2 protein-coding genes and 2 pseudogenes (1 of these 4 running past the window's edge) are annotated in these 57,671 nt (G+C 76.8%); all 4 read left to right on the forward strand.

The window, feature by feature from the left end; translation table 11 throughout:
* Positions 1-136 precede the first annotated feature (136 nt).
* Positions 137-21,691 (forward strand): annotated as a pseudogene (locus ABTZ03_RS16145) (type I polyketide synthase); the annotation flags it as partial.
* 10 nt (positions 21,692-21,701) lie between these two features.
* Positions 21,702-31,892, forward strand: a complete 10,191-nt coding sequence (locus tag ABTZ03_RS16150) for an SDR family NAD(P)-dependent oxidoreductase (protein WP_350513589.1) — start codon at positions 21,702-21,704, stop codon at positions 31,890-31,892.
* A gap of 39 nt (positions 31,893-31,931) precedes the next feature.
* Positions 31,932-47,606 (forward strand): annotated as a pseudogene (locus ABTZ03_RS16155) (type I polyketide synthase); the annotation flags it as partial.
* 230 nt (positions 47,607-47,836) lie between these two features.
* On the forward strand, positions 47,837-57,671 hold the 5' portion of the coding sequence (locus tag ABTZ03_RS16160; RefSeq protein WP_350513591.1) for a type I polyketide synthase. 6,491 nt of this gene lie beyond the right edge of the window; the window shows 9,835 of its 16,326 coding nt (coding positions 1-9,835); its start codon is at positions 47,837-47,839; its stop codon lies beyond the right edge, outside the window.

Consider the following 57,671-nt stretch of genomic DNA (forward strand, 5'->3'; position numbering starts at 1 on the left):
CCCACCCAGCCCACCGCGTTGTGACCCGGTGTGTTGGTTTTTGTGTTTTGTTATCTGCCGCTCGGCGCCCCCCCCCCGCCGGGCCCCCCTCGGCGCCGACCGGGACGAACTGCTGGCCGCGCTGGCCGCGTCGGCCGTAGGGGAACCGGCCGCCGGCCTGGCCGAGGGCGAGAGCGGCGGCGGCCGGCTCGCCCTGCTGTTCGCCGGCCAGGGCGCCCAGCGCCTCGGTGCCGGACGTGAACTGGCCGCCCGCTTCCCGGTGTTCGCCCGGGCGCTGGAGGAGGTGCTGGCCGAGTTCGGCCCCCGGCTGGAGCGCCCGCTGCGCGAGGTCCTGTACGGCGCGGACGAGCGGCTGCTGAACCGGACCGGCTGGGCCCAGCCCGCCGTCTTCGCGGTCGAGGTCGCGCAGTTCCGGCTGATCGAGTCCCTGGGCGTACGGCCCGACCTGCTGCTCGGCCACTCGATCGGTGCCGTCGCCGCCGCGCACTGCGCCGGGGTGCTCACCCTGGCCGACGCCTGCGCCCTGGTCGCCGCCCGGGCCCGGCTGATGGACGCGCTGCCCGAGGGCGGTGCCATGGTCTCGGTCGAGGCCACCGAGGCGGAGGTGCTGCCCCGGCTGGTGCCCGGCGTCGCCGTCGCGGCCGTCAACGGCCCCCGGGCGGTGGTCCTTTCCGGCCTGGAGGACGAAGTCCTGCGGATCGCCGGGGAGTTCGCCGCCGAGGGCCGCCGGACCAAGCGGCTGAGCGTCTCGCACGCCTTCCACTCGCCGCTGATGGAACCGATGCTGGCGGACTTCCGCCGGGCCGTCGCCGGGCTGGCGTTCCACCCGCCGCGCATCCCGCTGGTCTCCGACTCCACCGGCGAACCCGCCACCGAGGCCGAGCTGTGCTCCCCGGAGTACTGGGTCGAGCACGTGCGGCGCGCCGTCCGCTTCGCCGACGCCGTCCGCACCGCCCGGGCGGCCGGCGCCGCCACCTTCCTGGAGCTCGGCCCGGACGGCGTGCTCTCCGCGCTGACCGAGGAGATCCTCACCGAGGACACCGAGGTCGGCCACACCGCCGTGACGGCCGTCCCGCTGCTGCGGGCCGGCCGCCCCGAGGAGCGCTCCACCGCCCTGGCCCTGGCCGCCCTGCACGTCCGCGGCCACGCCCCGGACTGGGCCGCCCTGTACGCGGGCACCGGCGCCGGGAACACCGAACTGCCCACCTACGCCTTCCAGCACGAGCGCTACTGGCCCGGGGCCGAGCCCGGCGCGACCACCCCGGCCGCCGACCCGGCCGACGCCGCCCTGTGGGGCGCCGTCGAGCGCGGCAGCGCCGCCGAACTCGCCGGGCTGCTCGGCCTGCGCGACGAACAGCACGCCGGCCTGTACGCCCTGCTCCCCGCCCTCGCCGACTGGCGCCGCACCCGGCACGAGAAGTCCCTGCTGGACGCCGCCCGCTACCGGGTGCGCTGGCAGCCCGTCCGGCCGGCCGCCGCGCCCGTGCTGGACGGTACCTGGCTGGTGGTCACCGCCGACGGCGTCGACGACACCGAACTCCTCGCCGCCCTGCGCGGCCACGGCGCCCGGCTGGAACGGCTGGTGCTCGACGGGAGCCGCCTCGACCGCGCCGAACTCGCCGACCGGATCGACGGGTTCGGCTCCCTCGCCGGCATCCTGTCGCTGCTCCCGCTGGCCGACCGGCCCACCCCAGGAGCCGGCCTGCCGACCGGCCTCGCGCTGGGCGCCCTGCTCGCCCAGGCGCTCGGCGACCTGCGCTCGGCCGTCCCGCTGTGGACCGTCACCCGGGGCGCCGTCTCCACCGGACCGGCCGACCCGCTCACCAACCCCGTCCAGGCCGCCGCCTGGGGCCTCGGCCGGGTGGCCGCCCTGGAGCGGCCGCAGGCGCCCGGCGGGCTGGTCGACCTGCCGCCGGTGCTGGACGCGCCGACCGTGCAGGGCCTGGTCGGCGTCCTCGCGGGCGGCGGGCAGCGCACCGGCGAGGACCAGATCGCGCTGCGCGGCACCGCCGCGTACGGCCGCCGCCTGGTCCGCTACGCCGTCGACGAGCTGCCCCGGGCCGAGGAGTTCAGCGCCGACGGCACCGTGCTAGTCACCGGCGGCACCGGCGCGCTCGGCGCCGAGGTCGCCCGCTGGCTGGCCCGGGCCGGCGCCCGGCACCTGCTGCTCACCGGCCGACGCGGCGCGCAGGCGCCCGGCGTCGCCGAACTCGTCGCCGAACTCGCCGAGTCCGGGGCCACCGCCACCGTGCTGGCCTGCGACGCGGCCGACCGGGAGGCGCTCGCCGCCGCCCTCGCCGCCGTCCCGGCCGAGCACCCGCTGACCGGCGTGGTGCACGCCGCCGGGGTCGGCCAGGCCGCCCCGCTGGCCGACACCCCGGTCGAGGAACTGCACCGGCTCACCGCCGCCAAGCTGCACGGCGCCGCCCACCTGGACGCCCTGCTCGCCGACCGGGACCTGGACTTCTTCGTCCTGTTCTCCTCCGTCGCCGGGGTCTGGGGCAGCGCCGGGCAGAGCGGCTACGCCGCCGCCAACGCCTACCTGGACGCGCTCGCCGAGAACCGCCGGGCCCGCGGCCTGACCGCCACCTCGATCGCCTGGGGCCCGTGGGCCGGCGCCGGGATGGCCGCCCACGAGGCGGTCTCCGACGGGCTGCGCCGCCAGGGGCTGCGCTTCCTCGCCGTGGAGACCGCGCTCACCGAGCTGCGCCGGGTGATCGTCCACGAGGACGCCGCGGTGACCGTCGCCGACGTCGACTGGGAGCGTTACGCCCCGGTCTTCACCGCCGCCCGGCCCAGCGCGCTGTTCGACGAACTCCCCGAGGTCCGCGCCCTGGCCCGGACCGCCGCCGCCGACACCGGCGCCGCCACCGACCTGGCCCGCCGGCTGCGCGGGCTGGCCGGGCCCGAGCGGGACCGGCTGCTGGTGGACCTGGTGCGCCGGGAGGCGGCCGTGGTCCTCGGCCACGGTTCCGCCGACGCCGTCCCGGAGAAGCGGGCCTTCCGCGACGCCGGGTTCGACTCGCTGACCGCCGTCGAGCTGCGCAAGCGGCTGGCCGCCCTGACCGGGCTGTCACTGCCCAGCACCCTGGCCTTCGACCACCCCAACCCGCGCGCCCTGGCGGTCTTCCTGCGGGACGAACTGATCGGCACGGACACCGAGCTGACGACTCGTCAGATGAGTGTGATCGATCCCGCCGAACCGATCGCGATCGTCGGCATGGGCTGCCGCCTCCCCGGCGGCGCGGCCGACCCCGAGCAGCTCTGGCGGCTGGTCGCCGAAGGCGCCGACGCCACCTCCGAGTTCCCGGAGAACCGGGGCTGGGACACCGGCCTCTACGACCCCGACCCGGACGCCAACGGCCGCACCTACTCCACCCGGGGCGGCTTCCTCCACCAGGCCGGCGACTTCGACGCCGCCTTCTTCGGCATCTCCCCGCGCGAGGCCCTGGCCATGGACCCCCAGCAGCGGCTGCTGCTGGAGACCACCTGGGAGGCCTTCGAGTCCGCGGGCATCGACCCGTCCTCGGTGCACGGCAGCGCCACCGGCACGTTCATCGGCTCCACGTACCAGGAGTACGGGCTCGGCATGGACGACAGCTCCGCCGGGCACGCCGTCACCGGCACCAGCCCGAGCGTGCTCTCCGGCCGACTCGCCTACCTGCTCGGCCTGGAGGGCCCGGCCGTCACGGTCGACACCGCCTGCTCCTCCTCACTGGTCGCCCTGCACCTGGCCTGCCAGTCGCTGCGCGGCGGCGAGAGCAGCCTCGCACTGGCCGGCGGCGCCACCGTGATGACCAACCCCAACGCCTTCATCGCCTTCAGCCGCCAGCGCGCGCTGGCGGCCGACGGCCGCTGCAAGCCCTTCTCCGAGGCCGCCGACGGCATGACCCTCGCCGAGGGCGTCGGCGTCCTGGTGCTGGAACGGCTCTCCGACGCCGAGCGCAACGGCCACCCGGTGCTCGCGGTGATCCGCGGCTCGGCGATCAACCAGGACGGCGCCTCCAACGGCCTCACCGCCCCCAACGGGCCCGCCCAGCAGCGGGTCATCCGCGCCGCCCTCGGCAACGCCGGCCTCACCGCCGCCGACATCGACGCCGTCGAGGCGCACGGCACCGGCACCGCCCTCGGCGACCCGATCGAGGCCCAGGCGCTCCAGGCCGCCTACGGGCGCGACCGCGACCCGCGGCGCCCGCTGCTGCTCGGCTCGGTGAAGTCCAACCTCGGCCACACCCAGTCGGCGGCCGGCGTCGCCGGGGTGATCAAGATGGTCCAGGCGCTGCGGCACGGACTGCTGCCGCGCACCCTGCACGCCGACCAGCCCTCCTCGCACATCGACTGGACCCCGGGCACCGTCGCCCTGCTCCAGGACCCGGTCGCCTGGCCGGCCGGCGAGCGGACCCGCCGCTGCGCGGTCTCCTCCTTCGGCATCAGCGGCACCAACGCCCACGTCCTGCTGGAGGAGGCGCCGGTCCCGGCGGAGGCGCCGGCCGTGGTCGCCGCCGCCCCGGTCGGCGCGGACACCGCCGACGGGCCCGTCCCGTGGGTGCTCTCCGCCCGCACGCCCGCGGCGCTGCGCGCCCAGGCCGCCCGGCTGGCCGAGCACCTGGACGCCGGGCCGGACCCGCGCCCGCGCGACGTCGCCCACGCCCTGCTGACCACCCGGACGCTGTTCGAGCACCGCGCCGTGGTGCTCGGCACCGACCCGGCGGAACTGCGCGCGGGCCTGACCGCGCTCGCCGCCGGGACCTCCGCGCCCAACACCGTGCACGGCCTCGCCGAGGGCGTCGGCCGGACGGTCTTCGTCTTCCCCGGCCAGGGCTCCCAGTGGGCCGGCATGGCCGCCGAACTCCTCGACGAGTCACCGGTGTTCGCCGAACGGCTGGCCGAGTGCGCGGCCGCGCTGTCGGCGCACGTCGACTGGTCGCTGCTCGACGTGCTGCGACAGGCCGACGGCGCGCCCGCGCTGGACCGGGTGGACGTGGTGCAGCCCGCCACCTTCGCCGTGATGGTGGCGCTGGCCGACCTCTGGCGCGCCCACGGCGTCCACCCGGACGCGGTGGTCGGGCACTCCCAGGGCGAGATCGCCGCCGCCGTGGTGTCCGGGGCGCTGTCCCTGGAGGACGGCGCCCAGGTGGTCGCCCTGCGCAGCCGGCTGATCGGCCGGGTGCTGGCCGGCTCCGGCGGGATGGTCTCGGTGCCGCTGTCGGCCGCCGAGGCCGAGGAGCGGCTGCGCGCCCACGGCGGCACGGTGGGCATCGCCGCCGTGAACGGCCCGAGGACCGTCGTCGTCGCCGGACCTGCCGAGCAACTCGACACCCTGATGGCCGCGTTCGAGGCCGAGGAGGTGCGCGCCCGGCGGATCAGCGTCGACTACGCCTCGCACTCGACCCAGGTCGAGCTGCTCGCCGGGGAACTGGTGGCGGCCCTCGCCCCGATCCGCCCGCGCGCCGCCGAGGTGCCGTTCCACTCCACCGTCACCGGGGAGCGGCTGGACACCACCGCGCTGGACGCCGACTACTGGTACCGCAACCTGCGCCAACCGGTGCGCTTCGACCCGACGATCCGCGAACTGATCGCCCAGGGCCACGAGTTGTTCGTCGAGATCAGCCCGCACACGGTGCTCACCATGGCGATCGAGGCCACCGCCGAGGACTGCGCCGGCCGGGCCGTCGCCGTCGGCACCCTGCGCCGTGACAAGGGCGACCGGGCCCGCTTCCTGGGCTCGCTCGCCGAGGCCTGGGTGCGCGGCGCCCGGGCCGACTGGTCCGGACTGCTGACCGGCGCCCGCACCGTCCCGCTGCCCACCTACGCCTTCCAGCACGAACACCTGTGGGCCGTCACCCCGCGGCCCGGCGGGGAGCCCGAGGACGGCGAGTTCTGGAGCGCCGTCGAGGAGGCCGACGTCGAGACGCTGGCCGCCCGGCTGCGCATCGACAGCGGCGCGCTCGCCCCGGTGCTGCCCGCGCTCACCGACTGGCACCGGCGCCGACGGGACCGCTCCACGGTCGGCTCCTGGCGCTACCGGGCGGTCTGGAAGCCGCTCGGCACTGCCCCCGCCACCGCCGGCTCCGCGGCCCGGCTGGACGGGACCTGGCTGCTCGTCACCACGGACACCGGCGCGGACCAGGACGTCGTCCAGGCGCTGACCGCCCACGGCGCCCGGGTCGAGCACCTCGTCCTGGACGACGACTGCACCGACCGGCAGCACCTCGCCGAGCGGCTCGACCAGTGCCTCGCCGCCCTCGACGCCGCTGGCGCCGCCGGGCCCGCCGGGATCGTCTCCCTGCTCGCCGCCGCCGAAGCGCCCAGCGAACGCCACCCGGCGCTGCCCGAGGGCCTCGCCCTCACCCTCGCGCTGGTCCAGGCCCTCGGCGACACCGGCCGGGACGCACCCCTGTGGTGCCTCACCCGGGACGCCGTGGCCGCCACCCGGGGCGACCGGCTGGCCAACCCGCTGCAGGCGCAGGTCCACGGCCTCGGCTGGACGGCCGCCCTGGAGCACCCGCAGCGCTGGGGCGGGGTGGTCGACCTGCCCGAACGGCTCGACGAGCGCGGCGGCGAACGGCTGGTAGCCGTGCTGGCCGGCGCCCTCGGCGACCGCGGCGAGGACCAGGTGGCGATCCGCCCGTCCGGCGCCTACGTCCGCCGGATCGTCCGCGCCGAGCCGGCCACCGCCCGCCCGGCGGCCCGCCCGGCTACCGGCACCGGCACGTCGGCCCCGCGCGGCACCGTGCTGATCACCGGTGGCACCGGCACCCTGGCCCCGCACCTGGCCCGCCGGCTCGCCGCCGACGGCGCCGAGCGGATCGTGCTCACCAGCCGCCGCGGCCCGGACGCCCCCGGCGCCGCCGACCTGCTCGCCGAACTCACCGCCCTCGGCTGCCAGGCCGTCATGGTCGCCTGCGACCTCACCGACCGCGACGCCGTCGCCCGGATGCTCGACGCCCTGGCCGCCGACGGCCACCCCGTGCGCACCGTGGTGCACACCGCCGCCGTCATCGAACTGCTCTCCATCGAGGAGACCACCCCCGAGGCCTTCGCCAAGGTCCTGCACGCCAAGGCCGCCGGCGCCCGGCACCTCGACGAGCTCCTGCCCGACGACCAGCTCGACGCCTTCGTGCTGTACTCCTCCACCGCCGGTTTGTGGGGCAGCGGCCGGCACGCCGCCTACGTCGCCGGGAACGCCTACCTCAACGCGCTCGCCGAGCACCGCCGCGCCCGCGGCGGCCGGGCCACCGCCGTCTCCTGGGGCATCTGGTCCGACGACCTCAAGCTCGGCCGGGTCGACCCCGGCCAGATCCGCCGCAGCGGCCTGGTCTTCATGGACCCGGCCCTCGCCCTGGACGGGCTGCGCCAGGCCCTGGACGCCGACGAGCGGGTGCTCGCGATCGCCGACGTCGACTGGGAGCGCTACCACCCGGTCTTCACCTCCGGCCGCCCCACCGCGCTGTTCGAGGACGTCCCCGAGGTGCGCCGGCTCGCCGAGGCCACCCAACGCACCGCCGGGGACGGCGAGTTCGCCGCCAGGCTGCGCGCCCTGCCGGCCGCCGAGCAGGAGCGCCGGCTGCTGGACCTGGTCCGCGCCGAGGCGGCCACCACGCTCGGCCACGCCTCGCCCGAGGTGCTCTCCGAGCAGCGGGCCTTCCGCGACGTCGGCTTCGACTCGCTCACCGCCGTCGACCTGCGCAACCGGCTGGCCGCCGCCACCGGACTGACCCTGCCCAGCACGCTGGTCTTCGACCACCCCGACCCGCGCGCCCTGGTCCGCCACCTGCGCGAGCGGATCGCCGGCACCACGGCCGCCGCCGGCCCGGCCGCCACCGGTTCGGACACGCCCGGGAACGCCCCCGCCACCCGGGACGAACCGATCGCGATCATCGGCATGAGCTGCCGCTACCCCGGCGGCGTCGGCTCGCCCGAGGAGCTGTGGCAGCTGGTCGCCGACGGCGGCGACGCCGTCACCGAGTGGCCCGCCGACCGCGGCTGGGACACCGAGGGACTGTACGACCCGGACCCGGACACGCCCGGCCGCACCTACTCGGTGCGCGGCGGCTTCCTGCGCGAGGTCGCCGACTTCGACGCCGCCTTCTTCGGCATCTCCCCGCGCGAGGCCCTGGCCATGGACCCGCAGCAGCGCCTGCTGCTGGAGACCGCCTGGGAGGCGGTCGAGCGGGCCGGCCTCGACCCGGCCGCGCTGCGCGGCAGCCGCACCGGCACCTTCATCGGCGCCAGCTACCAGGACTACAGCCCCGGCGACTCCGTCCAGGACGGCGCCGAGGGCCACCTCGTCACCGGCACCATCCCGAGCGTGCTGTCCGGCCGGATCTCCTACACCTTCGGCTTCGAGGGACCGGCCGTCACCCTCGACACCGCCTGCTCCTCCTCGCTGGTCGCCCTGCACCTGGCCTGCCAGTCGCTGCGCAACGGGGAGAGCACGCTCGCCCTGGCCGGCGGCGTCAGCGTGATGGCCACCCCGAACGCCTTCGTCGGCTTCAGCCGCCAGCGCGCGATGGCCGCCGACGGCCGCTGCAAGGCCTACGCCGAGGCCGCCGACGGGATGAGCCTCGCCGAGGGCGTCGGCCTCGTCCTGGTCGAGCGGCTCTCCGACGCCGAACGCCTCGGCCACCCCGTGCTGGCGGTGGTGCGCGGCTCGGCCGTCAACCAGGACGGCGCCTCCAACGGGCTCACCGCCCCCAACGGGCCGTCCCAGCAGCGGGTCATCCGCGCCGCGCTCGCCGACGCCCGGCTGACCGCCGGCGAGGTCGACGTGGTGGAGGGGCACGGCACCGGCACCGCCCTCGGCGACCCGATCGAGGCCCAGGCGCTGCTGGCCACCTACGGCCAGGACCGTGAACTCCCGCTGCTGCTCGGCTCGGTGAAGTCCAACCTGGGCCACACCCAGATGGCCTCCGGCGTCGCCGGGGTGATCAAGACGGTGCTCGCCCTGCGGCACGGCCGGGTCCCGGCCAGCCTGCACATCGACCGGCCGTCCAGCCACGTCGAGTGGAGCGACGGCGCCGTCGAACTGCTCACCGAGGCCCGGGACTGGCCGGACACCGGCCGCCCCCGCCGGGCCGGCGTCTCCTCCTTCGGCCTCAGCGGCACCAACGCCCACGTGGTCCTCGAACAGGGGCCCGCGTCGACCCCGGCACCCGCCCCCGCGGAGGGCGGGACGCTGCCCGTCGTGCTCTCGGCCCGCACCGAGGAGGCCCTGCGCGGCCAGGCCGACCGACTGCTCACCGCCCTGGACCGGCAGCCCGAACCGCCGCTCGCCGACCTGGCGTTCTCGCTCGCCACCACCCGGGCCGCGCTCGACCGGCGCGCCGCCGTCAGCACCGGCGACCGCGCCGGGCTGCGCCGGGCCCTCACCGCCCTGCGGGACGGGCTGCCCGACGCGGCCCTGGTCACCGGCCGGCCCGTCGGCGGCGGCCTGGCCTTCCTGTTCACCGGGCAGGGCAGCCAGTACGCCGGCATGGGACGCGAGCTGTACCAGCGGTACCCGGTCTACGCCGAGGCGCTGGACGCGGTGCTCGCCCGCTTCGACCTCGCCTCCGAACTCCCGCTCCGGGACATGCTGTTCGCGGCGGAGGGATCGGCGGAGGCGGCCCTGCTGGACGACACGGGCCTCGCCCAGCCGGCGCTGTTCGCGCTGGAGGTGGCGCTGTACCGGCTGGTGGAGTCCTGGGGCATCCGGCCGGACTACCTGGTCGGCCACTCGATCGGGGAGCTGGCGGCCGCGCACGTGGCCGGGGTGTTCTCGCTGGAGGACGCCTGCACCCTGGTCGCCGCCCGGGCCCGGCTGATGTCGGCGCTGCCCGGCGGGGGAGCGATGGTCTCGGTCCAGGCGACGGAGGAGGAGGTGCTGCCGCTGCTGACGGACGGCGTCTCGATCGCCGCCGTCAACGGCCCGCGCGCCGTCGTCCTCGCCGGAGAGGAGGGCGAAGTCCTGCGCATCGCAGCGGAGTTCGCCGACCGGAAGACCAAGCGGCTGCCCGTCTCGCACGCCTTCCACTCGCCGCTGATGGAGCCGATGCTCGACGCCTACGCCCGGGTCGCGGCCACCCTCACCCCGCAGGCCCCGACCGTCCCGCTGATCTCGACCGTGACCGGCGCCCCCGTCGGCGCCGAGGAACTCGGCGCGCCCGACTACTGGACCCGGCAGGTGCGCGGCACCGTCCGCTTCGCCGACGCCGTCCGCGCCCTCGCCGAGCGCGGCGCCGGCCTGCTGCTCGAACTCGGGCCGGACGGCACGCTCACCGCCGCCGCCCGGGACACCCTCGGGGACGACGGCGCGCTGCCCGGCGCCCCCGCACTGCGCCGCGGCCGACCCGAAGTCCCCACCCTCAACGCCGCGTTGGCCACCCTCTTCGTGCACGGCAGCCGGCCGCAGTGGTCCGAGGTGTTCGCCGGTACCGGCGCCCGCCGCACCGACCTTCCCACCTACCCCTTCCAGCGGCAGCGCTACTGGCCGACGGCCGGGCGACCGGTGCCGACCGCGGGAGCCGACCCGGTGGACGCCGCGTTCTGGGCTGCCGTCGACCGGGGCGACCTGAGCGCCCTGGACACCGGACTCGCCCTCGACCCGGACACCGTCGCCGCGCTGGCCGACTGGCGCCGCGGCCGCCGCGAACGGTCGACGGTCGACGCCTGGCGCTACCGCGCCGCCTGGACCCCGCTGGACGGCGCCGCGACCGAACGGCCGTCCGGCCGCTGGCTGGTGCTCACCCAGGACGACGCCGGCTGGGCGGAGGGGCTGGTCGACGGAGTGACCCTGCGGGTCTCCGGCGACCGGGCCGCGCTCGCCGAACAGCTGTGCGCCGAACAGCTGGGCGACGCCGGGCAGTTCACCGGCGTGCTGTCCCTGCTCGCCCTCGGCGACGACCCGCTCGCGGCCACCGTCACCGCCGTCCAGGCCCTCGGCGACGCGGACCTCACCGCCCCGTTCTGGTGCCTCACCCGGGGCGCCGTCGCCACCGGCCGCTCCGACCGGCCCGCCGATCCCCGGCAGGCCGCCGTCTGGGGCCTCGGCCGCTCCGCCGCGCTCGAACTGCCCACCCGCTGGGGCGGGTTGATCGATCTGCCGGAGCAGTTTGACCTTCAGGGTCGGCCCGACGACACCGTGCTGCGCCGACTGGCCGCCGCGCTCGCCCGCATGGACGGCGAGGACCAGCTCGCCGTCCGCGCCTCCGGCACCTTCGCCCGCCGCCTGGTCCGGTACCCGCTCGGCGAGCGCCCGGCCCCGCGGCCGTACACGCCGCGCGGCACCGTGCTGATCACCGGCGGCACCGGCGGGATCGGAAGCCAACTCGCCCGCCGGCTCGCCGAACAGGGCGCCGAGCACCTGCTGCTGCTCGGCCGGCGCGGGGCCGACGCCCCCGGCGCCGAACAGCTGCGTGCCGACCTCACCGCCCTCGGGGCCGAGGTCACCCTGGCCGCCTGCGACGCCGCCGACCGCGAGGCCCTCGCCGCCGTGCTCGCCGCGATACCCGCCGACCGGCCGCTCACCGCGGTGTTCCACGCCGCCGGAGTGGTGGCCGACGGGACCCTGGACACCCTGGACGCCGAGCGCTTCACCGAGGTGTTCCGGCCCAAGGTCGACGCGGCCCGGCACCTCGACGAACTGACCCGCGCGGCCGAGCTCGACGCCTTCGTCCTGTTCACCTCCACCGCCGGCACCCTCGGTGCCGCCGGCCAGGCCAACTACGCCGCCGCCAACGCCCACCTGGACGCCCTCGCCGAACAGCGGCGCGCCGAGGGCCGCCCGGCCACCGCGATCGCCTGGGGCCCGTGGGCCGGCCAGGGCATGGCCGGAGCCGGCAGCGGAGTGGAACAGCGGGTCCGCCGCGGCGGCTACGCGCCGATGGCCGCGCAGCGCGCGCTGGCCGCCCTCGGCCACGCCCTCGACCACGAGGACACCGCGCTCACCGTCGCCGACATCGACTGGCAGCGCTTCGCCGCCGTGTTCACCGCGCAGCGCCCGTTCCCGCTGATCGCCGACCTCGCCGACCACGCCGACCTCGTCGGGTCGGACCGGCGCCGCGGCGGGGCCGCCCCGGAGACCGGACTGCGGCAGCGGCTCGCCGACCTGCCCGAGCAGGCCCGGCAGCGCTTCCTGCTGGACTTCGTGCGCACCCGGGTGGCGGCCGTCCTCGGCCACTCCGGCGGCGAGGGGATCGGCGCCGACCAGGCCTTCACCGACCTCGGCATGGACTCCCTCACCACCGTCGAACTGCGCAACACCCTGACCGCCGCCACCGGGCTCACCCTGCCCGCCACCCTGGTCTACGACCACCCGACCCCGGCCGACCTGGCCGCCCACCTGCTCGCCGAACTCCTCGGCGACCTGCCGGAGACCGGCCCGACCGCCGCCGTGCGCCCGGTCACCGACGACCCGGTCGTGATCACCGGCATGGCCTGCCGCTTCCCCGGCGGCGTCCGGACCCCCGAGGACCTGTGGCGGCTGCTGAGCGACGGCACCGACGCCGTCCGCCCGTTCCCCACCGACCGCGGCTGGGACCTCGACGCCCTCGGCCGGGGCGGCTCGGCCACCCTGAACGGCGGCTTCCTCGACGACGCCAGCCGCTTCGACGCCCGCTTCTTCGGCATCTCGCCGCGCGAGGCCCTCGCCATGGACCCGCAGCAGCGCCTGCTGCTGGAGACCTCCTGGGAGGCGCTGGAGCGCTCCGGCGTCGCCCCCGACCGGCTGCGCGGCAGCGACACCGGCGTGTTCGTCGGCACCAACGGCCAGGACTACCTGACCGTGCTGCGCCGCGGCACCGCCGACGTGCGCGGCCACGCCGCCACCGGCAACACCGCGAGCGTGCTGTCCGGCCGGCTCTCCTACACCCTCGGGCTGGAGGGCCCGGCCGTCACCGTGGACACCGCCTGCTCCTCCGCGCTGGTGGCGCTCCACCTGGCCGCCCGCGCGCTGCGCGCCGGGGAGTGCTCGTTGGCCCTGGCCGGCGGCGCCTCGGTGATGTCCAGCCCGGACGCCTTCGTCGAGTTCACGGCGCAGGGCGGACTGGCCGCCGACGGCCGCTGCAAGGCCTTCGCGGACGCGGCGGACGGCACCGGCTGGGCCGAGGGCGCGGGTGTGATCGTGCTGGAGCGGCTCTCCGACGCCCGCCGCAACGGGCACCCGGTGCTGGCCGTCCTGCGCGGCAGCGCCGTCAACCAGGACGGCGCCTCCAACGGGCTGACCGCGCCGAACGGGCGGGCCCAGCAGCGGGTGATCCGCGCGGCGCTGGCCGACGCGGGCCTGACCGCCGCCGAGGTGGACGCCGTGGAGGCGCACGGCACCGGCACCGCCCTCGGTGACCCGATCGAGGCGCACGCGCTGCAGGCCGCCTACCGGCCCGGGCGTGAACTGCCGCTGCTGGTCGGCTCGGTGAAGTCCAACCTGGGCCACACCCAGGCGGCGGCCGGCGTGGCCGGGGTGATCAAGACGGTCCAGGCGCTGCGGCACGGACGGCTGCCGCGCACCCTGCACGTCGACGCGCCCTCGCGGCACATCGACTGGACCGGTGGCGCCGTCGAGCTGCTGACCGAGGCCCGGGAGTGGCCGGAGACCGGCCGCCCGCGCCGGGCCGGTGTCTCGGCCTTCGGGGTCAGCGGCACCAACGCCCATGTGCTGCTCGAAGCGGCGCCCGCGCCGGAGACGGCTCCGGGAGCGGCGGTGGCGGCCGGTGCCGCGCTGGTGGCCGGTGCCGCGCCGTGGGTGGTCTCGGCCAAGTCCGAGGCGGCGTTGGACGCTTCGCTCACCGGGCTCGGCGCGGTCGAGGGGGCGTCCGCACTGGACGTGGCGCACTCGCTGGCCGCCGGCCGGGCCTCGCTCGCCCACCGGGCGGTACTGCTGGACGGCGTCGAGGTCGCGCGCGGCCGCGCGACGGACCGGCCGGCGGCCTTCCTGTTCTCCGGGCAGGGCTCGCAACGACTCGGCATGGGGCGGGAGTTGTACGTCCGGTTCCCGGTGTTCGCCGAGGCCTTCGACGCGGTCTGCGCCCGGCTGGACCAGCACCTGGACCTGCCGCTGCGGGACGTGGTGTGGGGCGCGGACGCGGACCCGCTGAACGGGACGGCCTACGCCCAGGCGGGGTTGTTCGCGGTGGAGGTGGCGCTGTTCCGGCTGCTCGAATCGCTGGGTGTGCGGCCGGAGTTCGTGGCCGGGCACTCGATCGGCGAGGTCGCGGCGGCGCACGTGGCCGGGGTGTTCTCGCTGGCCGACGCGTGCGCGCTGGTGGCGGCCCGGGGCCGGTTGATGCAGGCCCTGCCGGAGGGTGGGGCGATGCTCGCGGTCGAGGCGACCGAGGAGGAGGTCCGGCCGCTGCTGGGCGAGGTCCTCTCGATCGCCGCCGTCAACGGGCCGAGCTCGGTGGTCGTCTCCGGTGCGGAGCAGGCCGTCGCGGTGGTCGAGGCGCACTTCGCCGAGCGGCGGACCAGCCGGCTGCGGGTCTCGCACGCCTTCCACTCCCCGCTGATGGACCCGATGCTGGACGACTTCCGTACGGTCCTCAACGGCCTGACATATCAGGCGCCTTCGCTCCCGGTCGTCTCCAACCTGACCGGCGGGACCGACGGGGACCTGCAGTCGCCCGAGTACTGGGTGCGGCACGTCCGGGAGACCGTCCGCTTCGCCGACGGCATCCGCGCCCTGGTCGCGGCGGGAGCCGGCGCCCTGCTGGAACTGGGCCCGGACGGCGTGCTCAGCGCGCTCGCCCAGCGGTCCACCGGCGACCACGACTGCGTGGCCGTCCCGCTGCTGCGCCGGGACCGGCCGGAGGAGACCGCGCTGGTCACCAGCCTGGCCCGGGCCCACGTCGCGGGCGTACCGGTCGACTGGACCGCCCTGCTGGCCGGCACCGGCGCCCGCCGGGTCGACCTGCCCACCTACCCGTTCCAGCGCGAGCGGTACTGGCCCGAGCGGGCCCCCGAGCCCGCCGCCGCCGGCGACCCGGCGGACGCCGCCTTCTGGTCCGCCGTCGAGCGCGCCGACACCGCCGCGCTCGGCACCGCCCTCGGCCTGGACGACGACACCACGCTCGCCGCCCTGCTGCCCGCCCTCTCCACCTGGCGCCGCCGGCAGACCGCCCGGACCGACGCCGACCGGCTGCGCCACCGCGTCGTCTGGCGGCCGTACCCGGCCCCCGCCGGACCGGACGCCCTCCCGGGCGGCTGGCTGGCCCTGCTGCCGACCGGCCGGGACGGCGACGACCCGTGGACGGCGGCGGTGCTAGGCGCCCTCGGCGCCGAGGTGCTCCGCCTCGAAGCCGCCCGGGACGGCCGCGCCGCCCTGGCCGAGGCGCTCGTCCCGCTGGCCGGAACGGTCACCGGGGTGGTCTCCCTGCTCGCCGCCGAGGACGCGCTGCCCACCGGGCTCGCCCGCCCCGACGAGCTGCTCGCGGCTCTCGGCGAGGCCGGAGTCGAGGCGCCGCTGTGGTGCCTCACCCGGGGCGCCGTCGCCGTCGGCGACACCGAGGCCCCGGTCGGCGCCGCCCAGGCGGCCGCCTGGGGCATCGGCCGGGTCACCGCGCTCGAACACCCCGGGCGCTGGGGCGGTCTGATCGACCTCCCGGAGGCGCCCGACGCCCGCACCGGCGCCCGGCTGCGCGCCCTGCTGACCGCCGCCGACGGGGAGGACCAGCTCGCCCTGCGCGCCTCGGGGGCCTTCGCCCGCCGCCTGGTCCGGGCCGCCACGGACGCCGACGCGCGCCCCTGGACCCCGCGCGGCACCGTGCTGCTGATCGGCGACCCGACCGGCCACGCGGCGCCCACCGCCCGCTGGCTCGCCGCCACCGGGGCCCGGCAGGTGGCGCTGCTCACCGAGGACCCCGCGACCGACGCCGCCGTCGACCGGCTGAGGGAGGAACTCGCCGAATCCGGAACCGAGTTGAGCGTCATCCCGGGCACCCCCGGTGACCCCGCCGCCCTGGCGTCCGCACTCGGACTGCCCGAACTCACCGCCGTCCTGCACACCGGCCGCGCGGCCGAGGCGGACACCGCCGACGGTCGACTCGCCGGACTGCTCGCCGACCTCGCGGCGCTGGACACCGCCCTCGGCGACCGGCCGCTCGACGCCTACCTGCTGTTCGGGTCCATCGCCGGCACCTGGGGCGTCAAGGGCCGCGCCGAGGAGGCCGCCGCCGGCGCCCTGCTGGACGCCGCCGCCCAGCGCCGCCGAGCCGCCGGACGGGTCGGTCTCGCCGTCTCCTGGGGCGCCTGGGCCGGCCGTACGCCCGACTCCCTCGCCGCGCACCTGCGGGCCAACGGGCTGCCGCCCATGGCCCCCGAGCGCGCGCTGACCGCCCTGGCGGCGGCCGTCGACGGCCCGGCCGCCGTCACCGTCGCCGAGGTGGCCTGGGAGCGCTTCGCCCCCGCCTTCGCCGAGACCCGGCCGACCCGGCTGTTCGCCGACCTGCCCGAGGCCCGGGCGGCCGCGGACACGGTCGCTGTCGCGGACGGGACGGCCACCGACGGGACGGGCCGGGCACCCGGCTCCGCCCGGGCCGAGGCGCTGCGCGCCGAACTGCGCACCCGGTCCGCCGCCGAACGCACCGAGACGCTGCTCGCGCTCGTCCGGGCCGAGGCGGCCGCCGTACTCGGGCACACCGACGCCGACGACGTCCCCGCCGGACACCCGTTCAAGGACCTCGGCTTCGACTCGCTGACCGCCGTCGACCTGCGCAACCGGCTCACCACGGCGACCGGCCTGCGGCTGCCCGCCACCCTGGTGTTCGACTACCCGACCCCGGCCGCCATGGCCGCCCACCTGCGGGCCCGACTCCTCGACGAGGAAGGCGAGACGGAGCGCCCGGTCGCCGCGGTCGACACCGACGACCCGATCGTGATCGTCGGCATCGGCTGCCGCTACCCCGGCGGCGTCCGCTCGCCCGAGGACCTCTGGCAGCTGCTGCTCACCGGGACGGACGCGATCGGCCCGTTCCCGACCGACCGCGGCTGGGACCTCGACCGGCTCGCCCACGGCGACCGGGACGGCCGCGGCCGCAGCGTCACCGGGCACGGCGGATTCCTGTACGACGCCGCCGAGTTCGACGCCGCCTTCTTCGGCGTCTCGCCGCGCGAGGCGCTCGTCGTCGACCCGCAGCAGCGCATCCTGCTGGAGACCGCCTGGGAGGCCCTGGAGCGGGCCGGGATCGACCCGGCCGGCCTGCGCGGCGGCGACACCGGCGTGTTCGTCGGCGGCGGCAGCGGCGACTACCGGCCCTCGATCGGCCAGCTCGGCCACGTCGAGACCGCCCAGTCCGCGAGCCTGCTCTCCGGCCGGCTCTCCTACACCCTGGGCCTGGAGGGGCCCTCCGTGAGCGTGGACACCGCCTGCTCCTCCTCGCTGGTGGCCCTGCACCTGGCCGCCCAGGCGCTGCGCGCCGGGGAGTGCTCGCTCGCCCTGGCCGGCGGCGTGACGGTGATGTCCAGCCCGGTCGGCTTCGTGGAGTTCGGCGAGATGGGCGCGCTGTCCCCGGACGGGCGCTGCAAGGCCTTCGCGGACGCCGCCGACGGCACCGGCTGGTCCGAGGGCGTCGGAGTGCTGGTGGTCGAGCGGCGCTCCGACGCCGAACGCCTCGGCCACCGGGTGCTGGCCGTCCTGCGCGGCTCGGCCGTCAACCAGGACGGCGCCTCCAACGGCATCACCGCGCCCAACGGCCCGTCCCAGCAGCGCGTCATCCGGCGCGCCCTGGCCGGGGCCGGACTGACGCCCAGTGAGGTGGACGCCGTCGAGGCGCACGGCACCGGCACCCGGCTCGGCGACCCGATCGAGGCGCAGGCGCTGCTCGCCACCTACGGGCAGGACCGCGAACGGCCGGTGCTGATCGGCGCGTTGAAGTCCAACCTGGGGCACACCCAGGCCGCCTCCGGGGTGGCCGGGGTGATCAAGATGGTGCTGGCCATGCAGCACGGCCTGCTGCCGCGCACCCTCCACCTCGACACCCCGTCCGCCCATGTGGACTGGACGGCCGGCGCCGCCGAACTGCTCACCGAGGCCCGGGACTGGCCGACGACCGGCCGGGCGCGCCGGGCCGGGGTCTCGGCCTTCGGGGCCAGCGGGACCAACGCCCATGTGATCCTGGAACAGCCGACGGCGGCCGACGCGCCCGCTGCCGAGCCGTCCGTCGCCGAGCCGTCCGTCGCCGAGTCGGCCAACGGCGGGACGCTGCCCGTGCCGCTCTCCGCCGCCACCCCGGCGGCCCTGCGCGACCAGGCCGCCCGCCTGCTCGACCGGCTCACCGGGGACCCCGGCCTGACCGCCCGCGACCTCGGCCACTCGCTGGCCACCACCCGCACCCTGCTCGACCACCGGGCCGTGCTGCTCGCCGCCGACCGCGCGGAGCTCGTCCGGGCCCTGGGCGCCCTCGCCGACGGGCAGGGCGACGGCACCGCCGTCCAGGGCGAGGCCCGCAGCGGCCGGACCGCCTTCCTGTTCCCCGGCCAGGGTGCGCAACGCCCCGGTGCCGGAAAGGAGTTGTACGCCACCTACCCGGTGTTCGCCGAGGCGCTGGACGCCGTCCTGGCCGGCTTCGAGGGCCGGCTCTCCGGTCCGCTGCGCCCGGTGCTGTTCGCGGCGGAGGGGTCGGCGGAGGCCGCCCTGCTGGACGACACGGGCTTCGCCCAGCCGGCGCTGTTCGCCCTGGAGGTGGCGCTGTACCGGCTGGTGGAGTCCTGGGGCCTGCGCCCCGACTTCGTCCTGGGCCACTCGATCGGGGAGCTGGCGGCCGCACACGTGGCCGGGGTGTTCTCGCTGGCGGACGCCTGCACCCTGGTCGCCGCCCGGGCCCGGCTGATGTCGGCACTGCCCGGCGGGGGAGCGATGGTCGCCGTCGAGGCGACCGAGGCGGAGCTGCTGCCCCGGCTGACCGACGGCGTCTCGATCGCCGCCGTCAACGGCCCGCGCGCCGTCGTCCTCTCCGGGGACGCGGACGCCGTCGAGCGGATCGCCGCGGGCTTCGCGGCCGAGCGGCGCAGGACTAGGCGTTTGCGGGTGAGCCATGCGTTTCACTCCGTACACATGGACGCGATGCTCGACGACTTCGAGCGGGCGGCCCGGGGCATCGCCTACTCCGCCCCGCGCATCCCGCTGGTCTCCAACCTGACCGGTGAGCTCGTCACCGGGGCGGCCGGGGCGGACTACTGGGTCCGGCACGTCCGGGAGGCCGTCCGCTTCGCCGACGGCCTGGCCACCCTCGCCGACCGCGGGGTGCGCCGACACCTCGAACTCGGCCCGGACGGCGTGCTCTCCGCACTCGTCCAGGCCGCGTCGGACGGCTCGGCTTCTTCGAACGGCTCGGACGGCTCGGACGGCTCGGACGGCCCGGTCGAGCAGGCCGATCCCGCCCGCCCGGTGGTCACCGCCACCGCGCTGCGGCACGGCCGCGACGAGCGGACCACCCTGCTCACCGCCGTCGCCCGGCTGCACGTCGACGGGCTCGCCCCGCACTGGCCCGCCGTCTTCGAGGGCACCGGCGCCCGCCGGGTCGACCTGCCCACCTACCCGTTCCAGCGGCAGCGCTACTGGGCGGATCCCGCCGCCGCGCCGGCCCCGGCCGCCGCCCCCGACGGGGAGTTCTGGACCGCGCTGCGCACCGAATCCCTGGACGCGCTCGCCGACACCCTCGACGTCGACGGCGACGCGCTCGCCAAGGTCCTCCCGGCGCTGCGCGACTGGCAGGACCGGCGCGAGGAGCGGGCCGCCGTGGACGGGCTGCGCCGACGGATCGTCTGGCAGCCGCTCGACCGGGTCCGCTCCGGCGCCCCGACCGGCAGCTGGCTGGCGGTCCTGCCCGCCGACCGGGGCGACGGGGCCTGGACGGACGCCGTGCTCGGCGCGCTCGGCCCGGACACCGTCCGGCTGACCGTCGCGGCCGACGCCGACCGCGCCCGGCTCGCCGGGCAGCTCGCCGAACTCCCGCTCCCGGCCGGTGGTTTCGCGGGCGTGGTGTCGCTGCTGGCACTCGACGAGACCATGGTGGACGGCGCCCCCGGCGGACCGGCCCGGACCGCCACCCTGCTCCAGGCCCTCGGCGACGCCCGGATCGGCGCCCCGCTGTGGTGCCTCACCCGCGAGGCCGTCGCGGCCGCCCCCGGTGACCTCGTCACCGGCCTGCCGCAGGCCGCCGTCTGGGGCCTCGGCCGGGTCGCCGCGCTCGAACTCCCGCAGCGCTGGGGCGGGTTGATCGACCTGCCCGGAACCGTCGACCGGGACACCGCGGCCCTGCTGGCCGCCGTGCTGGCCGACCCGGCCGGGGAGGACCAACTCGCCGTCCGCCGCACCGGCCTGCTCGCCCGCCGCCTGGCCGCCACCCCCGGTGGATCCGGCGGCGCCCGGGACGACCAGGGCGCCTGGGAGCCCACCGGCACCGTGCTGATCACCGGCGGTACCGGCGCGCTCGGCGCCGAGGTCGCCCGCGGCCTCGCCGCCGCCGGGGCCCGGCACCTCGTCCTGCTCAGCCGCCGGGGCCCCGACGCGCCCGGCGCGGCCGAACTCCGCGCGGACCTCACCGCCGCCGGGGCGGCCGTCACCATCACGGCCTGCGACGCCGCCGACCGGGAGGCGCTCGCCGCCGTCCTGGCCGCCGTGCCCGCCGACCACCCGCTCACCGCCGTCGTCCACGCCGCCGGCGTCCTCGACGACGGGGTGATCGACGGCCTCGACCCGGCGCGCTTCACGGCCGTCCACCGGGCCAAGGCCGCCTCGGCCCTGCTGCTCGACGAACTGACCGCGGACCAGGACCTGGCCGTCTTCGCCCTGTTCTCCTCCGCCTCGGCCGCCGTCGGCAACCCCGGCCAGGGCAGCTACGCGGCCGCCAACGCCGTGCTCGACGCGCTCGCCGAGCGCCGCCGGGCCCACGGCCGCGCGGCCACCTCGATCGCCTGGGGCGCCTGGGGCGGCGCCGGCATGGCCGCCGACGCCCGGGCCGCCGAGGCCGCCCGGCGCACCGGCATCCGGCCGCTCGACCCGGCCGCCGCCGTCACCGCACTGCGCCGGACCGTCCTGGACGACGCCCCGACCACCCTGGTCGCCGACGTCGACCCGGAGCGCTTCGTGCGCGCCTTCACCGCCGTCCGGCCGAGCCGACTGATCGCCCAACTCCCCGGCTACACCGAGCCGCAGGGCCCCGGCACCGACCCCGGGAACGGCCGCGGGCTGTGCGCCGAACTCGCCGGGCTCACCCCGGCCCGTCGGGCCGCCGCCGTGCTCACCCTGGTCCGCACCCGGGCCGCCGAGGTGCTCGGGCTGCCCGGCATCGAGGCGGTCGGCCCGGACAAGGCCTTCCGGGACCTCGGCTTCGACTCGCTCGGCGCCGTCGAACTGCGCAACCGGCTCGGCGCCGCCACCGGCCTCGACCTCTCCCCGACCCTGGTCTTCGACCACCCGAGCCCGAGCGAGCTCGCCGAGCACCTGCTCGGCCTGCTGGTCACCGGGGCCGACCGGTCCGGGGCGGACGCGGAGCCCGAGCGGGACCGCCTGCGGGCCCTCGTCGAGTCCGTCCCGTTGGAGCGGCTGCGGCGCAGCGGCGTGCTGGACGTGCTGCTGAAGCTCGCCGACGGCGGGCCCGCCGACGACGCGGACGGCGGTGCCGACGGTGCCGGCGACGGTGACGAGGCCATCGACGCGATGGACCTGGACGACCTGGTGCAGGCCGCCCTGCGCAACGACCCCGACCACGCCCAGGACTGACGGAGCACCCATGACCACGCCCCACGACAAGGTAGTCGCCGCTCTCCGGTCCTCCCTCAAGGAGTCCGAACGGCTGCGGCAGCAGAACCGCCGGCTGCTGGCCGCCGCCACCGAACCCGTCGCCGTCATCGGCATGGGCTGCCGCTACCCGGGCGGCATCGGCTCGCCCGAGGAGCTCTGGGAGCTGGTGGCGAACGGCCGCGATGCTACCGGGGACTACCCGTCGGACCGCGGCTGGGACCTCGGCGCTCTGCGGGACACCGGCGTCGACGAGCGCGGCACCCGGGTCTCCCGGCGCGGCGGCTTCCTCGACGCGGTGTCCGGCTTCGACGCCGACTTCTTCGGGATCTCGCCCCGCGAGGCCGTCACCACCGACCCCCAGCAGCGGCTGCTGCTGGAGACCTCCTGGGAGGCGTTCGAGCGGGCCGGCCTCGACCCGACCGCCCTGCGCGGCAGCCGCACCGGGGTGTTCCTCGGCACCAACGGCCAGGACTACGCCTACCTGCTGGTGCGCTCCCTGGCCGACGCCACCGGGGACATCGGCACCGGCATCGCCGCCTCCGCCCTCTCCGGCCGGCTCTCCTACACCCTCGGCCTGGAGGGGCCCGCGGTGACGGTGGACACCGCCTGCTCCTCCTCGCTGGTCGCCCTGCACTGGGCGGTCCAGGCGCTGCGGGCGGGCGAGTGCACGCTGGCGGTGGCGGGCGGGGTCAACGTGATGTCGACCCCGGGGGCGCTGCTGGAGTTCAGCCGCCAGGGCGGGCTGGCCCCGGACGGGCGGTGCAAGGCCTTCGCGGACGGGGCGGACGGCACCGGCTGGTCCGAGGGCGTCGGCGTGCTGGTGCTGGAGCGGCTCTCCGACGCCCGCCGCAACGGGCACCGGGTGCTGGCCGTGGTGCGTGGCTCGGCGGTGAACCAGGACGGCGCGTCCAACGGGTTCACCGCGCCCAACGGGCCGTCCCAGCAGCGGGTGATCCGGGCCGCCCTGGCCAACGCGGGACTGTCCGCCGACGAGGTGGACGCGGTCGAGGGCCACGGCACGGGCACCCCGCTCGGGGACCCGATCGAGGCCCAGGCGCTGCTGGCCGCCTACGGGCAGGGGCGGGAGAGCGGCCGACCGCTCTGGCTCGGCTCGGTCAAGTCGAACCTGGGCCACGCCCAGGCGGCGGCCGGGGTCGCGGGCGTGATCAAGACGGTGATGGCGCTGCGGGCCGGGGTGCTGCCGAAGACCCTGCACGCGGAGTCGCCGTCCGCGCGGGTGGACTGGTCGGCGGGGGAGGTGCGGCTGCTGACGGAGGCCCGGGAGTGGCCGGGCGGCGGGCGGACCCGGCGGGCGGGGGTGTCCTCGTTCGGGATCAGTGGGACGAACGCCCATGTGATCGTCGAGGAGGCGCCGCCGATCGAGGACGCCGTCGCACAGCCGTCGGTCGAGCCGGGCGCGGTGCCGTGGGTGGTCTCGGCGAAGTCGGCGGCCGCGCTCGGCGCGCAGCTGGCCCGGCTGGCCACGGCGGGCGGCTCGCCGCTGGACGTCGGGCTGTCGCTGGCCGGGCGGTCGCGGTTCCGGCACCGGGCGGTGCTGGTGGACGGCGCCGAACTGGCCCGTGGGGTGGCGGCGGAGCGGTCGACGGCGTTCCTGTTCTCCGGGCAGGGGTCGCAACGGCTGGGGATGGGGCGGGAGTTGTACGCCCGGTTCCCGGTGTTCGCGGCGGCCTTCGATGAGGTGTGTGCCGCGCTGGACCTGCCGCTGCGGGAGGTGGTGTGGGGTTCGGACCAGGAGTTGCTGAACCGGACCTCGTTCGCGCAGGCGGGGCTGTTCGCGGTCGGGGTGGCGCTGTTCCGGCTGCTCGAATCCTTGGGTGTGGAGCCGGAGTTCGTGGCCGGGCACTCGATCGGTGAGGTCGCGGCCGCGCACGTCGCCGGAGTGTTCTCGCTGGCCGATGCGTGTGCGCTGGTGGCGGCGCGTGGTCGGCTGATGCAGGCGCTGCCGTCGGGTGGCGCGATGCTCGCCGTCCAGGCTTCCGAGGAGGAAGTCCTGCCACTGCTGGGCGACTTGGTGTCGATCGCGGCTGTCAACGGCCCGACCTCGGTGGTCGTCTCCGGTGCGGAGCAGGCCGTCGCGGCGGTCGAGGCGCACTTCGCCGACCGGAAGACCACCCGACTGCGGGTCTCGCACGCCTTCCACTCCCCGCTGATGGACCCGATGCTGGCGGAGTTCCGGGACGTCCTCAACGGCCTTTCGTACCAGGCGCCTTCGATCCCGCTGGTCTCCAACCTGACCGGTGAGTTCGTCACCGGGGCGACCGGAGCCGACTACTGGGTGCGGCACGTCCGCGAGACGGTCCGCTTCGCCGACGGTCTGCGTGCCCTGACCGAGGCCGGGGCCACGGCCTTCGTCGAACTCGGCCCGGACGGCGTCCTGTCGGCCCTGGTCCAGGACACCGACGCCCCGGCGGTCCCGCTGCTGCGCCGCGACCGTCCGGAGGAGAGTGCGCTCGTCACCGCGCTCGCCCGGCTGCACGTCGCCGGTGTACCGGTGGACTGGGCGCGGCTGTTCGACGGCACCGGCGCCAGCCGCGTCGACCTGCCGACGTACCCGTTCCAGCACGAGCGCTACTGGCCCGCCCCCGGCAGCCTGGCCGGGGACATCGCCTCCGCCGGGCTGCTGGCGGCGGACCACCCGCTGCTCGGCGCCGCCGTGCCGCTGGCCGGTACGGACAGCGTGGTCTTCACCGGCCGGCTCTCGCCCGACACGGCGGCCTGGGACGGTGACACGGAGGTCTTCCCGGCGGCCGGGTTCCTGGAGCTGGCGCTCCGGGTCGGCGACCACGTCGGCTGCGACCGGGTCGAGCGGCTCACCGTCACCCGGCCGCTGCCGTTGGGTACCGGCGGCGCCACGACGGTCCAGGTGCGGGCGGGTTCGCCGGACGGGACCGGAGCCCGGGCGGTGACCTTCTTCGCGCGCCCGGACGGCTCCCTCGACGAGCCCTGGACCGAACACGCCACCGGCCGGCTGACCACCGGGGCGCGCACCGCAGACTTCGACGCCTCGGTCTGGCCGCCGGCCGGCGCGGTCGCGCAGGGCGAGGGTGTCTGGCAGCGGGGCGAGGAGACCTACGTCGAGGTGGAGTCGGCGGACGGGGTCGCGGGCTTCGGTCTGCACCCGGCGCTGCTGGCGGCGGTGGTGCGGGCGGACGGGCGCGGGCTGGTGCCGGTGGCGTGGTCCGGGGTGTCGCTGCACGCCTCGGGGGCGACCGTGGTGCGGGCGCGGCTGGTGCGGACCGGCGCGGAGACGCTGGCGCTGGCCCTGGCCGACGCGGCGGGGGATCCGGTGCTCTCGGCGGAGTCGGTGGAGCTGGCCGAGCCGGTCGCCGCCTCGCGTGCGGTCGACGGGTCGCTGCTGAGCCTGGACTGGGTCGCGGCCCCGCTCGGCCGGGTGTCGGAGGTCCGGTCGGTGGCCCTGGACGGGGAGTTGGCTTCCCTGGTGGAGGTGCCGGAGGCCGTGCTCGTACCGGTGCCGGGCGGTGCCGAGGGCCCGGAGGCCGTGCACGAGGTGACGGCGTGGGCGCTGGGCCTGGTGCAGGAGTGGCTGGCCGATCCGCGCTTCGAGGGCTCGCGCCTGGTGTTCGTCACCCGGGGCGCGGTGGGCGAGGTGTCGGACTTGGCCGGGGCCGCCGTATGGGGTCTGGTCCGGGCGGCGGAGACGGAGAACCCGGGTCGGTTCGTCCTGGTGGACACCGACGGCGGGGTGCCGTTGGCCGAGGTGCTGGCCGTCGGCGAGTCGCAGGTGGTGGTCCGCGACGGCGTCGTCCGGGTCGGCCGGCTGACCCGGGCCCCGGGCGGTGGCTCGTCCGACGGCTGGGGCGACGGCACGGTGGTCGTCACGGGCGGCACCGGCGGCCTGGGCCGGCTCGTGGCGCGCCACCTGGTGGCCGAACGCGGCGTCCGGGAGCTGCTGTTGCTGAGCCGCCGGGGCGGACTCGGCGCCTGGGTGGAGGAGTTGCGCGAGCTGGGCGCCGAGGTCGAGGTCGTCGCGTGCGACGTGGCCGACCGGGCGGCGCTCGCCGAGGCGCTCCGGGGCCGGACGGTCACCGGTGTGGTGCACGCGGCCGGTGTGCTGGACGACGGTGTGGTGACGGCGTTGACGCCCGAGCGGCTGTCCGCCGTGCTGCGGCCCAAGGTCGATGCTGCGTGGTACTTGCACGAGTTGACCGCGGGCCAGGACCTGAAGGCGTTCGTCCTCTTCTCGTCGATCTCCGGGGTGCTGGGTAGCGCGGGCCAGGGCAACTACGCGGCGGCGAACGTCTTCCTGGACGCACTCGCTTCCTGGCGCCGTCAACTCGGCCTGCCCGCACAGTCCTTGGGCTGGGGTGCCTGGGTGCCCGCAGCAGGTATGACGGGGACGCTGAGCGAGGCCGACCAGCAGCGGATCCGCTCCGCCGGGGTCCCGCCGCTGACCGAGGACCAGGGCCTGGCCCTGCTGGACGCCGCGATGGCCGTGGACGCGCCCTACCTGGTGGCGACCGGCCGGATGGCCGCCGGGGCCCGCCCGCGCGGCGAGGTGCCGGCCCTGTTCCGCGCCCTGCTGCCGGCCGGTCGCCGCACCGCCTCCGGCGCCACCAGCGGCACGGGCGCCGCGCTCGCCGAGCGGCTGGCCGTCCTGCGTGAGGCCGACCGGCCGCGCCACCTCCTCGACCTGGTCCGTACCGAGGCCGCCACCGTGCTCGGCCACCCCTCCGGCCGGGCCGTCGACCCCGGACGGGAGTTCCGCGAGCTCGGCTTCGACTCCCTCACCGCGATCGAACTGCGCAACCGCCTCACCGCCGCCACCGGGCTGCGGCTCCCGGCGACCATGGTCTTCGACCACCCGACCCCGCAGGCCCTCGCCACCCACCTGCTCGGCGAACTCCTGGACGACACCGGCGAATCGGCCACCCCGGCCGCCGCCGCCACCCCCGCCGCCGGCGAACCGGTCGCGATCGTCGGCATGGCCTGCCGCTTCCCCGGCGGTGTCGCCTCGCCCGAGGACCTGTGGCGGCTGCTGAGCGAGGGCCGCGACGGCATCTCCGGCTTCCCGGCCGACCGCGGCTGGGACCTGGACGCGCTGTTCGGCAGCGGCCACGGCGTCAGCGCCACCCGCCGGGGTGGCTTCCTCACCGGCCTGGGCGAGTTCGACGCGGGCTTCTTCGGCATCTCCCCGCGCGAGGCCCTCGCCATGGACCCGCAGCAGCGGCTGCTGCTGGAGACCTCCTGGGAGGCGGTCGAGCGGGCCGGCATCGACCCGACGGCGCTGCGCGGCAGCCGGACCGGCGTCTTCGTCGGCACCACCGGCCAGGACTACGCCTCGTTGGTGATGAACTCGCGGGAGGAGGTGGAGGGCCACGCGAGCACCGGGCTGGCCAACAGCGTGATCTCCGGCCGGGTGTCGTACTGCCTCGGCCTGGAGGGGCCCGCGCTCACCATCGACACCGCCTGCTCCTCCTCTTTGGTGGCGATGCACCTGGCCGCGCAGTCCCTCGACAGCGGTGAGTGCACCCTCGCCCTGGCCGGTGGCGTCACCGTGCTGTCCACGCCGATGAGCTTCCTCGGCTTCACCCGCCAGGGCGGCCTGGCCCCGGACGGGCACTGCAAGGCCTTCGCGGACGGGGCGGACGGCACCGGCTGGTCGGAGGGGGTCGGCGTGCTGGTGCTGGAGCGGCTCTTCGACGCCCGGCGCAACGGGCACCCGGTGCTGGCGGTGGTGCGCGGCAGTGCCGTCAACCAGGACGGCGCCTCCAACGGGCTGACGGCGCCGAACGGGCCGTCCCAGCAGCGGGTGATCCGCCAGGCCCTCGCCAACGCCGGGCTGTCGCCCGCCGAGGTGGACGTGGTCGAGGCCCACGGGACGGGCACCCCGCTCGGGGACCCGATCGAGGCCCAGGCGCTGCTGGCCACCTACGGCCAGGACCGTGAACTCCCGCTGCTGCTCGGCTCGGTGAAGTCCAACCTGGGCCACACCCAGGCCGCCGCCGGCGTCGCCGGGGTGATCAAGACCGTGCAGGCGATGCACGCCGGGCTGCTGCCGAAGACGCTGCACGTGGACGCGCCCTCCTCGCACGTGGACTGGTCGGCGGGCGCCGTGGAACTGCTGACGGAGGCCCGGGAGTGGCCGAACAGCGAGCGGCCCCGGCGGGCGGGGATCTCCTCGTTCGGGATCAGCGGGACGAACGCGCACGTGATCCTCGAACAGGTGCCACCGGTCGAGTCGGCGGTCGAACCGCCGTCCGTCGTGCCGGGCGTGGTGCCGTGGGTGGTCTCGGGTGCCGCGGAACCGGTTCTGGACGCGCAGTTGGCCGGGCTCGCCGGCGTGGACGGCTCGCCGCTGGACATCGGGCTGTCGCTGACCGGCCGGGCCCGGTTCGGGCACCGGGCGGTGCTGCTGGACGGCACCGAGGTGGCCCGGGGCGCGGCCGGCGAACGGCGGCTCGCGCTGCTGTTCTCCGGGCAGGGCTCGCAACGGCTGGGGATGGGGCGGGAGTTGTACGGCCGGTTCCCGGTGTTCGCGGCGGCCTTCGATGAGGTGTGCGAGCGGTTCGAGTTGCCGCTGCGGGAGGTGGTGTGGGGTGCGGACGAGGAGCTGCTGAACCGGACGGACTACGCCCAGGCCGGGTTGTTCGCGGTGGAGGTGGCGCTGTTCCGGCTGCTCGAATCACTGGGTGTGCGGCCGGAGTTCGTGGCCGGGCACTCGATCGGTGAGGTCGCCGCCGCGCACGTGGCGGGGGTGTTCTCGCTGGCCGACGCCTGCACGCTGGTCTCCGCCCGGGGCCGCCTGATGCAGGCTCTGCCGTCCGGTGGGGCGATGCTCGCGGTCGAGGCGACCGAGGAGGAGGTCCGGCCGCTGCTGGGCGAGTTCCTCTCGATCGCCGCCGTCAACGGGCCGAGCTCGGTGGTCGTCTCCGGTGCGGAGCAGGCCGTCGCGGCGGTCGAGGCGCACTTCGCCGAGCGGCGGACCAGCCGGCTGCGGGTCTCGCACGCCTTCCACTCGCCGCTGATGGACCCGATGCTGGCGGAGTTCCGGGAGGTCCTCAACGGCCTGACGTACCACGCGCCTTCGCTCCCGGTCGTCTCCAACCTGACCGGCGGGATCGCCGAGGATCTGCAGTCGTCCGAGTACTGGGTGCGGCACGTCCGGGAGACGGTCCGCTTCGCCGACGGCATCCGCGCCCTCGCCGAAGCGGGTGCCACCGACCACCTGGAGCTCGGCCCCGGGGGCGTGCTCACCGCCCTCGCCGAACGGAACCTCGCCGAGCCGAGCCTCGCCGAGCCGAACCGCAGCGACACGAATCCCGCCGAGGGCGCCGATCGCGTCACCACCCCGGCGCTGCGCGCGGACCGCCCGGAGGAGCTCGCCCTGCTGACCGCGCTCGCCCGGCTGCACGTCGTCGGCGTGCCCGTCGACTGGGCCCGGGTCTTCGACGGCACCGGCGCCCGGCGCGTCGACCTGCCGACCTACGCCTTCCAGCGCGAGCGCTACTGGCCCGCCCAGGCCGCCCGTACCGGCGACGTGACCGGCGCGGGCCTGCGGCCGGCCGAGCACCCGCTGCTGGGGGCGGTGGTCTCCCCGGCCGACTCGGCGGGCGTCCTGCTGACCGGTCGGTTGTCGCTGACGGCCCAGCCGTGGCTGGGCGACCACCGGGTCGGCGGGGCGGCGGTCCTCCCGGCCGCCGGCCTCCTGGAGCTGGCCCTGCGGGCCGCGGACCAGGTGGGCTGCGACCGGGTCGAGCGGCTGACGCCCGCCGAACCGCTGGTGCTGCCGGAGGACGGTGCCGTCGTGGTCCAGCTGGTGGTGGGCGCCCCCGACGAGGCCGGGACGCGCCGACTGGGCTGCTACGCCCGCCCGGAGGCCGCCGGGGAGGAGGATCCGTGGACCTGCCATGCCGCCGGCACCCTGGCCGTCGGCGGCCGCGAGGGCGGCTTCGACACCTCGGTGTGGCCCCCGGCGGACGCGTCGGCCGTCGAGCCGGAGAGCTGCCACGACCCGCTGGACCACGGTCCGGCGTTCCGCACCCTCCAGGCGGTCTGGCAGCGCGGCGAGGAGGTGTTCGCCGAGGCCGTCCTGCCGGGCCGGGCCGAGGACGCGGCCCCGTACGGTCTGCACCCGGCGCTGCTGGAGGCGGCCGTCCAGGCGGCCGGTCTGCTCGGGCCGGAGGACGGCGAGCGGCTGGTGCCGGTGGACTGGCAGGAGGTGGCGCTGCACGCGACCGGCGCGGCGGTGGTGCGGCTGCGCGTCGCCCGGGCGGGTGCGGGGTCGGTGTCGGTCGAGGCGGTGGACGCGGCGGGCGGGCCCGTGCTGTCGGCGGGGTCGCTGACGCTGGGCGAACCGGCCGCCGTGACCGCGGCCGCCAGGCCCGCCGGGGCGCTGCTGCGGCTGGACTGGGTGGACGCGACGCCGTCGGCGGGCGGGCCCGTGCGCTCGGTGACCCTCGACGGGGAGCCGGCGGCGTTGGTCGAGGTGCCGGAGGTCGTGCTCGTGCCGGTGCCGGGTGGCGCCGAGGGGCCGGTGGCGGTGCACGAGGCGGCGGCGTGGGCGTTGGGTCTGGTGCAGGAGTGGCTGGCCGAGGAGCGCTTCGACGGCTCGCGGCTGGTGTTCGTCACCCGGGGCGCGGCGGGCGAGGCGGGTGAGGTGTCGGACCTGGCCGGTGCCGCCGTGTGGGGTCTGGTGCGGGCGGCCGAGGCGGAGAACCCGGGCCGGTTCGCCCTGCTGGACGTCGGGGCCGACGCGGACACCACGGCCGCGCTCCCCGTCCTCGCCGCCCAACCGGCGGGCGGTGACTTCCAGTTCGTGGCCCGCCGGGGTGCCGTCCGGGTCGGCCGGCTGGCCCGGGTGACCGGCGGCGGGACGTCCGCCGGCTGGGGCGACGGCACGGTGGTGGTCACCGGCGGTACGGGTGGCCTGGGCCGGCTGGTCGCCCGGCACCTGGTCGTGGAGCACGGCGTGCGGGACCTGCTGCTGCTGAGCCGACGCGGTGGAGCGGCCGAGCTGGTGGGCGAGTTGGCGGAGCTGGGCGCCCGGGTCGAGGTGCTGGCCTGTGACGCGGCCGACCGGGCGGCGCTCGCCGAGGCGCTGAAGGATCGGAGGATCACGGGCGTGGTGCACGCGGCCGGTGTGCTGGACGACGGCGTGGTGACGGCGTTGACGCCCGAGCGGCTGTCCTCCGTCCTGCGGCCCAAGGTCGACGCCGCGTGGTACTTGCACGAGTTGACCGCGGGCCAGGACCTGAAGGCGTTCGTCCTCTTCTCCTCGATCTCCGGTGTGCTGGGTAGCGCGGGCCAGGGCAACTACGCGGCGGCGAACGTCTTCCTGGACGCACTCGCCTCCCGGCGCCGTCAACTCGGCCTGCCCGCCCAGTCCTTGGGCTGGGGCGCCTGGGTGCCCACCGCAGGTATGACGGGGGAACTGAGCGAGGCCGACCTGCACCGCATCCGCGCCACCGGGGTCCCGCCGCTCACCGAGGAGCAGGGACTGGCCCTGCTCGACGCCGCGATGGCCGTCGACGCGCCGCACCTGGTCCCGATCGGCCGCGCCACCGGCCCGGCGAGGATGCCCGGCACCGTCCCGGCACTGCTGCGCGGCCTGGTCCGCGGCGCCCGCCGGGCGGCCGCGTCGGGCGGCGGCAGCACCGGGACGGCCACCGCGCTGGCCACCCGGCTGGCCGGACTGCGCGAGGGCGACCGGCTCCGGCATCTCACCGGCCTGGTCCGCACCGAGGCGGCGGCCGTGCTCGGCCACGGCTCGGCGCAAGCCGTCGCGGCCGACCGGGACTTCCACGACCTCGGCGTCGACTCCCTGACGGCACTGGAACTGCGCAACCGCCTCACCGCCGTCACCGGCCTCCGCCTGCCCGCCACCCTGGTCTTCGACCACCCCACCCCGGGCGTGCTGGCCGCCCACCTCCTCGGCGTGCTCCTGGACCAGCGGGACGCCGCCGACGGCGCCGAACTGCTCGGCCGACTCGACCGGCTCGACGAGGCTCTGGCGACCGGCGACACCGACCGGGCGACCCGGGACGCGGTCTCCCTCCGGCTGCGCCGAATGCTGGAGAAATTGCGAATCCTCGACGCGGAGAATGCCGAGGACGGCGTCGCGGAGCGACTCGAAGCGGCGAGCGCGGACGAGGTCCTCGCCTTCATCGACAACGAGCTCGGCCGTCTCAGCGACCGCTGACCGCACCCGCTCCAACACAGGAAGGCACCACCTCCCATGTCGAACGACAGCAAGCTCGTTGACTACCTCAAGTGGGTCACGGCCGACCTGCACCAGACCCGCCAACGGCTGCTGGAAGTCGAGTCCGGCCGGCACGAGCCGATCGCCGTCGTCGGCATGGCGTGCCGCCTGCCGGGCGGGGTGACCACCCCCGAGGAGCTCTGGCGGCTGGTCGCGGACGGGCGGGACGGCGTCACCGCCTTCCCCGCCGACCGGGGTTGGGACATGGCGGCGCTGCTCGGCGAGGGGGCCGGGAGCAGCGCCGCGATCGAGGGCGGCTTCATCGCCGCGGCCGACTTCGACGCCGACTTCTTCGGGATCTCGCCGCGCGAGGCCCTCGCCATGGACCCGCAGCAGCGGCTGCTGCTGGAGACCTCCTGGGAGGCCTTCGAGCGGGCCGGCATCGACCCGGCGGGCCTGCGCGGCAGCCGGACCGGCGTCTTCGTGGGCACGGCGGGCGTCGACTACGTCGGCGTGGTGATGAACGCCGAGGAGGACATGGAGGGCCACGCGACCACCGGCCTGACGGCGAGCGTGCTCTCCGGCCGGGTGTCGTACACCTTCGGCCTGGAGGGCCCGGCGGTCACCGTCGACACCGCCTGCTCCTCCTCGCTGGTGGCGATGCACCTGGCCTCCCAGGCGCTGCGGGCCGGTGAGTGCACCCTCGCCCTGGCGGGCGGCGTCACCGTGCTGTCCACACCGATGAGCTTCGCCGGGTTCAGCCGCCAGGGCGGACTGGCCCCGGACGGGCGGTGCAAGGCCTTCGCGGACGCCGCCGACGGGACGGGCTGGGCCGAGGGTGCGGGCGTGCTGGTGCTGGAGCGGCTGTCCGACGCGCGCCGCAACGGACACCCGGTGCTGGCCGTCGTGCGCGGATCGGCCGTCAACCAGGACGGTGCGTCCAACGGCCTGACCGCGCCGAACGGACCGTCCCAGCAGCGCGTCATCCGGGCCGCCCTGGCGGCCGCCGGACTGTCGGGCGCCGAGGTGGACGCGGTCGAGGGCCACGGCACGGGCACCCCGCTCGGCGACCCGATCGAGGCGCAGGCGCTGCTCGCGACCTACGGGCAGGAGCGTGAACGGCCGCTGCTGCTGGGCTCGTTGAAGTCCAACATCGGACACACCCAGGCGGCCGCCGGGGTCGCGGGCGTGATCAAGACGGTGCTGGCGATGCGCGCCGGGGTCCTGCCACGCACCCTGCACGTGGACGCGCCGTCCGGCGAGGTGGACTGGTCGGCGGGCGCGGTGGAACTGCTCGCCGAGGCCCGGGACTGGCCGGAGACGGGCCGGCCGCGCCGGGCGGGCGTCTCGGCCTTCGGGATCAGCGGGACGAACGCGCACGTGATCGTGGAGCAGGCGCCGGAGGAGGAACCGGCGGAGGCGGCGGCGGAATCGCCCGAGGAGCCGCCGGCCGTGCCGGTCGTCGTGCCGGGGGTGGTGCCGTGGGTGGTCTCGGCGAAGTCGGAGGCTGCGCTGGGCGCGCAACTGGCCGGCCTCGTCGGGCTGGACGGCTCGCCGGTGGACGTGGGGCTGTCGCTGGCGGGGCGGTCGCGGCTGCGGCACCGGGCGGTGCTGGTGGACGGCGGTGAGGTCGCGCGGGGTGCGGCGGTCGAGCGGTCGTCGGCGTTCCTGTTCTCCGGGCAGGGGTCGCAACGGCTGGGCATGGGCCGGGAGTTGTACGGCCGGTTCCCGGTGTTCGCGGCGGCGTTCGACGCGGTGTGCGAGCGGTTCGAGCTGCCGCTGCGGGACGTGGTCTGGGGGACGGACCAGGAGCTGCTGAACCGGACGGACTTCGCCCAGGCGGGCCTGTTCGCGGTCGAGGTGGCGCTGTTCCGGCTGCTCGAATCGCTGGGTGTGGAGCCGGAGTTCGTGGCCGGGCACTCGATCGGTGAGGTCGCGGCCGCGCATGTGGCGGGGGTGTTCTCTCTCGCGGACGCGTGTGCGCTGGTCTCCGCCCGTGGCCGGTTGATGCAGGCGCTGCCGTCCGGCGGGGCGATGCTCGCCGTGCAGGCCACCGAGGAGGAAGTCCGGCCGCTGCTGGGCGACTTGGTGGCGATCGCGGCGGTGAACGGCCCCGAGTCCGTCGTGGTCTCGGGTGCGGAGGAGGCCGTCGAGGCGATCCGTGAACACTTCGCCGGGCGGAAGACCACCCGGCTGCAGGTCTCGCACGCGTTCCACTCGCCGTTGATGGATCCGATGCTGGCGGACTTCCATGAGGTGCTGAACGGCCTTTCGTACAGCGAGCCTTCGATCCCCGTCGTGTCCAACCTGACCGGTGGGATCGCCGAGGACCTCCGGTCCCCGGAGTACTGGGTGCGGCACGTCCGCGAGACGGTCCGCTTCGCCGACGGCCTTCGCGCGCTGCGCGAGGCCGGGGCCACGGCCTTCGTCGAGCTCGGCCCGGACGGTGTCCTGTCGGCCCTGGTCCAGGACCCCGACACCCCGGCCGTCCCGCTGCTGCGCCGCGACCGTGCGGAGGAGAGCGCGCTGGTCACCGGCCTGGCCCGGCTGCACGTCGCCGGCGTACCCGTGGACTGGGCACGGCTGTTCGACGGCACCGGCGCCCGCCGGGTCGACCTGCCCACGTACCCGTTCCAGCACGAGCGCTACTGGCCGCGCCCGGCCCGGCGGCTCGGGGACCTGACCGGTGCCGGTCTGGCCTCCGCCGAACACCCGCTGCTGGGCGCGACCGTCGCCCTGGCGAACGCCGAGGGCACCCTGCTGACCGGGCGCCTGTCGCTGGCGGCCCAGCCGTGGCTGGGTGACCACCGGGTGGACGGGGTCGCGGTGTTCCCGCCGACCGGGTACCTGGAGCTGGCCGTGCGGGCCGCGGACCAGGTGGGCTGCGACCGGGTCGAGCGGCTGACGCTCGCCGAGCCGCTGGTGCTGCCCGAGGACGGCTCGGTCGTGGTCCAGATCCAGGTGGGCGCGCCGGAGGGCTCCGGCGCGTGCCCGGTGCGGATCTTCTCCCGTACGGACGCCGACCCCGACGCGCCGTGGGTGGAGCACGCTGCGGGCGAGCTCGTCCGGGGTGAGCGGTCGGCCGCGTTCGATGCCTCGGTCTGGCCGCCCAAGGGTGCGGTGGTGGCCGACCCGGCGGCGGTGCGCGAGGAGGCCGAGTTGGGCGAGGCCTTCGACGGCCTGCGCTCGCTCTGGCGGCGCGGCGAGGAGACCTTCGTCGAGGCGGTGCTGCCGACGGAGGCGGCCGGGTTCGGTCTCCACCCGGCGCTGTTGGCGGCGGTGGTGCGGGCGGACGGCCGTGGCCTGGTGCCGAGCGGCTGGTCCGGGGTGTCGTTGCACGCCTCGGGGGCGACCGTGGTGCGGGCGCGGCTGGTGCGGACGGGCGCGGAGACGCTGGCGCTCGCCGTGGCGGACGCCGCCGGGGAGCCGGTGCTGTCGGCGGAGTCGCTGACGCTGGGTGAGCCCCCGGCCGTGGCGCAGGGCGCCGGGGCGGGTGGTTCGCTGCTGCGGCTGGAGTGGGTGCCCGCGCCCTCGCGTACGGGTGGGCGGGTGTCGGCGGTGACCCTGGACGGGGAGCCTGCCTCGCTGGCCTCGCTGGCCTCGCTGGCGGCGCTCGTCGAGGTGCCGGAGGTCGTGGTGGCGCCGGTGCCGGGCGGTGCCGAGGGCCCGGAGGCCGTGCACGAGGTGACGGCGTGGGCGCTGGGTGTGCTGCAGGAGTGGCTGGCCGAGCCGCGCTTCGACGGTTCGCGCCTGGTGTTCGTCACCCGGGGCGCGGTGGGCGCGGTGGGCGAGGTGTCGGATCTGGCCGGGGCCGCCGTGTGGGGTCTGGTGCGGGCGGCGGAGTCCGAGAACCCGGGCCGTTTCGTCCTGGTGGACACGGACGGTGACCTGCCGCTGGATGCCGCGCTGGCCGTCGGGGAGTCCCAGGTGATGGTGCGCGACGGCGAGGTGCGCGTCGGCCGGCTGGCCCGCACCGCCCTCGCCGGGCCCTCCGCCGGGCCTTCCGCCGGCTGGGGCGACGGCACGGTGGTGGTCACCGGCGGTACCGGTGGCCTGGGCCGGCTGGTCGCCCGGCACCTGATAGCCGAGCACGGCGTGCGGGACCTGCTGCTGCTGAGCCGACGCGGCGGCGCCGAGGACCTGGTGGCCGAGCTGGCGGCGTCGGGCGCCCGGGTCGAGGTGCTGGCCTGTGACGCGGCCGACCGGGAGGCGCTCGCGAAGGCGCTCAAGGACCGGACGGTCACGGGTGTGGTGCACGCGGCCGGTGTGCTGGACGACGGCGTGGTGACGGCGTTGACGCCCGAGCGGCTGTCCGCCGTCCTGCGGCCCAAGGTCGACGCGGCCTGGCACCTGCACGAGTTGACGGTTGGTCAGAATCTGCAGGCGTTCGTGCTGTTCTCCTCCGTCTCCGGGGTGATGGGCAGCGCGGGCCAGGGCAACTACGCGGCGGCGAACGTCTTCCTCGACGCCCTCGCCTCCCGGCGCCGTCAACTCGGCCTGCCCGCCCAGTCCTTGGGCTGGGGCGCCTGGGTGCCCACGTCCGGCATGACCGGAACCCTCGCCGAGGCGGACCTGCACCGCATCCGCTCCTCCGGCGTCCCCCCGCTGACCGAGGCCCAGGGCCTCGCCCTGCTGGACGCCGCCATGGCCGTCGACGAGCCCTTCCTGGTCGCGACCGGCCGGATGGCCGCCGGGGCCCGCCCGCGCGGCGAGGTGCCGACCATGTTCCGCGCCCTGCTGCCCGCGGGCCGCCGTACCGCCTCCGGTGCCACCACCGGCACGGGCGCCGCGCTCGCCGGGCACCTGGCCGCCCTGCGCGAGGCCGACCGGCCGCGCCACCTCCTCGACCTGGTCCGTACCGAGGCCGCCACCGTGCTCGGCCACCCCGGACCCCAGTCCGTCGCCCCCGAGCGGGACTTCCACGACCTCGGCGTCGACTCCCTGACCGCGCTGGAGCTGCGCAACCGCCTCACCGCCGCCACCGGCCTCCGCCTGCCCGCCACCCTGGTCTTCGACCACCCGACCCCCACCGCGATCGCGGACCTCCTCCTCGCCGAGCTGCTCGGCGGCCGGCCCGAACCCGCCGCCGCGGCGCTCACCGCGGCCGCCACCGACGACCCGATCGCGATCGTCGGCATGGCCTGCCGGCTGCCCGGCGGGATCGCTACCCCCGAGGAGCTGTGGGAGCTGGTCGCCGAAGGGCGCGAGGGCATCTCCGACTTCCCCACCGACCGCGGCTGGGACCTCGACACCCTGCTCGGCGGCGACCCCGGCGACCGGGGCCGCAGCGCCACCGCCAAGGGCGGCTTCCTGTACGGGGTGGCCGACTTCGACGCCGGGTTCTTCGGCATCTCGCCGCGCGAGGCCCTCGCCATGGACCCGCAGCAGCGGCTGCTGCTGGAGACCTCCTGGGAGGCGGTCGAGCGGGCCGGCATCGACCCGACGGCCCTGCGCGGCAGCCGGACCGGCGTGTTCGTCGGCACCGGCGGCCAGGACTACCTGACCCTGGTGATGAACTCCGCGGAGGACATCGAGGGGCACGCGAGCACCGGCCTGGCGGCGAGCGTCGTGTCCGGCCGGATCTCGTACACCTTCGGCCTGGAGGGCCCGGCGGTCACCGTCGACACGGCCTGCTCCTCCTCGCTGGTGGCGATGCACCTGGCCGCGCAGTCGCTGCGCAGCGGTGAGTGCACCCTCGCCCTGGCCGGCGGCGTGACGGTGATGTCCTCCTCGCTGGGCTTCCCCGGCTTCACCCGGCAGGGCGGGCTGGCCCCGGACGGACGCTGCAAGGCCTTCGCGGACGGGGCGGACGGCACCGGCTGGTCCGAGGGCGCGGGCGTGCTGGTGCTGGAGCGGCTCTCCGACGCCCGGCGCAACGGGCACCCGGTGCTGGCCATCGTCCGCGGGTCGGCCGTCAACCAGGACGGCGCCTCCAACGGGCTGACCGCGCCGAACGGCCCGGCCCAGCAGCGGGTGATCCGCCAGGCCCTCGCCAACGCCCGGCTCTCGGCGGCGGAGGTCGACTTCGTGGAGGGCCACGGCACGGGCACCACCCTCGGCGACCCGATCGAGGCCCAGGCGCTGCTGGCCACCTACGGGCAGGACCGTGAACGGCCGCTGCTGCTCGGCTCGTTGAAGTCCAACATCGGCCACACCCAGGCCGCCGCCGGTGCGGCCGGCGTGATCAAGGCGGTGCTCGCGATGCGGCACGGGGTGCTGCCGCGCACCCTGCACGTGGACGCGCCGTCCTCGCACGTGGACTGGACGGCCGGTGACATCCGGCTGCTCACCCGGGCGGAGGACTGGCCGCAGACCGGTCGGCCGCGTCGGGCGGGCGTCTCCGCCTTCGGCATCAGCGGCACCAATGCGCATGTGATCGTCGAGCAGGCGCCGCTCCCGGTCGAGGGTGTCGAGGGCGGCGAGGAGCGGCCGGTACGGTCCGCCGCCGTGCCGTGGGTGCTGGCGGGCAAGTCGGAACCGGCGCTGGACGCGCAGCTGGCCGGGCTCGCGGGCGTGGCCGGCTCGCCGCTGGACATCGGCCTGTCGCTGGCCGCCGGACGGTCGCGGTTCGCCCACCGGGCGGTGCTGCTGGACGGTATCGAGGTGGCCCGGGGCACGGTCGCCGACGGCGAGCGCCGGACGGCCCTGCTGTTCTCCGGTCAGGGCTCGCAACGGCTCGGCATGGGACGGGAGTTGTACGACCGGTTCCCGGTGTTCGCGGCGGCCTTCGACGCGGTGTGCGAGCAGTTCGAGCTGCCGCTGCGGGAGGTGCTCTGGGGCGAGGACGAGGAGCGCTTGAACCGGACGGAGTTCGCCCAGGCCGGCCTGTTCGCGGTCGAGGTGGCGCTGTTCCGGCTGGTCGAATCGCTGGGTGTGCGGCCGGAGTTCGTGACCGGTCACTCGATCGGCGAGATCGCCGCCGCGCACGTGGCCGGTGTCTTCTCGCTCGCGGACGCCTGCACCCTGGTGGCGGCCCGGGGCCGGTTGATGCAGGCACTGCCCTCCGGTGGGGCGATGCTCGCGGTGCAGGCCACGGAGGAGGAAGTCCGGCCGCTGCTCGGCGAGTTCATATCGATCGCCGCCGTCAACGGCCCGACCTCCGTGGTCGTCTCCGGCACGGAGGAGGCCGTCGAGGCGATCCGTCAGCACTTCGCCGACCGGAAGACCACCCGGCTGCGCGTCTCGCACGCCTTCCACTCCCCGCTGATGGACCCGATGCTGGCGGAGTTCCGGGACGTCCTCAACGGCCTGACCTACCAGGCCCCTTCGCTCCCCGTCGTCTCCAACCTCACCGGCGGGATCGCCGAAGACCTCCAGTCGCCCGAGTACTGGGTGCGGCACGTCCGCGAGACCGTCCGGTTCGCCGACGGCCTCCGCACCCTCCACGCCGCCGGCGCCACCGACTTCCTGGAGCTCGGCCCCGACGCGGCCCTGTCCCCGGCCGTCCGCCAGACGCTCACCGACGCCCCGGACGCCGTCGTGTCACCGGCCTGCCGTCGCGGCCGCCCGGAGGAGGCCGCCCTGCTGACCGCGCTCGCCCGGCTGCACGTCGTCGGCGTCCCCGTCGACTGGGCCCGGGTCTTCGAGGGAACCGGCGCCCGGCGGGTCGACCTGCCCACCTACGCCTTCCAGCGCGAACGCTACTGGCCCCGGACGCACGCCCCGGCCGTCCGCCCGGGCGCAGCCCGGCCGGAGGACCCGCTGGACGCCCGCTTCTGGGCCGCCGTCGAGGGCGAGGACCTGGACGCGCTCGCGGCCGACCTCGCCGTGGACGGCGCGGCGCTCGGCACGGTCCTGCCCGCACTGTCCGCCTGGCGGCGCCACCACCGGGACCAGTCCCTGCTGGACGCGCTGCGCTTCCACGAGGCCTGGCCCGCCCTGCCGGGCGGCTCGTCGGCCCGCCCGTCCGGCCCGTGGCTGGTCGTCACCCCGGCCGAGGGCGGCGACGAGGCGTGGGCGGCGGCCGCCTGCGAGGCGGTCGGCCCGGACGCCCTGCTCCTGTCCGTACGGACCCCGGAGCGGGCCGAGCTGACCGCGCTGCTGCGCGAACTGCCCACCACCGGGCGGCCGTTCGCCGGTGTGCTGTCGCTGCTGGCGCTCGGCCCCGGTGAGCTGCCCGCCGCCGGGACGCTCGTCCTGCTGCAGGCGCTGCGCGACGCCGGGCTCACCGCCCCGCTGTGGAGCCTGACCCGGGGTGCGGTCGCGGTCGCCCGCACCGAGGCGCCGACCGCGCCCGAGCAGGCCGCCGTCTGGGGCCTCGGCCGGGTCGCCGCGCTGGAGCACCCGCAGCAGTGGGGCGGCCTGGTCGACCTGCCCGAGACCCCGGACCCGGCCGCGGTGCGCCGGCTCGCCGCCGTCCTCGCCGCGACCGACGGCGAGGACCAGCTCGCGATCCGGGCCACCGCCGTGCACGCCCGTCGGCTCGTCCCGGCCCCGGCCGGCTCCCCGGACGCCGGCTGGACCCCGGGGGGGACCCGGGGCACGGTGCTGGTCACCGGCGGCACCGACGGCCGAGGCGCCGCCGTGGCCCGCTGGCTCGCCGCCGAGGGCGCCGAGCACCTGCTGCTGACCGGCCTTCGGGGCCCGGACGCCCCCGGCGCGGTGGACCTCGCGGCGCAACTGCGCGCCCAGGGCGCCAGGGTGACCGTCGCCGCCTGCGACGTCACCGACCGCGCGGCGCTCGCCGCCCTGCTCGCCGACCTGCCCGCGGACGCCCCGCTGACCGCCGTCGTGCACGCGGCGGGCGTCGTCGACGACGGCGTGCTGGACGACCTGACCCCCGAACGCCTCGCCGCCGCCCAGCACGCCCGGGCGCTCGGCGCCCGCCACCTGGACGAGCTGACCCGCGGCCTCGACCTGACCGCGTTCGTGCTCTGCTCCGCCGTCGCCGGCGCCGTCGGCACCCCCGGCCGGGCCGCGCTCGCCGCCCCGGCCGCCGTCCTGGACGCGCTGGCCCGGCGCCGCCGCGCCGAGGGCCTGCCCGCCACCGCCGTCGCCTGGGGCGCCTGGGTCGGCGCCGAGTACACCGCCCCGGCCGACACCGACGGCCGCACCCCGCGGGCGGCCGTCCCGGCCCTGCACCCCGACCTCGCGCTGGCCGCGCTGCGCCAGGCCGTCAGCCGACCGGCCCCGGCACTGGTGCTGCTGGACCTGGCCCAGCCGCAGGTCCTGGAGAGCCTGGTGGGCCTGCGCGGCAACCCGCTGCTGCGCGACCTCCCCGCCGCCCGCCCGGTGCTGGAGGCCGCCGCCGAGGCCCGCCGGGGCTTCGCCACCGCCGCCTCCGAACTCACCGGCCGGCTTCGCGCGCTCGCCCCGGCCGAGCGCACCGCCCTGCTCACCGACCTGGTGCGCACCCAGGTCGCGGCGGTGCTCGGCCACCCCGACCGCTCCGCCGTCCCGGCCGACCGCAAGTTCCGCGACCTCGGCTTCGACTCGCTCACCGCCGTCGAACTGCCCGCCCGGCTCGGCGCGGCCACCGGCCTGAAGCTGCCCGCCACCTCGGTGTACGACTACCCGACCGCCCAGGCGCTGGCCGAACACCTGCTGGCCGAGCTCCTGGACACGCCCGCCGCGCCGTCCCTGCCCGCCACCGGCGGACCGGCGGTGGACGGCGACCCGATCGCCATCGTCGGCATGGCCTGTCGGCTGCCCGGCGGGGTGACCTCGCCGGACGAGCTGTGGCGGCTGGTCGCCGCGGGCGGTGACGGCATCGCGGGCTTCCCCGAGGACCGCGGCTGGGACCTGCGGACCCTGCTGGCCGGGGACCGGGACGGCCGCGGCCGCAGCGCCACCCTGGAGGGCGGCTTCATCGACGGCGTCGCCGACTTCGACGCCGGGTTCTTCGGCATCTCGCCGCGCGAGGCCCTCGCCATGGACCCGCAGCAGCGGCTGCTGCTGGAGACCTCCTGGGAGGCGCTGGAGCGTGCCGGGGTCGACCCCGAGCAGCTCGGCGGCAGCCGGACGGGCGTCTTCGTCGGCACCAACGGCCTGGACTACGCCACCCTGATGATGAACTCCCGCGAGGACATCGGCGGCCACTCCGGCACCGGCCTGGCCTCCAGCGTGCTGTCCGGCCGGATCTCCTACACCCTCGGCCTGGAGGGCCCGGCCGTCACCGTGGACACCGCCTGCTCCTCCTCGCTGGTCGCCCTGCACCTGGCCGCCCAGGCGCTGCGGGCCGGCGAGTGCTCGCTGGCGCTGGCGGGCGGCGTGACGGTGATGACCACCCCGGTGAGCTTCGCCGGGTTCACGGTGCAGGGCGGGCTAGCCGCGGACGGCCGCTGCAAGGCCTACTCGGACGCCGCGGACGGCACCAACTGGTCCGAGGGCGTGGGCGTGCTGGTGCTGGAGCGGCTCTCGGACGCCGAACGGCACGGGCACCCGGTGCTCGCCGTGGTCCGCGGCTCCGCCGTCAACCAGGACGGCGCCTCCAACGGCCTGACCGCCCCCAACGGCCCCTCCCAGCAGCGCGTCATCCGCCAGGCCCTGGCGAGCGCCGGACTGTCCGCAGCCGACGTCGACGCGGTCGAGGGCCACGGCACCGGCACCGCCCTCGGCGACCCGATCGAGGCCCAGGCGCTGCTGGCCACCTACGGGAAGGACCGTGAACGGCCGCTGCTGCTCGGCTCGTTGAAGTCCAACATCGGCCACGCCCAGGCCGCCGCCGGGGTCGCCGGGGTGATCAAGACGGTGCTCGCCATGCGGCACGGCGTACTGCCGAAGTCGCTGCACCTGGACCGGCCGTCCGGACACGTGGACTGGTCGGCCGGCGCCATCGACCTGCTCACCGAGGCCCGGCCCTGGCCCGAGGTCGAGCGCCCCCGGCGGGCCGGGGTGTCCTCGTTCGGGATCAGCGGCACCAACGCCCACGTGATCCTCGAACAGGCGCCGGTCCCGGCCGGGGGCGCCGAGGAGGACGGCGACGAGCAGCGGCTGCTGCCGGCCGTCGTCCCCTGGGTGCTCTCCGCCCGCTCCGGCCCGGCGCTGGACACCCACCTCACCCGGGCCTCGGCCCTCGAACTCTCCCCGCTGGACATCGGGTTCTCGCTCGCCGCCGGCCGCTCCGGCTTCGAGCACCGGGCCGTGCTGCTGGCCTGCAGCGAAGGGCTGACGGAGGTCGCGCGCGGCCGGGCGGCGGAGCGGTCGACGGCCGTCCTGTTCTCCGGTCAGGGCTCGCAACGGCTCGGCATGGGACGGGAGTTGTACGACCGGTTCCCGGTGTTCGCGGCGGCCTTCGACGAGGTCTGCGAGCGGTTCGAGCTGCCGCTGCGGGAGGTGGTCTGGGGGATGGACCAGGAGCTGCTGAACCGGACGGAGTTCGCGCAGGCGGGCCTGTTCGCGGTGGAGGTGGCGCTGTTCCGGCTGGTCGAATCGCTGGGCGTGCGGCCGGAGTTCGTGGCCGGGCACTCGATCGGCGAGGTCGCGGCCGCGCACGTGGCCGGGGTGTTCTCGCTGGCGGACGCGTGTGCGCTGGTGGCGGCGCGGGGCCGGTTGATGCAGGCGCTGCCCTCCGGTGGGGCGATGCTCGCGGTGCAGGCCACGGAGGAGGAAGTCCGGCCGCTGCTGGGCGCGTTCGTCTCGATAGCCGCCGTCAACGGTCCGACCTCCGTGGTCGTCTCGGGCGCGGAGCAGGCCGTCGCGGCGGTCGAGGCGCACTTCGCCGATCGGAAGACCAGTCGGCTGCGTGTCTCGCACGCGTTCCACTCGCCGCTGATGGACCCGATGCTGGACGACTTCCGGGAGGTGCTCAACGGCCTGACGTACCACGCCCCGTCGATCCCGGTGGTGTCCAACCTGACCGGCGGGATCGCCGAGGACCTGCAGTCGCCCGAGTACTGGGTGCGGCACGTCCGTGAGGCCGTCCGCTTCGCCGACGGCATCCGCACGCTCCGCGCGGCCGGCGCCACCGCCCTGCTCGAACTCGGCCCCGACGGCGTGCTCACCGCCCTCGCCGAGCAGAGCCTCGACGAGGACGCGAACGACTGCGTCCGCACCGCCGCCCTGCGCAGGGACCGCGCCGAGGAGCGCACCCTGCTGACCGCGCTGGCCGGACTGTACGCGGCCGGCGTCCCGGTCGACTGGGCGGCGCTGTTCGAGGGCACCGGCGCCCGCCGCGTCGAACTCCCCACCTACGCCTTCCAGCACCGCCGCTACTGGCCGCGCCCCGCGGCGCTCTCCGGCGACGTCGGCTCGGTCGGACTGGTCTCGGCGGAACACCCGCTGCTGGGCGCCGCCGTCCCGCTCGCCGACGCCGACGGCGTGCTGTTCACCAGCCGCCTGGCGCTGCGCGTCCACCCGTGGCTGCTGGACCACCGGATCGCCGGCCGCCCCGCCTTCCCCGCCGCCGGCTTCGTCGAACTGGCCGTCCGGGCCGGCGACCAGGTCGGCTGCGGCCGGATCGGGGAACTGACCCTCGGCGACCCGCTGCCGCTGGCCGAGCACGACGAACCCGTCGTCCAGGTCCGGGTCGGCGCACCCGACGACACCGGCGCCCGACCGCTGGCCTGCTACGCCCGCCCCGGCGACGCCGCCCCCGACGAGCCGTGGACGCGCTGCGCCACCGGCACCCTGCTGCCCCAGGAGAGCGACCTGCCCGACCTCGCGCCGCCGGTCTGGCCGCCGGCCGGGGCGCTCGCCGTCGACCTGGACGGCTTCTACCGCGAGCCCGGTCGCGGCCCGGCCTTCCACGGCCTGCGCACGGCCTGGCTGCGCGGCGAGGAGGTCTTCGCCGAGGTCGAACTGGACGGCGAACCCGCCGAGGACGCCCGCTACTTCGGCCTGCACCCCGCCCTGCTGGACGCCGTGCTGCACGGCGCCGTCCTGCTCGGCGTCGGCAGCGAGGAGCAGCTCCCGCAGCCGTACGCCTGGCAGGGCCTCGCCCTGCACGCCGGGGGAGCGGCCGCCCTGCGGGTGCGTCTGGTCCGCCTGGACGAGGCCACCGTGTCCGTCACCGCGACCGACCCCGAGGGCGGGGCCGTGCTCACCGTCGGCTCGGTCGCCCTACGCGCCCCGCAGGAGATCTCGACCGACGCCCGCACCGGCCGGGACCCGCTGTTCCGGGTCGACTGGATCCCCGCCCCCGCCGCACCGACCGCCGCCGTGCCGCCGCGCTGCACCGCGCTCGGCCCGGACGACTACGGCACCGGCTCCTCGGTCGCGGCGCTCGCCGACCTCGGCCGCCCGGTACCCGACCTGGTCCTGGTCGCCCTGCGCGGCCCGGACGGCGACGTGCCCGAGGCCGTGCACGCCCACACCGGGCGCGTCCTCGCCCTGGTCCAGGAGTGGCTGGCCGAGGACCGGGCCGCCGCCGCCCGGCTGGTCTTCGTCACCCGGGGCGCGGTCCGGGCCGCCGCCGGCGACACCGTCCGGGACCTGCCCGGCGGCGCCGCCTGGGGCCTGGTCCGCTCGGCCAACTCCGAGCACCCCGGCCGCTTCGCCCTGCTCGACGTCGAGAGCGTCGAGGACGTGGCGGCGGTCCTGCCGCTGCTGCCCGGCCAGCTGGCCGACGGCGAGGCCCAGTTCGCCGTCCGCGGCGGCGAGCTGCGGGTCGGCCGACTGGCCCGGCTGACGGACCCCGCGGTCGACGCCACGACCGGGGTCGACACCGCGACCGAGGTCGACACCGCGACCGGGGTCGACACCGCGACCGAGGTCGACGCCACGACCGGGGTCGACACCGCGACCGAGGTCGACACCCAGACCGGGGAGCCCGCCGCCCGCACCGCGCCGCGCGCCTGGCACCCCGACGGCACGGTGCTGATCACCGGCGGCACCGGCGCCCTCGGCCGCCACCTCGCCCGCCGCCTGGCGACCAACGGCACCCGCCACCTGCTGCTCACCAGCCGGCGCGGACCCGACGCGCCCGGCGCCGCCGAACTCGCCGCCGAACTGGCCGCTCTCGGGGCCGAGACCCGGGTGGTCGCCTGCGACACCTCGGACCGGACCGCCACCGAACGGCTGCTCGCGGACATCCCGGCCGAGCACCCGCTCACCGCCGTGGTCCACACCGCCGGCGTGCTGGACGACGGCATCATCACCTCGCTCACCCCCGAGCGGCTCTCCGCCGTGCTGCGGCCCAAGGTCGACGCGGTCTGGCGGCTGCACGAACTCACCCGCGACCACGACCTGGCCGCCTTCGTCACCTTCTCCTCCATCGCGGGCATCATGGGCAGCCCCGGCCAGGGCAACTACGCGGCCGCGAACGCCTTCCTGGACACCCTGATCGACCACCGCCGCTCGCTCGGCCTGGCTGGCACCTCGCTCGCCTGGGGCCCGTGGGCCCAGGACGCCGGTATGACCAGCGAACTCAGCGAGACCGACATGCGGCGCATGCAGTCCGGCGGCATCCCGCCGCTCTCCGTCGAGCAGGGCCTCGACCTCTTCGAGGCCGCGCTCGGCTCGGTCGAACCGCTGGTCGTCCCGATGGGGCTGGCGACCGGCGGGATGCGCCCCCAGGGCGATGTGCCGCCGCTGTTCCGCGGACTGGTCCGCGCCGCCCGGCGCACCGCGGCCGGCGCCGCCGTAGGGGCCGACGCGGCCGCCGACCTCACCCGGCAGCTGCTGGAACTCGGCGAGCGCGACCGGATGCGGTACCTGGTCGACACCGTCCGGGCCGAGGCCGCCGCCGTGCTCGGCCACCCCGGCCCGGAGGCCGTCGACGCCGAACGGGACTTCTACGAGCTCGGTTTCGACTCGCTCACCGCCGTCGAACTGCGCAACCGGCTGGCCACTGCCACCGGCCTGTGGATGCCCGCGACCGTCGTCTTCGACAGCCGCTCGCCGGGCGAGCTCGCCACCTGGATCCGCGGCGAACTCGCCGACCAGCGCAGCGCCGACGACCCGGACGGGGCCGTGCTGGTGCCCGGCGGCGAACCCGAACTCGACTCCCTGGAGCGGCTGTTCACCGACGCCCTGGCCAACGGCAAGGTGCCCGAGGCCCAGCGCATGCTGGCCACCGTCGCGGCGCTGCGCCCCACCTTCGAGGCCACCGCCGAACTGGAGGACCTGCCCTGGGCGGCCCGGCTCGCCGAGGGGCCGCGCCCGACCCGGCTGATCTGCGTCAGCGCGCCCACCGCCAACGCGGGAGTGCACCAGTACTCCCGGCTCGCCGCCCACTTCCGGGGCGAGCGCGAGGTGTCGGCACTCCCGCTGGTCGGCTTCGCCACCGGCGAGCGGCTGCCCGCCACCCCGGAGGTCGCCACCCGGGTGATCGCCGAGAGCGCCCTGCGGGCCGCCGACGGCCGGCCGTTCGTGCTGGCCGGCCACTCCTCCGGCGGCTCCTTCGCCTACGCCGCGGCCGGCCTGCTGGAGCACACCTGGGGCATCCGCCCGGCCGGCGTGGTGCTCTTCGACACGCTGAGCTTCCAGCACAACGCCGACGAGGGCACCGACTACACCGGCATGATGCGGCTCAACTTCACCGGCGCCGACTCGCCGGTGCGGCTGACCAATTCCCGGCTGTCCGCGATGGGCCGGTGGATGGTGCTGCTCAACCGGCTGGAGGTCCAGCACACCTCGGCACCCGTGCTGCTGGTCAGCTGCGAACGGGCCCTCACGGGCGCGGACGAGGCGCCGATCGAGCAGCGCGCCCAGGCCGAACCGCTGGTGCCCGGCGCCCAGGTGGTCGGGGTGGACGCCGACCACCTGTCGATGATCCGGGAGGACTCGGCCGACACCGCGCGGATCGTGGAGGAGTGGCTGCGCGGCCGGGAGTGAGCGCGGTCCGGCAGGGGCGGGCCCGGCACCTGCGGGTGCCGGGCCCGCCCGCGTCCGGAGTCGGTCCGCTCGGGGCTCTAGGGAAAACCGGGGCCGAGCGTGGCGAGACTGGGCGGGCCACGGGTCGGACCTGACGTCAGGTGTCGGCGGTCGGCGCCCCGGACGGGCGCGCGGCAGGGCCCTCCCGGGCGCGGTGTTCCTGGCAGACCCCCGGAGAGGCTGACGTCCCGATGTCGAACGAAGACAAGCTCCGCGACTACCTGAAGCGGGCGATCGCGGATCTCCAGGAGACCCGCGAGCAACTGCACGAGGTGACCGAGCAGCAGCGGGAACCGATCGCCGTGGTCGGCATGGCCTGCCGGCTGCCGGGCGGGGTCTCCTCGCCCGAGGAGCTGTGGGAGCTGGTCCGGGACGGCGTCGACGCCGTCTCCGACTTCCCCGCGGACCGCGGCTGGGACCTCCCCGAGGGCTCGGTCACCGCCCGGCGGAGCGGATTCCTGCACGATGCCGGGGAGTTCGACGCCGACTTCTTCGGCATCTCGCCGCGCGAGGCGCTGGCCATGGACCCGCAGCAGCGGCTGATGCTGGAGACCGCCTGGGAGGCCGTCGAACGGGCCGGCATCGACCCCGGCTCGCTGCACGGCACCCGGACCGGGGTGTTCGTCGGCGCCGGCCACGGCGGCTACGACAGTGCCGCCGCCGCCACCGCCCGGGGGCGGGTCGACGACGCGGCCGCCGGACACCTGCTCACCGGCAACACCGTCAGCATCGCTTCCGGCCGGATCTCCTACGTCCTCGGCCTGGAGGGCCCGGCCCTCACCGTGGACACCGCCTGCTCCTCCTCGCTGGTCGCCCTGCACCTGGCCGTGCAGTCGCTGCGCCGCGGGGAGTGCTCGCTCGCCCTGGCCGGCGGGGTGACGGTGATGTCCACCCCGCAGATGTTCACCGAGTTCTCCCGCCAGGGCGGCCTGGCCGCCGACGGTCGGTGCAAGCCGTTCGCGGCGGCGGCCGACGGGACCGCCTGGGGCGAGGGCGCGGCCGTGCTGCTGGTCGAGCGGCTCTCGGACGCCCGGCGCAACGGGCACCCGGTGCTGGCCGTGGTCCGCGGCTCGGCGGTGAACCAGGACGGCGCCTCCAACGGCCTGACCGCACCGAACGGTCCGTCCCAGCAGCGGGTCATCCGGGCCGCCCTGGCCGACGCCGGGCTGCCCGCGCGCGAGGTCGACGTGGTCGAGGCGCACGGCACCGGCACCCGGCTCGGCGACCCGATCGAGGCCGCGGCGCTGCTCGCCACCTACGGTCAGAACCGTGAACGGCCGGTGCTGATCGGCGCGTTGAAGTCCAACACCGGGCACACCCAGTCCGCCTCCGGGGTGGCCGGGGTGATCAAGACGGTGCTGGCCATGCGGTACGGCCTGCTGCCGCGCACCCTCCACCTCGACGCGCCGACCCCGCACGTGGACTGGACCGCCGGGTCCGCCGAACTGCTCGCCGAGGCCCGGGAGTGGCCGGCCGTCGAGGGCCGGCCCCGGCGGGCCGCAGTGTCCTCCTTCGGGGTCAGCGGGACCAATGCCCACGTGGTGCTGGAGGCGGTGGAGGAGCCCGCGGAGGAACCCGGGGAGTCGCGATCGACGGTGGACGAGCCCGGGGCCGTCCTGCCCTGGGTGCTGTCGGCGCACAGCGCCACCGCCCTGCACGCCCAGGCCGGACGGCTGGCCGCCCACCTCCGGAGCCACGGCCCGCTCGCCCCGGCGGACGTCGCCCACTCGCTCGCGACCACCCGGGCGGCCCTGGGGCACCGGGCGGTCGTCCTGGCCGCCGACCCGGAGGAGCGGCTGCGCGCCCTGGACGCCCTCGCGGGTGGGGACGCGGGAGCCGGTGTCGTCTTGGGCGCGGTGGACAAGGGCGCGACCGCGTTCCTGTTCTCCGGGCAGGGCTCGCAACGGCTGGGGATGGGGCGGGAGTTGTATGCCAGGTTCCCGGTGTTCGCGACGGCCTTCGACGCGGTGTGCGAGCGGTTCGAGCTGCCGGTGCGGGAGGTGGTGTGGGGCGAGGACGCGGAGCTGTTGAACCGGACCGACTTCGCCCAGGCGGGGCTGTTCGCGGTCGAGGTGGCGTTGTTCCGGCTGGTCGAATCGCTGGGTGTGCGGCCGGAGTTCGTGGCCGGGCACTCGATCGGCGAGATCGCGGCGGCGCACGTGGCCGGCGTCTTCTCGCTCGCGGACGCCTGCACCCTGGTGGCGGCCCGGGGCCGGTTGATGCAGGCCCTGCCCGCCGGTGGGGCCATGCTCGCCGTACAGGCCACCGAGGAGGAAGTCCGGCCGCTGCTCGGCGAGTTCGTCTCCATAGCCGCCGTCAACGGCCCGACCTCCGTGGTCGTCTCGGGCGCGGAGCAGGCCGTCGCGGCGGTCGAGGCGCACTTCGCCGACCGGAAGACCACCCGGCTGCGCGTCTCCCACGCCTTCCACTCGCCGCTGATGGACCCGATGCTGGACGAGTTCCGTACCGTCCTCAACGGGCTGACGTACCAGGCCCCTTCGATCCCCGTCGTGTCCAACCTCACCGGCGGGATCGCCGAGGACCTCCGGATGCCCGAGTACTGGGTGCGCCACGTCCGCGAGACCGTCCGCTTCGCCGACGGCATCCACGCCCTCCACGCCGCCGGCGTCACCCGCTTCCTCGAACTCGGCCCCGACGGCGTGCTCAGCGCCATGGCGGCCGAATCCCTGCCCGCCGACGCGGCCCCGGTCGCCGACCCGGTCCTGGTCGCCGCCCTCCGCAAGGACCGCCCCGAGGAGCCCGCCCTGCTGGCCGCCCTCGCCCGGCTGTACGTGCGCGGCGCCGGACCGGACTGGACGGCGGTGCCGGCCGGTGCCGGGGCCCGCCGCATCGAACTGCCCACCTACGCCTTCCAGCGGCAGCGCTACTGGCTGCCCGAACTCCAGCGGCGCGACACCGGCACGACCACGGCCGACCCGGTCGAGGAGTCCTTCTGGACCGCCGTCGAGGCCGGGGAGCTGCGGGAGGCCGCGGCGGTGCTGGGGATCGCGGAGGAGGCCGCCGAGGCCTCGCTCGACCGTCTGCTCCCGGTGCTGGCCTCCTGGCGCGGGCAGCGGCGGCTGCTGAACGCCCTCGACGCCTGGACCTACCGGACCGGCTGGGTGCCGCTGTCCGGCCGCGCCGACACCGTGCCGACCGGGCGCTGGCTCGCCGTCCTGCCGGAAGGGGCGGAAGGGGCGGAAGACGGCGAGGCCGACTGGCCCGCCGCCGTCCTCGCCGCCCTGGCCGAGCGCGGCCTGCGGGCCGAGCCGGTGGCCGGGGTCGGCGCGGTGGCCGCACGGCTCGCCGACGGCACGGCCGAACCGGTCGCCGGGGTCCTCTCCTTCCTCGCCGCCGACGGCCGCCCGCACCCGGAGTTCCCCGCGGTCCCCGGGCATCTGTCGGCGACCGTCGAGCTGCTGCGCGCCCTGGAGGCGGCCGACGGCCCGGCCCGGCTCTGGTGCCTCACCCGGGGCGCCGTCGCCGTCGACGACGCGGACCGGGTGCCCGGGCCGGAGCAGGCCCAGCTGTGGGGCCTGGGGCGGGTCGCCGCGCTGGAGCACCCGCAGCGCTGGGGCGGTCTGATCGACCTGCCCGGGACGGCCGACGCCCGGACGGCGGCCCGGCTGGCGGGCCTGCTGGCCGACGGGACGACCGAGGACCAGCTCGCCCTGCGTGCCTCCGGCGCCCATGCCCGTCGACTGACCCACGCCCCCGCGCAGCCCGACGGGCCCGACTGGACCGCGCCCGCCGGGACGATCCTGATCACCGGCGGGACGGGCGCGCTGGGCGCCCATGTCGCCCGCCGGCTGGCCGGCGCCGGTGCCGAGCACCTGCTGCTGCTCGGCCGCCGGGGTCGGCAGGCGCCCGGCGTGGCGGAGTTGAGCGCGGAGCTGGCCGCGCTGGGCGCCCGGGTCACCGTCGTCGCCTGCGACGCGGCCGACCGGGAGGCGCTGGCCGCCGTCCTGGCCGCCGTGCCCGCCGAGCAGCCGCTGACCGGGGTGGTGCACGCGGCGGGGGTGCTGGACGACGGCGTGCTGGCGGGCCTGACCGTCGAGCGGTTCGCCTCCGTGCTGCGGGCCAAGGCCCTCCCGGCCCGGCACCTCCACGAGCTGACGGCCGGCCAGGACCTCGCCCTGTTCGTGCTGTTCTCCTCGATCACCGGCGTCCTCGGCAACCCCGGCCAGGCCAACTACGCGGCCGCCAACGCCTATCTGGACGCCCTGGCCGAGCACCGCCGCGCCGCCGGCCTGCCCGCCACCTGCCTCGCCTGGGGCCCGTGGGCGGGCGGCGGCATGGCGGGGGAGAACCCGGACCTGACCGGGCGGATGCGCCGCAGCGGGCTCACCCCGATGGACCCGGACCGGGCCGTGGCCGCGCTGGTCCGCGCGCTCGGCTCGGGCGCGTCCGGCCTGACCGTGGCCGACGTGGACTGGAGCGCGCTCGCCCCCGTGCTCACCGCCGCCCGGCCGAGCGCGCTGATCGCCGACCTGCCCGAGGTCCGGCGGGCCGCCGCCCCCGCCGCCCCCGCCGTCGGCGCCACCGGCGGTTCCCCGCTGGCCGAGCGGCTGTCCGGCCGGGAGACGGCCGAGCGGCAGCGGCTGCTGTTGGAGCTGGTCCGCACCGAGGCGGCGGCCGTGCTGGGGCACACCGGCCCGGTCACGGTGGACGCCGCCCGGGCGTTCCGGGACCTCGGCTTCGACTCGCTGACCGCCGTCGAGCTGCGCAACCGCCTCGCCGCCGCCACCGGTCTGCGGCTGCCCGCGACCCTGCTGTTCGACCACCCGACGCCGACCGCCCTGGCCGCCCGGCTGTGCTCCGAACTCGCGGGCGCGGCAGCGGAATCGGCGTCCGGGTTGGCGTCCGGGCCGGCGTCCTCGGCGGCCGCCGACGAGCCGATCGCGATCGTCGCGATGGCCTGCCGCCTCCCCGGTGGGGTGGAGTCGCCGGAGGACCTGTGGCGGCTGCTCGCCGAGGGCCGGGACGCGGTGGGCCCGTTCCCGGCCGACCGCGGCTGGGACACCGAGCGGCTGCACCACCCGGATCCGGACCACGAGGGCACCAGCTACGTCGCCGAGGGCGCCTTCGTCACCGGTGTCGCCGACTTCGACGCCGCCTTCTTCGGGATCTCGCCGCGCGAGGCGCTGGCCATGGACCCGCAGCAGCGGCTGCTGCTGGAGACCGTCTGGGAGGCCGTCGAGCGGGGCGGCATCGACGCCGGGACCCTGCGCGGCTCCCGGACCGGCGTGTTCGTCGGCTCCAACTTCCAGGACTACCAGGTGCTGTTGGACCCGGCCCGGGAGGGTGTGGCCGGGCACGTGATGACCGGCAACGCGGCGAGCGTACTGTCCGGCCGGATCGCCTACACCCTCGGCCTGGAGGGTCCGGCGGTCACCGTCGACACCGCGTGCTCCTCCTCGCTGGTCGCCCTGCACCTGGCCGCCCAGGCCCTGCGCCGCGGCGAGTGCGCCCTCGCCCTGGCCGGCGGGGTGACGGTGATGGCCACCCCGCAGGTGTTCGTCGAGTTCTCCCGGCAGCGCGGCCTGGCCCCCGACGGCCGCTGCAAGCCCTTCGCCGAGGCCGCCGACGGCACCGGCTGGGCCGAGGGCGTCGGCGTGCTGCTGGTCGAGCGGCTCTCCGACGCCCGCCGCAACGGGCACCCGGTGCTCGCGGTGATCCGCGGCTCCGCCGTCAACCAGGACGGTGCCTCCAACGGCCTGACCGCGCCGAACGGCCCGTCCCAGCAGCGCGTGATCCGGGCCGCCCTGGCCGACGCCGGGCTGACGCCCGCCGAGGTGGACGCCGTCGAGGCGCACGGCACCGGCACCCGGCTCGGCGACCCGATCGAGGCCCAGGCGCTGCTGGCCGTCTACGGCCAGGACCGTGAACTCCCGCTGCTGCTGGGCTCGGTGAAGTCCAACCTGGGCCACACCCAGGCCGCTGCCGGGGCCGCCGGGGTGATCAAGACCGTGCTGGCGATGCGGCACGGCGAGCTGCCGAAGTCGCTGCACATCGACGCCCCGACCCCGCAGGTGGACTGGACCGCCGGCGCCGTGGAACCGCTGGCCGAGGCCCGGGCGTGGCCCGCGACCGGACGGCCGCGCCGGGCCGGGGTCTCCTCCTTCGGGGTCAGCGGCACCAACGCCCACGTGATCCTGGAGGCGGCACCCGAGCCCGCGTCGGAGCCCGCTGGGGAGCCCGCGTCGGAGCCTGCTGGGGAGCCCGCCGCGGACTCCGCGCCCGAACGTCCGCTGCCCGCCCATCCGTTGCCCTGGCTGCTGTCCGCCCGCACCCCCGAGGCGGTGCGCGCGCAGGCCCGCCGACTGGCCGCCCGGGTGCGCGCCGCCGAACCCGCCCCCGACGATGTCGCCCTCGCCCTCGCCACCACCCGCGCGAGCCTGGAGCACCGGGCCGCCGTGGTCGCGCCCGACCGGGCCGCACTCCTGGACGGCCTGGACGCGCTGGCCGAGGGCCGGGCCGTCCCCGGGGTGCTGGAGGGCCGGAGCCCGGGCGACGGCGACCCGGTCCTGGTGTTCCCCGGCCAGGGCTCCCAGTGGGCCGGAATGGCCCTCGAACTCCTCGACACCGCACCGGAGTTCGCCCGCCGCTTCGCCGAGTGCGAGGCCGCGCTGGCGCCGTGGACCGGCTGGTCGGCCACCGAGGTGCTGCGCGGCGCCGCCGACGCCCCCGGCCTGGACCGGGTCGAGGTGGTGCAGCCGGTGCTGTTCGCCGTCATGGTGTCGCTGGCCGAGCTGTGGCGCTCCTACGGCGTCCGGCCGGCGGCCGTGCTCGGCCACTCCCAGGGCGAGATCGCGGCGGCCTGCGTTGCCGGAGCGCTCTCGCTCGACGACGCCGCCCGGGTGGTCGCGCTGCGCAGCCGGGCGCTGCGGCAACTCGCCGGACTCGGCGGCATGGTGTCCGTGGCCGAACCGGTCGCGGCCGTGCGGGAGCGGCTGACCCGCTGGGACGAGCGGATCTCCGTCGCCGCCGTCAACGGCCCCGGCTCGGTGGTGGTCTCCGGCGAGCCCGACGCCCTGGACGAGCTGCTCGCCGGCTGCGAGCGCGCCGGAGTCCGGGCCCGCCGCATCCCGGTCGACTACGCCTCGCACTCCGCCCAGGTCGAGCGGATCGAAGGCGAGCTGCTCGACCTGCTGGCCCCGATCACCCCGCGCGCCGCCGAGATCCCGTTCTGCTCCACCGTCACCGGCACCTTCATCGACACCTCCCAGCTCGACGCCGCCTACTGGTACCGCAACCTGCGCCGGACCGTCGAGTTCGAACAGGCCACCCGCGCCCTGCTGGACGCCGGCCACCGGCTGTTCGTCGAGGTCAGCCCGCACCCGGTGGTCACCACCGGCCTCCAGGAGACCATCGAGGACAGCGGCCTGCCCGCCGCCGCCCTCGGCACCCTGCGTCGCGACGAGGGCGGGCCCGCCCGCTTCCTGCTCGCCCTGGCCGAGGCCCGGGTGCACGGCGCCCGGGTGGACTGGGAGCGCTGCTTCGCCGGCACCCGGGCCCGGCCCGTCGAACTGCCGACCTACCCCTTCCAGCGGCAGCGCTACTGGCCGCGCCCCGGCGCCACCGGCGGCGACGTCACCACCGCCGGCCTGGCCGCACCGGAACACCCGCTGCTCGGCGCCGCCGTCGAACTCGCCCGGGACGGCGGCCTGTTGGCCACCGCCCGGTGGTCGCTGCACACCCACCCCTGGCTCGCCGACCACACCGTCGCCGACACCCTGGTCGTCCCCGGCGCGGCGCTTGTCGAGGCGGTGCTGCGGGCCGGCGACGAACTCGGCTGCGGCCGGATCGACGAACTGACCCTGCACGCGCCCGTCCTGCTGCCCGAACGCGGCGCCCTCCAGGTGCAGATCGAGCTCGGCGCCGCGGACGACACCGGCCTGCGCCCGGTCGCCGTGCACACCCGCCCGGCGGAGGCGGACGCCACCGAGCCCTGGACCCGGCACGCCGAGGGCCGGGTCGGCCCGGCCGGAGCCGACCCCGAACCGGCGCCCGCCGCCTGGCCGCCCGCCGGCGCCGAACCGGTCGACCTCGACGGCTGGTACCCGGCCCTGCGCGCGGACGGCTACGGCTACGGCCCGGTGTTCCAGGGCGTGCGCGCCGCCTGGCGGCTCGGCGACGCCGTCCACGCCGAGGTGGAGCTGCCCGGGTCGGCCCGCCCCGACGCCCCCCGCTACGGCCTGCACCCGGCCCTGCTCGACGCCGCCCTCCACCCGGCCGGACTCGGCCCGCTGCGCGGCCGCCCCGGGCTGCCGTTCGCCTGGAGCGGCGTCACCCTGCACGCCACCGGGGCCACCGCGCTGCGGGTGACGCTCACCCCGGCCGGGCCTGACGCGGTGTCCGTCCGGATGACCGACCCGGCCGACCGGCCGGTGGCCACCGTCGAGGCCCTCGCCGTGCGCCCGCTCGGCGAGGCCGCCCTCGACCCGGCCGCCCGGGTGGCCCGCGAGGCGCTCCACCACCTGGACTGGCCGGCCCTGCCCGCCCCCGCGGCGGCCCCGGCCGCCGCCCGCTGGACCGTCCTCGGCGAACCGCCCGTCCAGGCGGCCGCCCTCGCCGAGGCCGGGGTGACCCTGGCCGACGGCGGCGACGTCCTGCTGTACCAGGCCACGGGGCCGAACCCGCAGGCCGCGCTGAACCGCGCCCTCACCGTCCTGCGGGACCACCTCGCCGAGGACGCGGACGCCACCCTGCTCGTCGTCACCCGCCGAGCCCTCGCCGTCGACCCGGCCGAACACGTCCACGACCTGCCCGCCGCCGCCGTGCACGGCCTGGTCCGCTCCGCCCAGAACGAGCACCCCGGCCGGATCGTGCTCGCCGACCTGGACGACGACCCCGCCTCCTGGCGCGCCCTGCCCGCCGCCCTCGCCACCGCCCTGGCCGACGGCGAACCCCGGCTGGCCCTGCGCCACGGCACCGCCCACGCCCCCCGGCTGGCCCGCGCCCACACCGCGGCGCCGCTGCCCGTCCCGGACGGCCCGTGGCGCCTGGACATCCGCACCAAGGGCACCGTCGACAACCTCGAACTGCTGCCCTGCCCGGACGCCGCCGAACCGCTCGCCGAGGGCCAGGTCCGGATCGAGGTCCGGGCCGCCGGCCTCAACTTCCGCGACGTCCTCAACGCCCTCGACATGTACCCGGGCGGGGCCCGGCACCTCGGCTCCGAGGCGGCCGGCATCGTCCGCGAGACCGGGCCGGGCGTCACCGGACTCGCCGTCGGCGACCGGGTGATGGGCATGGTCCCGGGCGGCTTCGGCCCGCTCGCCGTCACCGACCACCGGCTGCTCGCCCGCGTCCCGCAGGACTGGACCTTCGCCCGGGCCGCCGCCGTCCCCGTCGTCTTCCTCACCGCCTACTACGCGCTGCGCGACCTGGCCGGGCTCCGGCCCGGCGAACGCCTGCTGGTCCACGCCGCCACCGGCGGCGTCGGCATGGCCGCCGTCCAGCTCGCCCGGCACTGGGGCGCCGAGGTGTACGGCACCGCGAGCGAGGCCAAGCAGCACCTGCTGCACGCCGACGGCCTGCCCGGCAGCGCCGTCGCCTCCTCCCGCACCCTGGACTTCGAGGACCGCTTCCGCACCGCCACCGGCGGCGCGGGCGTGGACGTCGTCCTCAACTCCCTCGCGGGGGAGTACGTCGACGCCTCGCTGCGGCTGCTCGCCCCCGGCGGCCGGCTGATCGAGATGGGCAAGACCGACGTCCGCGACCCGGCGGAGGTCGCCGCCGCCCACGGCGGCGCCCGCTACCGCGCCTTCGAACTCCAGGAGGCCGGCCCGGAGCGGATCGGGCAGATGCTCGCCGACCTGGTCGAACTGTTCGAGCAGGGCGCGCTGCAGCCCCTCCCGCTCACCTGCTGGGACGTCACCCGGGCCCGGGAGGCCTTCCGGTACATGGCCCAGGCCCGGCACACCGGCAAGATCGTGCTCACCGTGCCGCGCCCCTGGAGCCGGGAGGGCACCGTGCTGATCACCGGCGGCACCGGCACCCTCGGCGCCGAGCTGGCCCGCC

This window comes from Kitasatospora sp. NPDC096077 (genome assembly GCF_040303245.1).
In the GTDB taxonomy this organism is placed as follows: Bacteria; Actinomycetota; Actinomycetes; order Streptomycetales; family Streptomycetaceae; genus Kitasatospora.

Coding starts and splice junctions, on each gene's coding strand:
- ABTZ03_RS16150 (WP_350513589.1), top strand. CDS start 21,702: ATGACCACGCCCCACGACAAGGTAGTCGCCGCTCTCCGGTCCTCCCTC.